Below are 57,671 nucleotides of genomic sequence, written 5' to 3'. Positions count from 1 at the left end.
AGCGCGTCGGCCTGCGCCTCCGGGCCGACGCGCGCGATCAGGTCCGGGCCCAGCACGCCCACCAGCATGTTTCCGTTCCACATGAACACCAGGCTGCCGAACATCTTCTTGGTGCCGATGCCCGGCAGCGGTCCCAGCGCGTCGCCCAGGCGGTGGGCCAGGCCTTCGTCGTACGCCACGCTTTCAATACTGTCTCAGCGAGTTGACAGGCGCCTCTCAGTTTCATGTGGCTTCATGGACGTACAGGACATTAGGAGGCCATGTTGTTCGGCGTTGTCGGCTTCGTGCTCGGGTGGCTCTTGACGCTGTTCATCATCGTGATGATCGGCCGGATGATCGTGGACTGGGCCGTCACCCTGCAGGCACGGGGTGACTGGGTGTGGAAGGTGCGCCAGGTGACGCACGGCATCACCGAACCGGTGCTCGCGCCGGTGCGGAAGGTGTTGCCGCCGCTGCGGTTCGGCGGGTTCGGGCTGGACCTGGCGTTCACGGTGGTGTTCATCGCGGCGCTGATCCTCAGGTCGATCGTGTGGTGAGAACGCCCGGGTTGAGCAGGCCCTGAGGGTCCAGGGCGGCCTTGGCGCCGGACAACGCCGCCCCGAACACGTCCGGACGTTGATGCGTGTACCAGGGCATGTGGTCGCGGCCGACGGCGTGGTGGTGGGTGATGGTGCCGTCCGCACCCACCAGCGCCTCGGACACCGCCGCCTTGATCTCGTCCCACTGCGCGGTGAGGCTGCCCCACCGGCCCGGCGCGTAGATGCCGTAGTAGGGCGCGGGGCCGTCCGGGTAGACGTGGGTGAAGCGGCACGTGACGACACCGATGCCGCACACCTCGCGCAGCGCCGTGGTCGCAGCCTCCACAACGGACGCGTGCAGCTCGAAGAACCTGTCCCAGGTGCAGGCCGTCTCGAACGTCTCGGTGATCATCGCGTGCTGCGCCATCGCGTCCCGCTGGTAAGGCATGCGCAGGAACGACTTCCGCCACTGCTGCGCCGCGCCTTCCACGACCTCGCCGTCACCGCAGAGCTCCAACGCACGGGCGAGCTTCCCGTCGACCGGATGATCAGCGGACTCGAACGCCAGCACCAGCACGGCCTGCGCCGACCCGGCGTTGAGGAACGCCTCCGCGGGGTCCAGCAGACGGCAGTTCGCCGGGTACAACCCGGACTGCGCGATCAACCGCGTCGCCTCGACCGCCCGTTCCCAGGAAACGAACCGCACCGAGGCCCCGGCGCGGTACAGCGGCGGCGCCTGCAACCGCATCCACGCCTCGGTGATCACGCCCAAAGTGCCTTCGGAGCCGAGAAAAAGCCGGTCCGGCGACGGTCCCGCGCCCGATCCCGGCAATCGCCTCGACTCGCTGATCCCTTGCGGCGTCACGACCCTGAGCGACTCGGTCAGGTCGTCGACGTGCGTGTAGAGCGTGGCGTAGTGGCCGCCGGCCCGGGTCGCGAGCCAGCCGCCGAGCGTCGAGAACTCGAACGACTGCGGGAAGTGCCGCAGCGTCAGGTCGTGCGGCTTGAGCTGAGCCTCCAGCGACGGCCCGAACACGCCGGCCTGAATCCGCGCGGCCCGGCTGGTCCGGTCCACCTCCAGCACCTGATCCAGCGCTGAAAGATCCAGCGTCACAACCCGATCGAGGTCACGCGGCTCGACCCCGCCCACGACGGAAGTGCCGCCGCCGAACGGAATCACCGCAACGTCGTTCGACCCGCACCAGTCCAGCACGTCGACGACGTCCTGTTCGGTGCGCGGACGAGCAACGGCGTCCGGCAACGGCCCGACGTCCCCGGCGAGGTTGCGCGTGACGTCGCGATAGGCCTGCCCACGGGCGTGCCCGAGCCGGTCTACCGCGTCGGTGGAGTAGAGATCGCTCGGCGGCTGGATCCGCGACGACGGCACGTCGAGCGACGCAGGGTCCGGTGGCGAGTGGAACGTCAGGTCCGCGTCCGGCAGCACCGCCCGGACCCGGTCGACCAGCGCACGGCGTTCATCAGGGGTGACGGCGTCCTCGACGGTGCCCCAGCCCCACCACGACCTCGTTGTCATGGCGTGCAACCTATGCGAAACGACGACGTTCCGGTATGCCTCTTTCAGTCGTGGGCGAACGTCCGGCCTGTCTCCTGGCAGGCTCGCTAGGCTGGCTCGACCACTTCGCCTGGGGGAACAGTGCACCGTTTCGCAGCCAGTCCTGCCCTGGCGCGGCTGGAATGGATTCTCGACGGCCTGGACGGGAAACCCGGCTGGGGAGCGGACGCGTCCGACGTGCTCGCGGCCGCGTTCACCGCCGTCGTCACGCCCGAGAGGTACGTCGAGGTCACCCGCGGTCGAGCTGCCGACTACGCGCCGGTCGTCGTGGTCGGTCTCGACGTCGACGAGACCACCGCGCGGGCGCGGATCCTGCGCCAAGACGGCATCGTCGACGTCGTCACCTGCGTCGTCGAGGCCGCACGGCCGCATCGAATCGCCTCCACGTGGGTTGCCGGACTGGTGCCGACCGACCTGACACCGAGATTGCCGGCCGATTTCACCGACCACGATCTGCCTTCCGTCGCCACGGATGCCCGGCTGGTCGTGTTCTCCGGGTTGCCCGGCAGCGGAAAGAGCACCCTGGCCGACGCCGCGGGCGCCGAGCTGGGAATCCCGGTCTTCGCCACCGACTGGCTGCTCGGCGCGCTGACCCCGTTCGGCGGTCGCTATTTCGAGGCCCCGCTGGAGATTGCCGAAGAGGTGCTGACCACGCTCGCTCTCCGGCAACTGACCGCCGGACGGTCCGTCATCCTCGATCACCCCACCGAACGGGTCGCGACCAGGGAACGCTGGCGCAGCCTGGCCCGCCGGGCCGGTGCGGAGTTCCGTGCGGTCGTGTGCCAGTGCTCCGACCCGCCAGTCCACCGTGCCAGGCTCGAAGGTCGCAGCCGCGGAATCCCCGGCTGGCATGACGCCAGTGACTGGTCCGATGTGCAGCAGCGACTGGCGAGTTTTCCCTCCTGGGGACGGGAGGCGCTCTCGGTGGACACCGTTCAACCACGTGAGCGGTCCCTTGCCGCGGTCATACGGCACATCACCGCCTGACGGCGTCAGGACCGGTGGCCTCAAGCAGTTCACGGATGGCATAAGTGCCCACCGCGAGCGGTGCAGCGATCCGCCCCCGCGCGTCGACGAGCACCGCAGCCGGCGTGCCGCGCACGAGGTATCCCTCGGCGACCTCCGTCCCGTGCTGCACGAGGATCTCACCGTCCAACGCCGCGAGGCTCTCCGCAGCGCCCCGGCCGATCAGCAGAATGGTCGCCTTGCCGCTCAACCGCGTACGCCACCGCGGCAACTCGGCGACGATCCGCGAACACGGGCTGCATCCCGGATGCACGAACAACAGCACCACCGGCAGTCCCGCCGACAGCGCCGACGCGAGGCTGCCGCGCCCACCCGCCGCGTACCGCAGGTCGATCGACGGCGCGGGCACCCCGATCGGCAAACCGTCACCGTGATCGACGGGCCGGCGCAACCGCCGCAGCGAAAGCCCCTGCCACAGCTGCACGGTCCCCAGTGCCACAGCCACCGCAGTGCCGACCGCGTACTCGACGGGCAACGCGTCGTTCGCCCCCACCGTCGCGACCAGCACGAGAGCGCCCAGCAACCCGTTGCGCGCCAACGTGATTCCGCTGATCACCCCGGAACCGGCCCCGAAACAGGCACAGGCAGGCCGCTTTCCCCTCCACAGCAACCACGCCACCATCGCGGAGAACACCGCCAGCAGCCCCAGCGCCACCACCCCGGCCGCCACGACGGTCCACGGCAGCAGCACGCCGGCCGCCACGCCCAGCTCGACCACCGGCAACGCCATCGCGACGGCGCGCACCCACCGGTCCGGCACGCCGAACTCGCCCACCGCCCGGCGTGTCCGGGGGAGGTCCAGCAGCTTCGTCACGCCCGCCCAGCCGAACACGGCGGCCACCAGCAGGCGCGTCGCCCACAACAACAGCAAACCGATCACGGGCACACACCTTTCCGGTAGAACGTTCCTCATGCCCGACGAGGTCAGCCGAAGCACGGTCAGCCAGAGCATCGTGCACGGTCACGTGTTCCAGGCGCACGAGCTGCACCTGCACGGCGACGCGGTCCCGCACCCGCCGCTGACCTCGTGGCAGGACCGGCCGAGCCTCACCGCGGAACTCGAAGACCTCCTGCACGTGCAGCGCGACGCGGCCGAAGCTCTCCCCTACCGGCTGCTGGGCGTGAAGCAGCCCGAGCTCACCAAGGTCTACGTGCAGCAGAGCGTGCGCACGGACAAGCCCGAACCCGAACGCAAGCCCGGCGAACGCAAACCGGAGCCGGTGGAACGGGTCGTCCCGATCGAGGAAGCGCTCGCCACCGGCAAGCACCTGCTGATCACCGGCGATCCGGGTGCCGGCAAGTCGACGCTCGGCCAGATGTACGTGCGGCTCCTCGCGAGCGAGTGGCTCGACCCGAGCAGCAACCCACCGCTGCCGGAACCCGTGCTGCCGCTGCGCATCCCCGCCAAGGCGCTGGCGGAAGAGCTGTCGTGGAGCGAACTTCTCGCCAACGCCGTGCGCGACCGCAGGTTGAACGCCCCGCTGAAGCCGGAGGTGTTCGCGAAACGCGCGCTCGGCGCCAGGTGGCTGGTGTTCGTCGACGGTCTCGACGAGATCGCCGAACCCGAACGCCGGGAACGCGTGATCGACGCGATCGCGTCCCGCATCCGGCGTGGCAGCGACCACCGGCTGGTGATCACCACGCGACCGCTGCCGCCGGACGAGCTGCGCAAGGTGCACGGGCCGCAGGTAGAGCTCTACACGATCCAGCCGTTCGGGCCGGTCGAGCTCCAGGCGTTCGCGGCGGGCTGGTTCCGCGCCCAGGACCCGACCCGCGCCATCGCCCGCACCGAGGAGTTCGTGCGGCAGGTCCACGACGGACGGCTGCGGGAGCTGGTCAGCAACCCGTTGCTCGCCACGATCGCGGCCATCGCGAACACCCTCGAACCCCAGCGCAAGCTGCCGCACAACCGGGTCGACCTGTACGAGCGGTTCATGAGCTACCTGCTGGAGGACACCGCCAGCGGCCGCGACACCCTCGCGGACCTCCGCCACTCGCTGCACCACAACCCGACCCGTCTGAAGCAGGTTGAGAACCTGCACGCCAACCGCCGCTCCCTGATCGAACACATGGCGCACCAACGCCTGGAGTCCGAACGCCCGCTGCTGGACATCGCGGTGGAGTGGTCGGAGTGCCGGCGCGGCGACGTGCTGACGGTCCTGGCGGGCACCGGCTTGTTCGTGCAGTTCGACGAAGGGCTGCGGTTCCTGCACCACTCGTTCGCCGAGTTCCTGGCGGCACGCCACCGGGCCGCCCAGATCCCCGCGGACTTCCCCGACCTCGACGACTGGGTGGATCAGGGGATGCAGCCCGCTCGCGAGACCTCGGTGCTGTTCACGTTCGCGTTGTGGGGGCGGGAACCCGGCAACGACCTCAACCTCGTGTTCCGCAGGCTGACCAGTGGCGGCCCCGACCACGTCCTGCTGGCGGGCAAGCTGCTCGCCGAAGAGGTCGCGCTGGACGAAGAGCTGGCCAAGCACGTGGTGAACCGGTTGGTGTCACTCGTGCTGAGCATTGGCAGCTACGACGCTCCCTGGGAGCCGGCGCGTGAGATCGGCCGGGTACTGGCGGGCCTCGCCGGAGAGCCCACCGGCCAGCTGACCAAGTCGCTGCACACGTTGCGAGACAAGCCCCAACTGCCACCAGCGACGCGGATCTGCTGCGCGATCGCCCTCGGACACCTCGGCTTCCCGGACGAGTCCGCGCACTGGTTGCAGGAGTTCGCCGATCTCCACGACCCGCTGGCACTGCGCGCCATCGTCAACGGGCTCTCGGAAATCCTGCCGACCGGCACGGAACTGGCGGAGAACATCCTGCTCCGGGCCGAACACGAGAGCTACGTGATCGTGATGGCCGCAGTGCAGATTCTGCTGACGGAACTGGAACGCCAGGAACCGGCCGCACGCCTGCTGCGCGGGCTGGTCGCGCGGCTGCGGGCCGACACCACGATCTCGCCGAACAGCCCGCACGTGCCGCAACCGCACGGCAATCCGGACGAGGAACCACCCGGCTGGGGCGTGCTCGCCGAGCAGGCGGTCCGCGCGGGCTGTGTGGAGGAGGCCGTGTGGGCTGCCGAACGGGTGCTGGCCCTGCCGGACGCGGATCTCGACGACTTCGCCAAGGCGGTCGAGGCGCTGATCGCCTCCGGTGGGGACGCCGCCGTGCTCACCGTGGCCGAACGCGCGAAATCCGGCTCCCTGAAGCAGGTGCTGACGACCGGCGTGGCACTGCAGGTCGCCGACCCCGAGCTCGCCGTCAAGCTCACCCGGCGCGTCGCGACGAACCCCGCGGTCGACGACCGCGACTTCGTCGAAGCGTGCCAAGCGCTCGCGGCCGCGGATCCGGTGCTGGTGACCGAACTGGTGGAGAAGCGCGCCACGCTGGATTCCGACGACATCGTCATGATCGCCGCAGAGCTGGCGGAGGTGGGCGTTGACGTCGATCACCTCGTCCGGCTCGCGCTGGCGCGAAGGACAGGCGACAAGTGGGAGTTCGCCCGCACGGCTCGCCAGGCGCTGAGTCTCGGCGAGTTCAGTGAAGAGGTGTACACCGCGGCCGTGGCCGGGCCGCCCTCGCACTGGGCCGAGGCGGCACCGCTGATGCACCGCGACCGGGCCGTCGACCTGGTCGAACGCATGCTCGGCACACCGGTGGACGTGGAGGTGCTGGCGACGTGTCTCGGGCACCTGGTCTCCAAGGAGGTCCCTGAGGTGGCGGAGCGTCTGTTGGAGGTCGTGCTCGAACACGTGGACCAGTGCGACACCGCCGCCGCACGGGCGCTCGTGCCGGTCCTGCACCGCATCGGGCGCACCGACGAAGCGATCGAAGTCGCGAGGCGGGCGTTCCTGAGGTCATTCGGCAGCCTCTTCGTGGAGGAGTGCGCTGAGACCTTGCTCAAGGTGGGCGGCGTCGAGGTCGGGGCGTTCATCGCGAAACAGGTCCTGGCGGCGAACGTCAGTGTGTGGCGACGACTGGCCGTGGCACAACAGCTGGCCGAGCAAGGCCTGCTGCGGCAGGCGACCGACCTGTGGATGGATGTCGTGCGCCGGCACGGTGACATGACCGCACAGGGCATCGAGGCCGCGTCCAAGCTCGTTCGGTGCTTGCACGGGGGTCACGCGATCACTGCCGTGAGGACGGGCCTCGCGGAGGACCGGCTCACCGTCACCGCCAGGGCCAACCTCAAAGCGCTGGAAGCCTGGCTCGTCGCGATCGAGGCGGGATGATCACCCGGCGCCGAAGCAGACGAACCCGACGGCCGCGGCATAAGAAGCGTCATCGGCGGCAGCCCGTTGCACCGCCGCCAGCGCTTCGGCCGGCGCCATCCCCGCCGCCAGCTTCTGGTGCAGCTCCACCATCACCGGTGCCGTGCCATCCGTCGGCACCGGCACCACCGGCGCGATCAACGTACGGGTGCCCAGCCCCAGCAAAGCTGCCGTGAACCCCATCAACTCGTCGCCCGGACGAACCGCGGACTGCCCGGTGTCACAAGCCGACAGCACCACCCGCGTAGGAGGCTGCCGCAGCCGCTCGATGTCGTAGACCGTCAACGGCCCGTCAGCCAGTTCCAGAGCCGAGAACAACGGGTTGTCGACGCGGAACGACCCGTGCGCGGCGATGTGTGCCAGCGCCGCACCGTCCATTGCGGACGCAACGGCGCTGACCGTCGCCTCGGAACCGACGAGAACGCGGCCCGGCACGTGCGCGCTGATGGCCTTGATCTCGGTGGGAGCGGCAGCCATGCGTGGTCCAGCGGCCAGCACGGCCTCGCCGGAAGCGTCAGCCACGGAACAAGCGCGCAGCCAGACCGAGGCGGACGGGGCGACGGTCACCTGGCGGTTCAGCACCGCCCACGGCAGGCTGTTCAGAGCACCCGTCGGCACCACGACCAGCGGTCGGCCGTCGGTCCGGGACGCCAACGGCGCCAACAACCGTTGTGCCAGCAGCGAAGCGGCGTGCGCAGCCGAAGACCGGGCCACGGCCAGGTTCGGCAGTTGTGGCGGCAGAGTCACCAGGCGGTGCAGGGCGAAGCGGAGCAACCGGATCTCGCGAACCACGCCCTCCACGGCACCCAAGGAATGCAGCGAGGCCCGGCCACCGGCCAGCACGACCGCCATCAGCACGCCGTCGTACTCGACGAACTCGATCAGAGCCCACGACCCCAGGGCGGAACCCAGAGCCGCGACCGACGGCGGCTTGAACACCGCCACCTCACCGGACGTCTGCCGGGTCAGGTCGCGGACGCGTTGCTCGGCGCGGACCAGTTTCATCCGCAACGCACCGGCAGGCTTCCCGGCCAGCAGCGCCGACTCCACGTCAGCCGCCACCGCCCGCAGCGACGCCAGCGCGTCCTCCAGCCGAGGATCGTCCGGCGGCGACACGGACTTCATCCGCAACGCACCGGCGCGCCAGCTCTCGGTCCACGACAACACGCGCGCCGCGTTCCCCGAGGCGACCGCCAGCCGCAGGCCCTCCAGGGCCAAAGCCTGACCCTGCACACCTGTCGACGCCCGCAGCTCGGCCGCGCCCAACGACACCCGGTACTCGTCCAGCAGGCCGATGCCGCGACGCAGCGCGGAAGAAGTCCCGCGAACGTCACCGGAGAGCTTGCGCCGCAACGCCTCCGCGTACCAGCCGCGCACCCGCAGCCCCGCCGGACCCCGCAACCGCGCGGCGGCGGCGACGGACAACTCCGCGACGGCACGCGCCCGATGTCCGAGGTCCGCGGCGACCAGACCGGCGTCGATGCGCGCTTCCAGGGCGGGCAGCCGCCAGTCCATCGCGTCCAGCTCGGCCGCGACCCGGGACAACGCCAGCCGCAACGGCCTCGAACGGTCGCCGCGCAACACCGCCGCGTGCAACTCCAGGTACCGCGCACCGGCCGCCCACAGCAGACGTTGCTCGCGGCGGAACCGGCGGCGCGCCTCGGCGGCGAACGAATGCGCCGCGGAGGGATCGTCGTCCAGCAGGGCGATCCGGGCGCGGAAGTACAGCGCCTCCGAGACGCCCAAAGGGTTCTTCAACGCCTTCAGCTCGACGATCGCCCGGTCGGCCGCCGCGCGGGCCTCGTCCAGCAGCGGCACCGAGACGAGCAGCTCCAGGCGGTTCACCAGCAGCACGGGACGCATCACGTCGAGCCGCCGGTGCACCTCCTCCGCCTTGTCGAACAACATCAGCGCGGCCGGGACGTCACCGGAGCGGGTCGCCATGATGCCCGCGTTCCAGTGCACGTCCGCGACGCCGAGCTCCTGGCCGAGCTCCCCCAGCAACGTGGCGGCGAGCGCGAAGTCCGCCGACGCCTCACGCATGTTGCCCACGTACGCGCGCACGAGGCCCCGGTTGTTCAACGCCCGTGCCTCCACGAGCTTGTCCCCGACGCGGCGGGCACCGGCGATGGCGGCGGTGTAGTCGCGCTCGGCGTCGTCATGACGCGTCAGGTAGTGGAAGACGACGCCGCGCTGCATCAACGCGGCCACCGCGTCGGCGCCGGCGAGTTCCGGCATCGCGTCGTCGAGCGCCTTCAACGCCTGCTTGTGCTTACCGGTGTAGACGAGCACCCAGGCCAGGCTCATTTGCGCCAACGCGGACAAACGGGGCAGCGAAGCGTCGACCGCGATCTTGATCGAGCGACGCAGATGCCGAGCCGCACCGGGGAAGTCGTGCATCTCGCGCAACGCGAGGCCGATCGCGCGCTCGGCGATCGACCATTCCGCGCGATCTTCCGTCCTGCGGAGGACAGCGCGGGCCATCTCGACGGCCGCGCGCGGGTTGCGCTGCCTGGCCTCCAGCGCGTCCTCCGCAGAAAAGTCGGTCACGGCGTCACTTTATCGGCTGTGGTAGCTTGATCAAGCTCGGTCGGGGTGCCCGTCAACGCTGCTTTAGTGAGGCCGTGGTGTCGAAAACGCCAGAAAGCGCGGAGCTTTACCAAAGAGCTTTTCTGCAGCTCATCGCCGAGGACAAGAACATCAGCTTCCACGCCGAACGCGGGCGTGAATTCCTTTATCGACCCGGCCAGCTGCTCGTCAGCGCCGAGGATCAGCAACGCGTGATCGAAAAGCTGCGCGAAAACAACATCGTCGCCCGGCCCGGCGAAGGATTCGCCGGAATGGTCCGCCTGACGTTGCCGAACAACGCCGAGGACATTCCTCGCATCGTTCGGTTGTTGAGAGATCAACGAAATTGGCCTAATCAGCGGGTGCCGCTCGTGCAACCGCATCACGTGATCGTCGGCCACGGCGGCCTCATCATGGGCAACCCGGGCGACCGGCCCTACCCCGCCGAACCGATCTCCGCGCCCAAGACCGACGACCGGCTCAGGGACGTCCGGGTCGGCATCATCGACACCGGCATCTCCTCCGGCGCCGACAGCGACCACTCCGACTGGTTCGCCGAGCGCTACACCAAGGAGGCGGACGACGTCGATCCCGCCTACAGCAGCGGCGCCGTGTTCGCGCTGCAGGGCGGCCACGGCACGTTCGTCGCGGGCGTGATCCAGAACGCGGCGCCCGGCGTCACGTTCGACCCGGAGGTCGCGCTCGACCAGAACGGGTTCGGCGACGAGGAACGGCTCTGCCGCAAGATCGCCGAGCTGGGCAAGAAGAAGATCAACGTGCTCAACCTGTCGCTGGGCTGCTTCACCGAGGACGACGTGGCGTCCGAACCGCTGCGGCGCACGATCGACGAACTGCCCGACGACATCGTCGTGGTCGCCTCGGCCGGCAACCAGGGCACCCAGCGGCCGAGCTGGCCCGCCGCGCTGTGCGGGGTCACCGCCGTCGCCGCCGCCGAGCAGAAGCGCGACGGTTCCGTCGGGCCCGCCTTCTACTCGAACTGGGGCCACTGGGTCGACGCGTGCGCGATCGGCAACCGGGCCTCGACCTACCTCAAGGGCGAGTGGCACCTGCCGGGGGAGGCCGCCGCGACGCCGTTCGCGCTGTGGGCCTACTGGTACGGCACCTCGTTCGCCGCTCCCCTGGTCACCGGCCGGATCGCCGCCACGATGGTCTCGGAGGGCATCACCGCAGCTCAGGCACGTGACAAACTGTTGACCGGTGACGAGTTCGCACCCGGCTACGGAGTTTTTGTCAAATAGTTGTATCTGGGAGGCAACCTCCGCCTCCGCCAGTTGTGACCGCAAGGAGTCGACGTGACCTCTGCCTCCCCGATCGCCGCGCTCGTGAGCGCGGCGGCCGAGGGCGACCAGTCGGCGTGGAACGAGATCGTGGACCGTTACACGCCACTGGTGGTGTCGGTGATCTACAAGCACCGGCTGCGCCCAGCGGATGCGTCCGACGTGAACCAGACGCTGTGGCTGCGGCTCGTGGAGCAGATCGGACGGCTGCGCGAGCCGGAGGCACTGCCCGGCTGGATCATGACGACCACCCGCAACGAATGTCTGCGCGTGTTGCGCGTGCAGCAGCGGACGCACCTCTACGACCCGTTGTCCGAGTCCGACGCACTGGAGTCGGAACAGATGGACGCGGACGTGGAGTCGGACCTGCTGGCCGTGGAACGGCGACAGGCGTTGCGGGACGGGTTCGCCGAGCTCACAGATCAGTGCAAGCGGTTGCTGACGAAGCTGATGACCGATCCGCCGCCGAGCTACCAGGTCGTGAGCGAAGAGCTCGCGATGCCGGTCGGCAGCATCGGCCCGACGCGGATCCGTTGTCTGGAGAAGTTGCGCAAAACTCCTGCGATCTCGACCTTCCTGGGGTCTGCCAAGAAGGGACTCGCACAGCAGACGAGAGGAGGTGTGCTGGGTGCGGCACGACTGGGACAGTGACGAAGTACTGCTCGACGCCTTGCGCGACGCGTTGAGCACACCTTCCGACGACGTACCGCCGGAGTTCGTCGAGGCCGCGAAGGCCGCGTTCACCTGGCGGAACATCGACGAGGAGCTGTTGCTGATCACGTCGTACGACTCGGTGCTGGACGACACGTTGTTCGCCAGGGCGAGGTCGACCTCGACGGCGCGGCAGCTGGTGTTCGACGCGGACGGCGTGTCGCTGCAGGTGGAGGTGTCGGCGGCCGGGATCACCGGGCAGCTGATGCCGGCGTCCGGATCGGTCACGCTGGTGACGCCTTCGGGTGACCACGAAACAGCGGTGGTCGACGAACTGGGGATGTTCGTGATGGGGAGTGCGCCGCGCGGACCGGTGAAGTTCCGGTTCGCAAACGGTTGCACCGATTGGTTTATCCTCTGACTCACCATTCGAGTGATGGTGGAATTCATTCGTTCGGCCTACACCTGCGGCCAGTAGGGTTATCGACGCTCAGAATTCGCACTTCGAGAGGGTGTGTGCTGCTGTGGTCGATCGCGTCAGCTGGGTCCCGGAAGGTGTCAACGTCGACGTCCCGAGCTCCGCCCGGATCTACGACTACCTGCTCGGCGGCGGACACAACTTCGAAGCGGACCGCGAGACGGCGGAAGCGCTGATCAAGGTGCTGCCGGTGCGAGGCATGGCGCGGCTCAACCGCGCGTACCTGCGCCGTGCCGTCCTGGAACTGGCCGATCTCGGCATCCGGCAGTTCCTGGACCTCGGTTCGGGCATCCCGACGGTCGGCAACGTGCACGAGGTGGCGCACGAGGTCGCTCCCGACTCGAAGGTCGTGTACGTCGACTTCGAACCCGTCGCGATCACGCACGCCGAGCTGATGCTGGCCGACGAGCCGAACGTGACGGCGTTGCTCGCCGATCTGCGCGAACCGGAGAAGGTCATCGCGCAGGCGCGGGAGCTGCTGGACTTCTCGCAGCCGATCGGGCTGCTGGTCGTCGGCGTGCTGCAGTTCATCCCGGACTCCGACGACCCCTGGGGTGTGCTGGCCCGGTACGTCGACGCGCTCCCGGCCGGTTCGTACCTGGCGCTGTCCCACTTCACCGCGGACAGCATGCCGGCCGCGATGGCGGCCGGTAAGGAGATCTTCGCCAAGACCGCGGAGCCGATCACACCGCGCACCAAGGCTCAGGTGGCGGACATGCTGGCGGGCTTGGAGATCGTGGAACCCGGCATCGTCTTCACGCCCGAGTGGCGGCCCGAGTCACCGGAGGACGTCGGCGAGGACCCGACGAAGGCCAACCTCTACGCCGCGGTGGGTCGCAAGCCCTGATGCCCACCTCGGCCCTCGCTCAGCGCTGGGCGGCGGTTCTGATCGAGAGCGCGTACTCGCCGATGTCACGGCGGAAGCTGACGCAGCACCTCGAGGAACACGCCGTCCGGCTGCGTGCTGGGCAGGAGGTGCCGGCCGTCGGCGAGTGGTTGGTGCGCAAGCACTTCACCGGTCCGGACTCGTTGCGGCGCACGCTGGAGGTGCTGGGGCCGGAGTTCTCCCCCGAAGTGCTCGGCGCGCTGGCGTCCGGGTACGTGTGGGCGACGCGCGACCAGTTGTTCGCCGAGCAGGAGAAGGTCAAGAACTCGTTGCTGAAGGCCGTCGAGGACGCGCAACGCGACCTGCACGACAGCGAGGCCCGGTTCGCCCAGGTCTTCGCGTCGACGGCGGTGGGCATCGCGATCTTCGATCTCCAGGGCGCGGTGGTGGAGGCGAACGACGCGCTGGCCACGATCCTCGGCCACGAGGAGATGCCGAAGGAGCTGTTCGCCGAGGCCGACGCGGTGGCACTCGCATCGGCCTGCGCGCGGATGCTCGCGTCCTCTGTGGACACCGACCGGCGGGAGCGGGAGCTCACCCGCAACAACGGCGACACGGTGTGGGCGAACGTGGTGCTGTCGGTGCTGCGCGGGTCGGACGGACTGCCGAAGTTCCACGTCGCGCTGATCGAGGACGTGACCGAGCAGCGGATGCTGCAGGAGTGGTTGCGGCACCAGTCGTTGACGGACCTGCTGACCGGTCTGCCGAACCGGGCCTCGTTCGCCGACAAGCTGGAGTCGGCGCTCGCGACCGGCCAGCCGCACACATTGGGATACCTGGACGTCGACAGCCTGACGATCGTCAACGACGGTCTCGGTTACGCGGCGGGCGACGCCGTGCTGGTCGAGGTCGCCCGGCGGTTGCGGGTCGCGCTGCCGGACGCCGTGGTGGCACGGGTCGGCGGTGACGAGTTCGTCGTGCTGATCCAGGGATCGCCCGACGTCGCCGCGCTGGCCGCGATGATCGACGACGAGCTGTCCGAACCGGTGTACCTGGACGGCGCGGGCGTCGCGGTGTCGACGTCGATCGGTTTCGTGCACGCAGCGGGCCCCGGCGTGAACCCGACAGCCCTGCTGCGGCGGGCGCACTCGACGTTGCGGAAGGCCGAGATCGGCGGCAAGAGACAGTGGGGCATCTACGACCACGAGGCCGACGTCGCCGATCGTGCTCGTTTCGCCCGGATCGCGGCGATGCCCGGTGCCTTCGAGAACGGCGAGATCTCCGTGGAGTACTCGCCGGTGTCGTGGATCTCGGGATCCCTGGCCTTCGTCGAGGCCTCGCTGCGGTGGGGAACGACCCGGCACGACGAGGTCGTCACCTACGCCGACGCTCTCGGCCTGGCCGCGCGGGCCGGCCAACTGGTGCTGCACGACGCGTGTTCGCGCGGAGAGCCGGTGCTGGTCCGGTTGTCCCGCGACCAGTCACGCGATCCGGACCTGGCGGCGCACGTGCGGTCGAACCTGCGGGCCTGCGCGTTCCCGGCTTCCTCGCTGTTCCTGGCACTCGACCTGCGGGCGATGCCCGAGGGCGAGGAGAACCTCGAGGTGTTGCACGACATGGGCGTGCACGTGCTGCTGCACGAGTTCGGCGGCGGGTTCACCGGTTTGTCCACTGTGGACCGCAGTCCGGTGTGGGGCGTACGGCTGGCGCGACCGCCGTCGGAAAGGCTTGCGCGGCAAGGCTTAGCCCTGTTGGTGCCGCTGCTGCGGTCGGCGGGCGTGCACGTGATCGGCGGGCCCGGCGATCCGGACGAACTTCGAGCTCTGGGCGTGGACCTGGTGGTGTCGTGAGTGGTTGTGGCCGTCAGGGAGACCACAACCACTCATCGATCACCTAGGCAGCGTCCTCGAAGGTCGTCGCCTGGACGGTCACGAGCGTGCGGAAGTTCGCCTCGACCTCGGCCTTCTCCTTCGCGTTCGGGTTGGGGTTCTTGCACGACGTGCCGGCGCTGGCACCGGACATCAGGTCGGTGCACAGCCCCGTCCGGCGGTCGGGCAGACCGAGCAGGTGCCCGAACTCGTGAGCCGAGATGCGGACGGTGTCATGTCCCTCGTTGACGGCCTGGCGACCCATGACCCACCGGCCGCGGCCGAGGCTGGACACGTAGGCACGAGGCCACTGGTTGTCCACGCTGACCGTGACGTTCGCCGAGCCGGTCACCTTGCGGAACTGCACGTTCACGACGCTGCTGTTCCAGATCTGCGCGCCCTTGTCGATCGCCGCCTGGAACTCACCGGTGTTGCTCGAGTTGTAAGTGACGATGCGGGGCGCAGCTTCCGCGGTGCCGATGAAGCCGGCCGCTAGGGCGACAGCACTGGCTACCACGACGATTTGTTTGCGCAGGGACACAGGAATCTCCTCGCAATGCAGGGTAATTGCTCCCCGACTGTATCGGCGCAGCGTTGGCGCACAAGAAGAGTCAAGTGTCAAAAGCACCGATGTGGTTCAGTGCGTTCGTAGGTGTTCCTCGCGTCCAGAGAGCGGCGCATGCCTTGCGGCTAGCGGAAACACGACCTACTAGTGATGTTCTCACCGCCCGGCGCCACGAACAGGTCGCCGCCAGTCGGAGGAATAACTCTTGACGCCCTCTGGAACTGATGGTCCAGAGGGCGTCAACGAGCGAGGGCGGTTCAGGCGAACGACGGCTGGCGCAGCGCGTGCTCCACCAGCGCGATCAGGATCTGCTTCGTCGACTGCCGGTTTCGCGCGTCGCACGGGATGATCGGCACCGAGGACGGGATCGTCAGCGCGTCCCGCACCTCCTCGGCCCGGTGGTGCATCAGGCCGTCGAAGCAGTTGACCGCGATCACGTAGGGCAGGTCGCGGTCCTCGAAGAAGTCGATGGGCGCGAACGCCTCGTCGATCCGGCGGGTGTCGACCATGACGACGGCACCGATCGCGCCGCGCACCAGGTCGTCCCACATGAACCAGAACCGGTGCTGTCCGGGTGTGCCGAACAGGTACAGGATCAGGTCCTTGTCCAACGACACGCGCCCGAAGTCCATGGCCACCGTGGTGGTGACCTTGTCGGGGACCGCGGACAGGTCGTCGACACCGACCGATGCCTGGGTCATCACGGCCTCGGTGGTCAGCGGGGTGATCTCGGAGACCGACCCGACGAACGTCGTCTTGCCGACACCGAACCCACCCGCGACGACGATCTTCGCCGACATCGCGGTCAGGTCGACCCCAGGTGACCCCGGACGACCCGGAGCACCGTTGCTCATGGGAACTTCTCTCTACTCAGGCTCTCATGGAAACGTGCAGCTGAGCACGGATCTCCGGCGTGAGCTGGAGACCGACCCGCTCCACCAGCCGGGTCATCGCGTAACCGATGAGCCCGATGTCGCAGTTGGGTGCGGCGAGCACGGCCAAACACGACCCGTCGCTGATGGACATCAGGAAAAGGTAGCCCCGTTCCATCTCGACGACAGTCTGCTTCACCTCACCTGCTTCGAAACAGCGCGCCGCGCCGAGGTTCAGCGAGACCAGGCCGGAAGACACGGCGGCGAGCTGCTCCGCGCGGTCGTGCGGCAGGCGGTCCGACGAAGCGAGCAGCAGTCCGTCGGCCGAGACGACGATCGCGTGTGCGACACCGGCGACCCTGCTGACGAAGTCCTCGACCAGCCAGCTGAAGTTGTCCAGTTCCTCAGTCGCGGTGGTCACTGGTGTTCCCTTTCTGCGATCACGGGGATGCCTCCGACGGCCGAGTCGAAGAGCGACTCACGGCCCATCTGGACGCCCTTCTGGTACGTGGCGAACCGCTGGCGCAACCGGTCGGCGGACCGGCCGGGGATGGCGGCGGCGGCCGTCAGTTGTGGTGCCGGTGACGACGGCTTCGGCAGCGAGCCGGGCACCAGGCGTGCCTTCGGGACACGCTTGGGCAGGCCGTTCTCCGTCGTCTGCGCGGGTGCGCCCTTGTCCAGCGCTCCCGCGGCGCGCCAACCGTCGTCCGCCGCCCCCCAGTCGGACTCGGCGAAGTCGGCAACCGCGCGGGGCACCGCCGTTGGTGCCTCGATCTTCACGGTGTCCGCGGAACGCTGGCGCTTCGGCAGGCCGTTCACCGTCGCGGGTTCCGCGTCCTCTTCCTCGGCGCGTTCCGGCTGCGGTGCCGGAACGTCCGTTGTGGAGCGTGTGGCCGGCACGTCGGCCGCGGGGGTCTGGAACCACCGCGACAGCGCGTCGTGGGAGATGTCCAGCTCGTCGTCGGAGATCACCGGGAAGATCTCGGTGGCCGGCTCGGCCGGACGCTCGATCGGCGGCTCGTAGGAGTAACCGTCCTCAGAGGACTCCTCGCTCGCCTCGACCCGAGCGGTGAACAGGCCGTCCGCGGACGTCTGCTCGATGCGGTGCCGGCCGGAGTTCTCGTCGGCGTCGGCCTGCGACGGCACGACGACCGGGTGCTCCGGCGTCCACTTCGGCACACCGGCGAGGCCTTCGACGCCGGTCGTCTCGGCGGAGGACGGAACAGGGGCGGACGGCAGGGGCAGCGCGGGCGGCGCTCCCTTGTGCAGCAACGACACCGGCAGGATCACCTGTGCGGTGACACCGCCCTCGATGTCGTCGTTGTTCGCCAGCGTCACCCGGATCTCGTGGCGCTTCGCGAGCTGGCCGACCACGTACAGGCCCATCTCGCGGGCGACGGAGACGTCGACCTCCGGCGGTTCGGCGAGCTTCGCGTTGGACTCGACGACGTCGTCCTCCTGCATGCCGACACCGCGGTCGTGGATGCGGATCGCGATCTCGCCCTTGCGGGTCTCGATCGTGCGCACGGTGACCTTGGTGGTCGGCTTGGAGAACGCCGTCGCGTTGTCGAGCAGCTCGGCGATGAGGTGCGCGAGGTCGTTGACCACGCGGCCCTGCACCATCATGTCCGGCGTCGGCGCGATCTGGACGCGCGCGTACTTCTCCACCTCGGACACCGCGGCACCGAGCACCTCGGCGATCGCGACCGGGCGGGTGACGCGGCGGTTGACCGTCGTGCCGGAGAGCACCAGCAGGTTCTCGCTGTTGCGGCGCATCTGCGTGGCGAGGTGGTCGAGCTCGAACAACGACGCGAGGTGGTCGGGGTCCTGCTCGTCCTGCTCCAGCCGGTCGATCACGCTGATCTGGCGTTCCACCAACGCCTGCGAGCGCCGCGACAGGTTGATGAACATGTCGTTGACGTTCGCGCGCAGGGCCACCTGCTCGACGGCGAGGCGGACGGCTTCGCGTTGCACGAGGTCGAACGCCCGCGCGACCTGGCCGACCTCTTCGGTCGTGTTGAGCGGCACCGGGACGATCGCCTCTTCCGCGGCGCGTTCCGGGTCGCGGTGCGAACGGATTCGGCGAATGGCGTCGGGCAGCTGGTTGCGGGCGACGTCGAGGGCGCTGCGGCGGAGGATGCGCAGCGGCCGCAGCATCGACTGCGCGACCATCGCCATGAGACCGAACGCCACCAGCAGCGAGATGGCGACCAGTGCGGCGTCGCGCCACGCGGCCGCGCGAGCGTCGCCGGCCAGGCGCGTGGCCGTGGCGTCGCCCTGGCGCTCCAGCTCGGTCGCGACCTCGCGAACGAGGTTCGCGGTGCCCTCACCGTCCTTGAGCACCTCGGCGTCGGCGATGGTCACCGGCTTGTTCCCGGCGTCCTGCGCCAGCGCGAGCTTCACCAGCCGGTTGCGGCCGTCCACCGCGGACCCGGACACCTTGTCCTGGAACAGCTGGTTGTTCTGCGGTGTCACCGCGCTGGTGAACTCGGTGAACGCGGCGTCCAACCGGGACTGCGCCGCCCGCAGCTCGTCCGCGGCACCGGGCGCGAAACTCCGGCGCAACGCCGTCGCGGTCAGGATCGCGTTCTGCTGGCCGATCTGTTCCTGGGCCTTGTAGAGCGCCTGCGCGGCGGCGACCAGCGGAACGATCTCCGGGTTGCTGAGGCTCGAGATCGCGGCGAGGTGCACCGGGACGAGCGAGGCGATGATCTGGTTGTACGCCCCGATCACGGCCATCTCGGGATACTTCGTGCTCAGCAACGTGACGCGCAGGGCCGCCAGTCCGTCGAGCGACTGCAGCGACTTGTTGATCGCCTCGTTGAGCGGCGCGCTCAGGACCGTGGCCGTCGCGCCCGCTTCTCGGTACTTGCCGAGTTCGTTGTCCGTGAGGCCGGTGCGGGCGGCGTGCTCGGGGCACGCGTTCTGCCTGCCGGCGGCCACACACTGCACTGCCCAGTCGCGCTCGACCTGGAGCGCGTTCTCCACCTTCGCGGCCTGGTGGCTCACCGCAAGTTCGCGCTGGACGGTGCCGAAGAGCTCGACCTCGTCGAGCTGGGTGTTCAGGCGCAGACCCGCGAGAGTCGCGGTGCTCAGCGCCGGAACCAACAACACCACCGCGAGCTTGCTCCGCAGCCGCCAGTTGCGTAGGCGGAACCGGTCGATGCCTCGCTGGTCCTCACGACCGCGCACCGTCAACACTCCCCGCCCCGTTTAATAGCTGCAAACCTGGTGGATCTTGGAGTAAAACACGCTGTTCTCATACCGCCGTTCGGACGACAAAACAGCTGGTTCGCGAAACAACAACTTTGACCAGCGCGGCTAAACGGCCCCTAAGCGATAATTCATACGGACGAAACGATGTGCGCGGGCGACCGTGATCACGACTCGATCACAGCCACCCGCGCGGTTCGTCAACTACCGGAGGGCTGGATGAGCATCGGCTTGACGTCGAGCTCCTTGTCCAGCAGCCCGTACCGCTGCATCAGCTGCACGACGCGCTGCAGCCGCGTCTGGTCCAGCGTGGTCGGGAAGGCGCCGAAGTGGACAAGACCTGCGGTTTCCTTGTCGACCTTGGCGTACTCGACGAGCAGCGGCTCGACCGTGGGACGGTCGGCGGCGTCGGCCTGACCCTTGGCGATCGCGCGCTGGAAGGCAGCCACCGTCTTGGGGTTGTTCTTGGCGAAGTCACCGCTGGTCGCATAGCCCGCGATCGGGATGTTGTCCGTCGGGCCGGAGGCCGCGTCGAGCACCTTGACCTGGCCGGCGACGCGCTGAGCGCGGGTGATGAACGGCTCGACCATGAAGGCCGCGTCAACGGTCTTGTTCGCGACCGCCGCCTGCATGTCCGGGAACGGCATCTCCTTGAACTTGACCGTGCTGACGTCGACGTTCGCGGCTTCCAGCGTCGCCTTCGCGGTCAGTTCGGCGATGTTCCTGAACGTGTTGATCGCGATGGTCTTGCCCGCGAGGTCAGCCGGGCCCTTGATGGCCGAGTCACCGGCCGCCAAGATCAGGAACATGTCGGGTTTCGCCTGGTAGCCATCGGCGATGAGCTTGATGCCCTCGACCGCCTTGGCCGTGTCCTTCGACTGGGCGGCGAAGAACGAGACCCAGTTGCCGAACGTGAAGTCCAGCTCCTTGTTGATCAGGCCGGGGATCGCCTGAGCACCACCCTGGATGGTCTTGAGCTCGACCTCGAGCCCTTCATCCTTGAAGTAGTTCTTCTTGATCGCGACGTGGACGGACGCCACGTCGAGGATCGGCAGGACCCCCAGGGTGATCTTGGCCTTCTCGACCTGGCCGTTCGAGTTGGCCGGGGGCGCCTGCTCTTTGCCGCCGAGCAGTCCGCAGCTCGCCACGGTGGCGAGCAGCGTGGCAAGGGCGATGCCACGGACGGCGATGCGGCGGACTCTTCGAGTCATCGGGAGCACTCTCCTGTCGGAGCGGTGTCGTCGTTGCGGGGAGATCGCGACGGTCAACCACTCAGAGTAGTGATGCTGCTCCAAAAGACCCCAGTTGACCGACACGAGCAGGTTCCAGTCCACTACCTGCGGTGAGCATCTAAGCACAGCAGGTCTAGGGCTAGGAGAACCCAGTTGAAGAGCGCTGTGACCGTCGTCGGCGCGGGGCCGGCCGGTCTGACCTTGGCAAACTTGATCCAGCAGTCAGGTATCGACTGCGTGGTCCTGGAAAAAGCTAGTCGCACCCAGGTGGAAACCCGGCCACGGGCAGGTGTCCTGGAACATCGCTCTGTAACCATGTTGGAGTCACTCGGTCTGGCAGATCGTTTGCTGATGGAAGCAGACCGTCACGGAACGTGTGAATTCCGCGTGAGCGGCCGGGCGTTCCAGGTGGCGTACAGCGACCTGTATGGCAACCGCCAGCACTACGTCTACCCGCAGCAGGAAGTGGTCAAGGACCTCATCGGGTCATTCCTGGACGCCGGGGGTGACATCCGGTTCTCGGTCAGCGACGTGGAGTTGCGGGATCTCACGTCTTCTACGCCGTCCGTGGCCTTCACCAGCGCGGACGGGGTACGCGAGACCATCGGCTGCGACTTCGTGGCCGGATGTGACGGATTCCACGGCGTGTGCCGGCCATCCATTCCCGAGGGGGTGCTGACGGAATTCACGCATCAGCACGGAATCGAGTGGCTCACCATTCTTGCCGAGGCTCCTCCGTCGACTAAAGCCGTCATTTACGCGTTGCACGAGGACGGTTTCGCGGGACACATGCTCCGGTCGCCGACCGTTTCTCGCTTCTACCTCCAGGTGCCGGTCGGAACAAAAGCGTCAGATTGGACCGATGAACAGGTCTGGGAAGCACTGCACAAACGGTTCGCACTGCACGACTCCACTTGGTCGCTGACCGAGGGGAAGATCATCGAAAAGCGCGTCCTCGACATGCGCAGCCACGTGGTGGAGCCCATGTCGTACGGCCGGCTGTACCTGCTGGGTGACGCAGCCCACATCATCACGCCGGTCGGCGCCAAGGGCATGAACCTCGCCATGAACGACGCAGCAACGTTCGGACGTGCACTGACGGAGTTCTACGCGACCGGATCGGAGACCGGTCTCAAGACCTACTCGGAGGACTGCCTGCGCCGCGTCTGGCGGGCCCAGGAGTTCTCCCAGTGGATGGTGAACATGATCCACACCGACGTGAGCTCACCGTTCTTCGGACGGTTGGCCCAGGCGAGGCTGGAGCACCTGGCCGAGTCACCGGCCTACCGCGCGACGTTCGCGGAGAACTACGTCGGCCCGTGACGGGGCACATCTCCCCCTGTGGGGTGAGTCCCCCGCCTCCCCTAACGAGTGAACCGATCCCCCTAGGGATCTCATTTCGTCACGATCTGGGGCCAACTCCCGATGCCGGGGGATGCCGTTCATCCATACGGTTGAACAAGACATCCCCCGATGCACTCACAGGAGCTTGAGTTCCATGCAGCAGACCGAGACCACCACCGTGCAGACCGGCCAGACCACGGCGCAGGCCGCCCCGGTCACCGTCGAGACCGGCCCGACCACGGTGCAGGCCGAGCCGACCACCCTGCACGACTTCACCCTCGGCCTGCTGACCGACCTGGACGCCCGTGAGGCGTTCCAGCAGGACCCGCTGGGCTGCCTCGAGGCCGCGGGCCTCAGTGACATCACCGCGGGCGACGTGCACGAGATCCTGCCGCTGGTCCTCGACGCCGCCTCCGTCCCGAACGTCGACGTGCTCGACAGCGTCCTCGGCGGCGACGAGCTGCCCGCCGTCAACAGCCTCCTGCAGATCGCGGACAACGTGGAAGGCGTCGTCGGCGCGCCCGTCGGTGTGGGCGACGTCGCCGGCATCACGAGCATCGCCAACCCCTCCGCCCTCACCGCGCTGGTCTCCGACTTCTCCGGCCTGGGCGACGTGTCGAGCACCCTCGACGGCACGCTGTCGCAGGTCACCAACGTCGTCCCGAACGTTCCGGACGTCTCGCACGTCACGGACATCGCCTCCGACAACGCGCTCCTCGGCAACGTCACCGACCTCGCGGGCGTCACCGACCTCGCGGGCGTCAACGGCATCGACGGTCTCGGCAACGTGCACGACGTCACGAACGTGCTGGTCAAGGACGTCGACACCGACGTCCTGGTCAAGAACGTCATCGGCGCGGCCGACGTGGCGCACCTGGACGTCTCGGACGTCGCCGACGTGTCCCACGTGACCAACGTGACCGACAACGTCGTGCAGAACGTCGCGCAGGTCGGCGACGTGCACCACGACCTCGGTCAGGTCATCGGTGATGTCAAGCTCGGCGGCATCGACCTGCTCGACGGTGGCATCGGCAACCACAACAACATCGACATCCACCTGTAAGAAGCATGACGGGCGCCCTGCGCTCTGCCCCCGAGCGCGGGCGCCCGTCACATCAAAACCTCGTACGGCGGCTTCTCGTTGGCTTGTGGGAGCCCTCCCGCGGCACTGTCACCGTGCGACACAGATCAGCCCCGGACCACGGCGGGTCCGGGGCTGATTCATGCCCAGATCTTTTTGCCAGTTCTTCCCAGTTCTTCCCAGATTTTCCCAGTCAGAGCAGGGTTTCGAACACGCTCTGTCAGGTTGAGACGGTCTCGCTGAGCGATTCCCGCTCCGCCGCGGCCCACTTCTCCACGTCCATCGCGGGCTTCCCGCCGACGTTCAGCAGCCGCGCCACCTTGGACCGCAGCGCCACGAACGCCTCGTCCGTCCGCGTCGTCACCTGGTCGCGCTCGGCGGGCAACGGCACCTCCAGGTCCGCCACCAGCCGCGCCGGAGAACCGCTCAGCACGAGGATCCGGTCGCCCAGGTACACCGACTCGTCGATGTCGTGCGTGACCACGAGAACGGTCGTGTCGTGCTCACGACGCACGCGCAGCAACAGGTCCTCCAGCTCGAACCGGGTCTGCGCGTCCACCGAGGCGAACGGCTCGTCCATCAGCAACAACGACGGCCGGTACGCCAACGCGCGCGCGATCGCCACACGTTGCTGCATGCCACCGGAAAGCTGCCACGGACGCTTGCGCGCGGCCGCACCGAGGCCGACCCACTCCAGCGCCTCGGCGGCACGAGCACGGCGTTCGGCGCGCGGCAGCCCGCGCAGCGGGAACTCGACGTTGCCCTGCACCGAAAGCCAGGGGAACAACGAACGCGAGTAGTCCTGGAACACCACCGCGAGGTGTGATCCCTTCAAGGACACGTCACCGCGCGAAGGCGCGATGAGCCCCGAGATCGTGCGCAGCAAGGTCGACTTGCCGCATCCCGACGGGCCCACCACGCACACCAGCTCGCCGGCGCGCACGGTGAACGTGAGGCCACCGATGGCCTCGTAGTCACCATAGGTGTGGCCGAGGTCGGCCACCTCAAGCATGTTGCTCATCCCGACTCCTCGGTTGCCACGCCAACGCTCTGCGTTCCACCGCGAGAAGCGCGGTGTTGAGTCCGTACCCGAGCACGCCCAGCAGGACGATCCCGGCCCACATGCGCGTGTAGTCGAACTCGCGCTGTGCCTGCATGAGTTGCGAACCGATGCCGTTGTCCGTGCCCACGAGCTCGGAGATCACCATCAGCACCAGGGAAAGCGACAGGGAGACCCGCAGGCCGGCGAAGATCTTCGGCGAGGCCGCGGGCAGCACGACGCCGAGAACCCACTGCCAGCGCGGGATCCGGAACACCGCCGAGGTGTCCACTTTGGTCACGTCGACGGAACGGGCGCCGTCCACGCTGTTGAGCAGCACCGGCCAGATCACGCCGAAGACGATCGTCGCGACCTGCATCGACTGGCCCGCCTTGAACAGCAGCAGGAACACCGGCACCAGCGCGGGCGGCGGGATCGAGCGCAGGAACACCAGCAGCGGTCCCGCGTACTCCATCGCCCGGTCCGAGCGGCCCAGCAGCAGGCCCAGCGCCACGCCGATCACCGACGCGATCGCCCAGCCGGACAGCAGCCGCGTGATCGACGGGATGACGTGCTCGGTGAAGTTCCGCGGATCGACCACCCACCACTGCCACGCGGCCGTCACGATCTCGGAAGGCGGCGGGAAGAACGGGTCGTCGGCGAGCCAGCCAAGCAACTGCCAAACGGCAACCAGACCGGCGAACACGGTCCACCGTTGAAAGAACTTGTTCACCAGGCCACCCAACGCCGGCGGACGCGCTCGAGACCGTTGTTCAGCAGGACGCCGATCGCGCCCGCGACCACGGTGCCGACCAGCACCTGGTCCATCCGGCCCGGTCCGCTGCGGGCCTCCATGATGAAGTAGCCGAGGCCGACCTGGCTGCCGGCCATGAGCTCCACGCTCACCATCACGATCAGCGCCGTCGTCGCCGCGAGCCGGATTCCGGTGAGGACGAACGGCAACGCGCTGGGCAACGCGACCCGGAACAGCACACCGACCCGCCGGGTCCCGAAAACCCTTGCGGTCTCGACGAGCAACGGGTCCAGTTCGTCCAGCGCGTAAATGGTGTTGAACAGGATCGGCCACAGTGCCGCGTACACGGCGAGCGTGATCTTGGTTTCCGGTCCGAAGCCGAGCATCACCAGTGCGAGCGGAATCAGTGCCACAGAAGGGATCGGGCGCAGGAACTCGATGATCGCGCGGGTCGCGTGCCGCACCGCCGGGACGCTGCCGAGGACGAGTCCACTCGGCACCGCGATGGCGATCGCGATCGCGATGGCGATCAGCACTGCCAGGACCGTTGCCACGACATGACTGATGAAGGCAGGGGACGTCAACTGCGTGACGAGCTCTCCGAACACGACAGACGGTGGCGGAAGCGCGTGTGCAGGTATGAGGGGGGAGCGTCCTAAGAGCTCCCAGAGCGCGAGGAACCCGGCGATGCCGATGAGTCCCCGTGTGAACGCACGCACTCGGTCACCCTAGAGAGTGGATCTCTGGTTCACAATGCGTGCTTGCTCAACTCCGCGTTGTTCCGTCACATCGCGGCGGTTCAGCAGACGTCGACGCGCTCCACTTCGCCGAAGCTCTTCACCCATTCGGAGTCGGTGAGCCGCGCGCCGTCTTTTTCACACATCTTCTTGATGATCCGGCCGCTGTCGAGGTCGTACGGCAGCAGCTCGGGATCCTGGCCCCCGCTGCGCACGAGGAAGTCGTCGTGCTGCGGCCGGTACACCGCGCCCATCGAGTTGCCGTGCCCGACGACGTACACGAGCCGGTCCGCGGGGCGTCCGGTGGTGTAGAGCCGCTGGACTTCGAAGATGTTGTCGCGGACCACGGCCACGCGGTCGTCGTAGGAGAACGTGACACGAGCCCCGTACCGCAACGCGCTGTCGAGCCGTGCGCGCAGCACGGGCGTGCCACTGGGCACGCGCTGCCACACCTCGATGACCGACTCGGGTGAATGCTCGACGGCGAGCCACCGGCCGTCACCGCTGTAGGTGATGCCGCGGACGTAGACGTGCTGGGGCAACGGTGGCGCGGCGCGCTCGAAGGTGCCGCCGATGTGCCAGAACTCGATCGTCGTGAGGCCCGCCGCCGCGTCCCAGACGGCGGTCGCGAGCTCACGGCCGTCCTGGCTCAGCGCCACGGTCTCGGCGTCGCGCACCGGCACCGGCAGCTTGCGCGGCTGCCTGGGGTCGGCGAGGTCGAGCAGCACCGTGCGCTCGGACGCGTCCGGCGTCGGGAGGCCGACCGAGACCGCGTCACCGATCCTGCCGACGATCCGCGAGCCGTCGGCGCTGATGTCGAGCGTCTGGAACCGGTCGGGCAGCGGGGCCAGGTAGGTGATGTCGTCGGCGTCGTTCACGGCCCACAGGTGCTGCCGGCCGGTGTTGTCCTTGGTGACGGCACGGCGTTCGGCGAGCTTGACGACCCGGTGGTGGTCGGCGAACCGCTTGCCGGGCACCGCGCGGTCCTCGTCGAGACCCCACATCCGGTCGGTGCCGTCCTCGTCGGTCACCGCGGCCATCTCGCCGCGCGGCCCGACCAGCACGTCGGCGTCGTCCTTGGACGTGCCGGTGAACGGGATGCCGCGGGTGACCGCGTTCGCGAGCCGCAGCACCTTCTCCGCCTCGGGCGACGGGTTGACCTTGTACCCGACCAGCGCGTACTTGTCCGCGTACGGCCGGCGCTGCTCCATCAACGTCTCGGACTCGGTGATCGCCTTGCCGCCGAGCTCCCGGTCGTACGCCTCGGTGAGCTTGCGCTCGTTGGACAGCGCGTAGACGACGGTGCCGGGCACCAGTGCGAGCAGCACGGCCATCACCGCGATCAACGCCGTCGAACGCCGCGTCTCGCGTTTGCTGCTCTTCTCGACGAACCTGCGCTCCTGGGCCGTCAGGAACTCGCCGAGCTCCTTGGCCTTGCGCAGCCGGGCACCCCGGTACAGCGCCAGCGGGTCGCGGTCGCTCGCCTCCCACAGCTCGATCGCGGTGACGAGCTGCTGGTGCGTCCGCAGGAGGTCGCCCTCCTCGCCGATCCACTCGGCGAGCCGCGGCCAGCGCAGCGCCGCGTCGTGGGTGAGCTCGGCGCCGTCCTCGGTGAGCGTCACCAGCCTGGCCTTGGCGAGCAGGTCGAGCTGCGGCTGCCAGGCCTCCAGTCTGCGGCTCCTACGTTGCACGTTTCCGTTGCGCTGCACGGAAACGAGCCTCAGGAAGACACTGCGGACATCGCCGCGGTCGTCGCCGAGGGCGTGGTAGAAGGTCTCCGCGGCCTGCGCGACGACGTGCTCGATGCCGCCGGACTCCTCGAAGCCCGCCAGCGACAACGTCATGCCTCGCTTGCGCCGCCACGTCTCGACGAGCGCCTGCTGCACCAACGACAGCGCGTGCTGGTTCGCGGCGTCGGCGACCAGTCGCGCGATGACCGCGGTCTCGACGGTCGCGCCGATCTTGGCGGCGGGCTCGGTGATCGCGCGGCGCAGCTGGTCCGCGCTCATCGGCTCGATGGTGATCTCGTTGCCGCCCAGGCCCTTCGCGAGGTATTGGGCGCGGTGGTCCGCGCGGAGGGCGAGCACCACGCGCGGGCACCGGGTGAGGGTGGCGATGAAGTCGTCCTGGTGCAGCGCCTGCTCGAAGTCGTCGACGAGCAGGACGAGGCCGGGGCGGTGCTGCCGCAGGCGCAGCCGGAGGTGGTCCGGGTCCCGCCGGAAGTCCTCGGCGAGCTGGTCGGCGGTCGTGTCGGCGAAGACCTCGGTGAGGGCTTTCGCCAGGTCTTCGAGCGCGTTCTGCGAGGGCGTGATCACCACGGCGTCGTCGAGGGCGGGCAGGACACCGGCCTGGAGCAGCGAGGTGCGGCCCGATCCGGAGGGGCCGACGACCACGGTGAGCGGCTTGGCCTTGACCGACTCGACGATCTGCTCGACGAGGCACTCACGCCCGAAGAACCTCTTCGCGTCGTGCTCGGTGAAGGGCGCGCTGCCGGGATACGGCGCGTTCGGGTGCAACGGCAGCGAGTACTCGGCCGCCACCTCACGCCAGCGCTTCGTCCACGGCGTGGCGTCACCCTCGCAGGCCCGGACGAACGCCAGCGTCAGGGCGAGCGACGGCAGCTTCCGCCCGCCGGCCGCGTCGGACAACGCCGTGGGCGAGTAGTTCGCCCGCCTGGCCAGCTCGCGGTAGCTCGGTTTCCCCGCCTGATCGCGCAGTCTCCGCAGGTCACCGGCGAACCGCAGCAACGCGGTGTCCTCCGGACCCAGCGGTCGTTCCCCTCGTGGCATGCCGCCTCCCCGCCGGATTGTCCACCAGAGCTTCGCCCGCCGTCTAACACCCTGCTAAGCAGCCACCATCCGGCCGCGTGCTTCGTGATCGTTCAACCTGCGGTGACGTGCGCCTCAGTCCCGGCACGGCGGCGTGAAGCGGAGGTCACCGAAGAACCGGCCCCAGTCCTCCCGGCTCATCCGCGGAATCGCCTGCTCGCAGATCCGCACCGCCGGGTCGCGCGGGTCGACGTCCCACAACCGCACCGCCCGGTCGGCGCCACCGGTCACGACCTCGTCGCCCTCGGGCGTGAGGCCGACCGCCGTGACCGGCCCCGCGTGCCCGCGCAGCAGCGCCTGCTCGACCGGTTCCTGCTGGTCCTTGAGCTGCCACAGGCGTACCAGGCCGTCGTCGGTCGCCACCGCGACGTGCTCGGCGCCGAGCCAGGCCGAGGTGACCTCGCCGCCGCCGGACGGGATCTCGGCGCGCTGGACCGGGTCGCGCGGGTCGGTGACGTCCCAGAGGTGCACGGCGTTGTCGGCGGTGGTCAGGAGGAGGCCGTGGCCCCCGAACTGGGCGCCGCCGGCGAACTGCTTGGTCAGGGACAGGAGCTTGACGTCGCGCGGGTCGCTCACGTCGACGAGGTGGACGGCGTGGCCGGTGGTGACGGCGGCGAGGACCTGGCCGTCGGCGCGGAACGCCATGCCCGCCAGCGGTCCCAGGCCCAGTTGGGTGGTGACGAGCAGGCGCGGGCGGTCGAGGTGGAGGTCGGTCCAGAAGCTCAGCGCACCGTCGTGGTCGGTGGTGACGAGCGTGCTGCCCTGCCAGGCGATCGCGGAGGCGCGCACGGGGAGCGCGGCCAGTTCGCGGGGTTTGCCGAGGGACACGTCGACGACGTGGACCGCGCCGTCGTCACCGGCGGAGGCGACCAGGCCGCCGGTCGTGTCCATCGCCAGGGCGGTGACGGCGCCGGTGTGTTCGGTGGCCTGGTGCGAGGTGCGCGGGGACGGCAGGTCGTCGAGGTCGGTCAGCACGACCGTGCCGTCGCGGTGACCGGTCGCGACCTGTTGCCGGGTCGGTCCCACGACGAGCGCGGTCACTTCGGACTGGGCTTCGCGGAGCACCTGGGACGGCACGTCCTCCTGCCGCAAACCGTTGCGCGCCTGGGGCAACGGCGCGAGCTGGTAGGCGGCCAGCGCGACCTGCTGGGCCAGCGCGGGGTTCGTGGGACGCAGCTCCGACGCCTCGCCCACGGCTTTCAGGACGGCGGCGGCGGTGCGTTGTTCGTCGGCGGTTTTGCTGGCCTGCAAGGCGAAAACGGTCGTGCTGGCGGCGACGACGATCAGCGCCGCGAGCACGGCGAGCAGCTGGCGCTGGCGGCGGGTGCGTCTTCGGGCGCTCTCCGACACCTCTTGTTCGGCGGCCAGGCTCGCGGCCAGGAACGCGCGTTCCCCGGCGTTCAAGGACAGTCCCTCGGGAACGTTGGCGAGCCGGCGGCCCCGGAACAGCGCGCCCGGGTCGCGGTCGAGCGACTCCCAGGTCCGCGCGGCGTCGGTGAGTTCGCGCTGTGCCCTGATGTTCTCGCGGTCCTCTTCGACCCAGTCGTGGAACGTCGGCCAGCTCCGCAGCAACGCCTCGTGCGCGAGCTCGACACCGTCGCGGTCGATGATGACGAGCCGGGCCGCCGCCAGCGCCGCCAGCACGTCCTCGTCGGCTTCGAGCTCGTCCTGGTGCGCGCGGCGTTTCGTGTCCTCGGCGGTCACGAGCCGCAGCAGGATCCGTCTCGCCTGCGCCTGTTGCCGTGCGTCGAAGCCGTCGAAGACCTCCTGCGCGGTGCGGGCGACGGCGTGTTCGAGACTGCCGACCTCCTCGTAGCCGGCCAGGGTCAGCGTCATGCCGCGGCGGTGCTGCCACGTCTCCGCGAGCGCGTGTGACAGCAACGGCAACACCGCGGCCTGCCCCACCGCGTCCGCCATCAGCCTGGCCAGCAGCGCCGTCTCGACCTTGGCGCCCACGACGGCGGCGGGCTCGGTGATGGCGAGGCGCAGCTCGTCCGGCGTCATCGGGCCGACCATGACCTGACTGCCGGCGAGCGCCTCGACCAACTCGGGGTACTGCGCGCAATGGCCGTAGTAGTCGGCCCGCACACCGATCACGACCTTCGCGCACCTCGTGAGCGCCGAGATGAGCCACGTCCTCAGCTCTTCCTTGCGGCACAACGTGAACAGCTCCTCGAACTGGTCCACGACCACGAGGTGCCCGTGCCTGCGGTGCAACGCTTCGGGGTCGTTCAGCTCGTCGGCGAGCTCGACCGCGTCCTGTCCGGTGAGCCGGGCGAGCGCGACCGCGCACTCCTCCACGGGATCCGCGCCGGGCGTGAACAACAGGACAGGCTCCCGCGTGCGGGCGATCAACCCGGCCCGCAGCAGCGACGACTTGCCCACCCCGGACGGCCCGAACACCCCGGTGAACCGGTTCCGCGTGGTCAGCAGCTCCGCCGTCAACCGCTCCCGCCCGAAGAACTTCGACGCGTCACCGGGCTGGAACATCGCCAGCCCGACGTACGGGCTGTCGTTGGCCGCGTGCGGTGCGGACTCGGCGACCTCACGCCAGCGCCGCGCCCACTCGTCCGGATCGGCGTCACAAGCCTTGGCGTAGGCCTTCGTCACCGCCAGGCTGGGCAACTTCCGCCCACCGGCCGCTTCGGACAACGCCGCGGCCGAGTAGTGCGCCCGCCGGCTCAGCTCCCGGTAGGTGGGGCTGCCCGCACGCTCCCGCAGCCGGCGCAGATCCGCCGCGAACCGCAGGAGACCGCTCTCGCCCTCGTCGAGAGGGCGTTCCCGTCTCGGCATCCCGTCATTGTTCAGAGAACTTTGTTCAGCGGGCAACGCATGACCGTGAACAACCCGTTCGCCCTAACGTCCACGTTGGGGAAGACCCGGTGCTCGCGCCCCGAACCGGCGCCGGTGTGGCCGTGGGTGGCCGCCCCCAGGTGCCACCCACGGATCAAGCTCAGCACACGGGCACGCGCTCGATGTCCGGGAAGTACTTCGCCCAGTCCTCGTCGGACAGTTGTGCCCCGCCGAAACACATGTCCCGCGCGACCTGCTCGGCGTCCGCGCGCAACGGCCAGACCGCGTCCTCGGTCACCGCGATGAACTCCTTTCTCCCCGGCCAGTAGTCGAAAGCCGTGACGTCCTGCGGGAAGTTCTCGAACGAGGCGAGCGAGACGGGTTCCCGCCGGTTCTCGAGGCTCCACACGTGCGCGGACCGTTCGGTGCCGATCAGCACCTGGCTGCTGTCCGCGGCGAACACGACGGAGAGGCCCGTGTCGGGCGGCACGGGGAACTGGGCCCAGTCGACCGGACGCGCGAGGTCCGAGACGTCCCCCACCCGCGCGACGCCCAGCGTGGTGTTGATCAGCAGGAAGAGCCGGTTGTCCGGACTGAAGTAGGCGTAGTCCCCCCGCTCGGAGATCGCGCCCGCACGGACGAGCGTTTCGCCTTCAAGCCGCCAGAACTCCGCCGTCCCAGGACCGAACCGCAACACCGCGAGGGTCTTGCCGTCGGGCGAGAGGCGCATGCTCATCACCTCTTCGGCGCCCGGCACCACGGTCTCGCGCAGTCCGCCGGAACCGTCGTACGTCCAGACCTTCGGCACGCCGGGCCGGCTGGAGACGACCCCGGCGAACCTGGTGAGAGTGCTGTCCGCCGTGATGTCGGTGGGGATCGCCGAGATCAGGGCGAGCTTGCGCGGCCGGGCGGGATCGGTGATGTCCATCAGCACCACCCCTTCCTCGGTGAGGGCGACCAGGCGGAGGTCGTCGTCGCTGACCGCCATCACCCTCCCCAGGAGACGCACGCTCGGGACCACCTTCCGGGCACGGAGGTCCCACAGGTTCGTGGCGAACACCGTCCGGTCGGAGTCCATGAAGAACCGGCCACCACTCGTCTTCTTCACCGCTGAGAGCGAGATCCCCCGCAGGAACTTGTCCCGCCGGGCGGAGGCGTCGACGCTCAGCAGGTGGTCGCGGGTCAAGTCGTCGGGCGCGACCCGGTAGGCGGCGAGGGCCAGCCGGATCGCCTGTCCGCTCTCGTGTGACAGCAACGCCAGCCTGCGGGCCTCGGCAGCCGCCACCCCCGCCACGGCGAGATCTCGCTGCCTCGACACCTCTCCCGCCTTGTCCATCGCGAACACGACGGTGCCGGCGAGGAGCAGCACCAGCACCGACAGCACGCTCACCACGATCTTGGTCCGGCGTGCGCGACGGCGGCCGTCGGCCTGGCTGGCGGTGAGGAAGATGCGTTCGGGCTCGGTCAGCGAGTCCGGGCTCAGCTCGCTCGCCTGGGCCAGCCGGGCGCCCTTGTAGAGGAGGTCGCGATCGCCGTCCCACTCCGTCGCGGCCTCGGTGAGCTGGTGGTGGACGCGCAGCGCGTCGCGGTCCTCGGCGATCCAGTCGCGCAGGCGCGGCCAGGAGCGGATCAACGCCTCGTGCGTGAGCTCGGCGTGCTGCTCGGTGAGCGTGACGAGCCGGGCGTTCGCGAGACGCTCCAGCACCTCGGCATCCAGGTCGACGCGGGTGGCGCGGCGTTTGGTGTCCTCGGTGCCTTCACCCAGCGCGATCAGCCGCAGGAAGATCCGCCGGGCGGTCCGCTGCTGCTCGTCGGTGAGCTCGGAGTACACGGCCTCAGCGGTCCGGGCGATGGCGTGCTCGACGCCTCCTGCCTCCTCGTAGCCGACCAGCGTCAGGGTCATTCCCCGGCGGCGACGCCAGGTTTCGACGAGCGCGTGCTGGACGAGCGGGAGCACAGCAGCCTGGCCGGCCACGTCGGCCACGAGGCGGGTGACCAGGGCGGTCTCCACCGTGGCGCCGACGCGTTGGGCCGGTTCGACGATGGCGCGGCGGAGTTCGTCGGTGGTCATGGGGCCGACGAGGAGCTGCGCGCCCTCCAGCGCCTCGACGAGTTCCGGGTGGCGGCCGATGTGACCGTAGAAGTCGGCACGCACCCCGATGACCACGCGCGGAACACCGACCAGGGCCTGGACGAACCAGTCGCGTTGCTCGGGTCCGCAGAGGGTGAAGATCTCCTCGAACTGGTCGACGACCAACACCAGGTCGTGCTGCCTGGCGAGCAGGCCCAGCGCGGCCGGGTCGGTGAGCTCGGAGCTCAGCACCACCGCGGAGTCGCCGGTCACCTGAGCGATGCGGACGGCGCACTCGTCGAGCGGCTGCACGCCCGGCGTGAAGATCAGGGCCCGGTCGAGGTGTGGCAACAACCCGGCGCGCAGCAGCGAGGACTTGCCGGAGCCGCTCGCGCCGAAGACGCCGACGAACGGCCGTGCGTTGGTGAGTTCGACCAGCTTCGCGGTGAGCTTCTCGCGGCCGAAGAACCGGTCGGCGTCTTCCTTCTGGAAAGCCTGCAGCCCCACGTAGGGCGCTTCGCCGGTCGGTTCGGGCGGGGCCGCGATCGCGCGCCAGCGCTGTTCCCACTCCTGCTCGTCGCCGTCACAGGCCTTGACGTAGGCGAGGGTCACGGCGAGCGAGGGCAGTTTCTTGCCACCCGCGGCGTCGGAAAGCGTGGCGGCCGAGTAATGCGCGCGTGAAGCGAGCGCTCGGTAGGACGGTTTGCCCGCCTTCTCCCTGAGTTTGCGAAGGTCCGCGGCGAAACTGCCCAGTTCGGTGTCAACACTCTCCAACGGACGTTCGGTGCGTGGCATGTCGGTCTCCCCCTGTGACCGATTGTCTACCCCGTGTTGTTCAATGCGCATGCTCGACCCCTTACAACGTCATCGCCGTAGCGTTCTCGTTGCAAGGTGAATGGGGGTTCACCGCAGGTCGCCCCTCCGGAACTGGGGAGGGCCGGAGGGGCGAGCGGGTTCAGATTCTGATCAGAGACCGACGAGCTTGTAAAGACCGCCGACTTCCTGGCGGTTCAGCACCCGCATCGAGCCGGGGCGCTGGTTGCCGAGCGACACGTCGCCGACCGCCACGCGCACCAGCGACTGCACCGGGTAGCCGACGTGTTCGAGCAGGCGGCGGACGATGTGCTTGCGGCCCTCGTGCAACACGACCTCGACCAGCGCCTTGCCGGGAACGGCGCTGATGAGCTTGAAGGAGTCGACCTTGACCGGACCGTCCTCGAGCTCGATGCCCGCCTTCAGCTTCTTGCCGAGCCCCTTCTCGACCGGGCCGGGCACCTCGGCGAGGTAGGTCTTCTTGACGTTGTAGCTCGGGTGCATCAGCCGGTGCGCGAGCTCGCCGTCGTTCGTGAGCAGCAGCAGCCCCTCGGTCTCGGCGTCGAGGCGCCCGACGTGGAACAGCCGCTCCGCGCGGTTGCGCACCAGGTCACCGACGCACGGGCGGCCGAGGTCGTCCTCCATCGTGGAGAGCATGCCGAACGGCTTGTTCAGCGCGATGGTGACGACGTCCTCGCGGATCTGCACCCGCACGCCGTCGACGTGCACCACGGCCGTCTCGGGGTCGATCCGCCGGCCCTGCTCGCGCACGACCTTGCCGTCGACCTGGACGCGGCCCTGCTCGATCAGCTCCTCGGAAGCACGGCGCGAGGCGATCCCCGCCTGCGCGAGCACCTTCTGCAGGCGCACGCCCTCGTTCTCAGACATCGTCGATCGCATCCACTTCGGGCAGCAGCGGCGCGATTGGCGGCAGGTCGGCGAGCGACGACAGCCCCAACCGCTCCAGGAACAGTTCGGTCGTGCGGTACAGGATCCCACCCGTGTCGCTGTCCGTGCCCGTCTCCTCGATGAGCCCCCGCGCGACCAGGGTCCGGATCACACCGTCCACGTTGACGCCACGGACCGCCGCAATCCGCGCCCGCGTGACAGGCTGCCGGTAGGCGATCACCGCAAGCGTCTCCAGGGCCGCGCGGGTGAGTTTCGCGCGCTGGCCGTCGAGCAGCAGCTTCTCCACGAACGGGGCGTACCGGTCCCGCGTGTAGAACCGCCAGCCGTCCCCCGCCCTGCGCAGGTCGATGCCACTGCCGGACTCGGTGTACCGGGTCGACAGTCTACGGAGTGCCTCCTTGATTCGCTTAACCGGCTGGTCAAGGGCACTGCTGAGCTGGTCTTCGGCGATCGGGCTGTCGACCACGAGGAGCACCGACTCGAGCGCGGCCTCGAACTCCGCGTCGTCGGCGAGGTCCGGGAGGCCGCTGTCCTCGATGGCTTCCTCGGGGGCGGCGGCGAGGAGCTGGGCTTCGAGGGCGGCGGCGTCGGCGGCGGCCTGGAGGTCGGGCTCGGACTCCGGCTCCGGTCCGGGCTCCGCGGCAGCAGGCTCGGCGGCCGCGTCGGCGTCGACAGGCTCCGCGGCCGCGTCGGCAGGCTCCGCGTCGGCGGCAGGCTCAGCGGCCGCTTCAGGCTCCGCGGACTCCGGCTCCCCAGGTTCTGCGTCCGCCACGTCTCGCGCGGGCTCCGGTTCGGCCGCGTCCGACGCGGTCTCGGGCTCGGCCACGTCCGCCGCGGCGTCGTCCACCCGACCGTCCCCGTCGAACGCCGGCCCTGGGTTCTCGATCTCCGCCGCGTCTGGCCCGATCAGTGGCTCGTTCAACCGCCGTAGTCCTCATCCTCGTCGCCGGCGTGTGCCTGCGACTGCGCTTGTTCCAACGTCCCGCCGACCCACGTCACCTGCAGCGGCCCGAGCGGGTCCTCCTGCTCGAAGGCCAGCGACTTCTCCCGGTACAGCTCCAGCAGCGCCAGGAAGCGCGCCACCACCTGCATCGTCTCGGTGCAGTCGGCGATGATCTCCGAGAACGACGCCGTGCCCTTCTCGATCAGCAGCGCGCGCAGCTCGTCGGCGGTCTCACGGATCGACACGCGGTGCTGGTGGATGTGCGCGACCGACAGGGTCCGCTTCTCCTTCGGCCGGAAGGCGGCGGCCGCGATCAGCGCGAACTTGGCGGGCGTCACGCCGAGCATCACCTCGGGGAGCAGGCCCTCGAAGCGCGGCTCCAGCGACACCGATCGCGGGTACCGGCGGAAGGCGCCCTGCTCCAGTTCGGCGAACAGGGCAGCGACCTGCTTGTAGGCGCGGTACTGCAACAGCCGCGCGAACAGCAGGTCACGGGCCTCCAGCAACGCCAGGTCGTCCTCGTCCTCGACGTCACCGGTCGGCAGCAGCCGGGCGGCCTTCAGGTCCAGCAGGGTCGCCGCGATGACCAGGAACTCGGTGGTCTCGTCGAGGTCCCACGCCTCGCCCATGCCGCGGATGTGCGCGATGAAGTCGTCGGTGACCCGGTGCAACGCCACCTCGGTCACGTCCAGCGTGTGCTGCGAGATCAGCTGCAGCAGCAGGTCGAACGGACCCTCGAAGTTCGTGAGCCTGACCTTGAACTTGCCATCGTCCGGAACAGCAACTTCAGCAGGAACGTCCTCGGTCACTGCTCGCGCAACCTGCGTACCAGCAGCGATGCGTCACCGTGCGTCTCCAGGTCGTCCAGCACGATCGCGATCGCCTCGCGCACCACGCGCCCGCGATCCACGCCCAGCGAATAGGAGCCGCGCAACGACAGCCGCGCCTGCTCCAGGGCCATCAGCTCCTCGTCGGACACGTACACCGTGATCTTCGTGGTGTGCTTGGTGCGACCGGAACCGCGCCGCTGAACCGGCGGGTCGACGGCCTCCTCCGGAGCAGCGGGGGCAGCGGCGGTCAGCCGGAAGAGCTCGGCCGCCCCTGGCAGTGAAGGGCGACGGTTCACCGGGCGATCACCTCGCGAGCCAGCGCGCGGTACGCGTTGGCGCCGGAAGACCGCGGTGCCCACCGCGTGATCGGCTCGCCGGCGACGGTCGTCTCCGGGAACCGGACCGTGCGGTTGATGACCGCGTCGAACACGATGTCGCCGAACGCCTCCACGACGCGGGCCATGACCTCGCGCGAGTGCAGCGTGCGCGGGTCGTACATCGTGGCGAGGATGCCGGTGATGTTGAGCTTGGGGTTCAACCGTTCCTTGACCTTCTCGATGGTGTCGATGAGCAGCGCCACCCCGCGCAGCGAGAAGAACTCGCACTCGAGCGGGATGAGCACTCCGTCCGCGGCCGCGAGTGCGTTCACCGTGAGCAGGCCGAGCGAGGGCTGGCAGTCGACCAGCACGTAGTCGTAGTGGTCGATGACGGGACGAAGGGTGCGCACGAGCGTGTGCTCGCGGCCCACCTCGGAGACGAGCTGGATCTCGGCCGCCGAGAGGTCGATGTTGCTCGGCAGCAGGTCCATGTCGTCGACCATGGTCTTGCGGATGACGTCGGGAACGGCGGTGTCGTTCTCCATGATGACGTTGTAGATCGTGGTTTCCAGCTGGTGCGGATGCACGCCGAGGCCCACCGAGAGAGCGCCCTGCGGGTCGAAGTCGACGAGCAGCACACGTCTGCCGTACTCGGCCAGCGCCGCGCCCAGGTTGATGGTCGTCGTCGTCTTGCCGACGCCGCCCTTCTGGTTGCAGACAGCCAGGATCTTCGCCGGGCCGTGGTGCAGCAACGGCGGCGGATCCGGGATGTGGCGGCGCGGCCGGCCGGTCGGGCCGATGCCGTCGACCTGCTCTTGAGCGACATCGTCCACCGGCGCGGCGTGCGGGGCCAGGTTCAGATCGGCACGGGGCGCGAAAGCGTGCTCCGGTGTCGACATGGCTGGCGTTCCCTCACTGGTCGTAGTCGTCTCTCGGGGCGCAGCCTAGGCCGCACCCGTGCGAGCGGCAACGCGCCTCGCCGGTGTTTGTCAAGACTTTGTTAGGCCGGAACATCCGCTCGTGTGCGTCGGTCAGCGGCGGAAAGCACCACGTCGAGAAGACCCGGGAAGAGCAGATCCAGGTCGTCCCTGCGCAGCGACACCCAGCGCTGGTTGCCCCGGCAGCGTGTTCGGGTGATGCCCGCTTCCCGCAACACGCGCAGGTGCTGGGAGAGAGTCGACTTCGCGACGTCAACCTCGAAGGCCCCGCACAACCGCTCGCCGCTCAACTGGATCTGACGCACGACCGCGAGCCTCGTCGGGTCACTCAGCGCGTGCAGCACAGCGGCTAGATCAATGGCCTGTGGGGACGGCTCGTCCAAGTTCGGCACCTGACCACCGTACCCGTGGAAGCCTCATGTTCCAGTGGCCCGAGGGTGTGCAGTTGCGTAGACCTCCCTCAAAGTCGTAACGGTTACCAGTGTGTACACCTGAGTGGTCGTAACCGATGCATGCCCAAGTAGTTCTTGCACCACCCGAACGTCCGCACCCCCTTCGAGCAGATGGGTGGCGAACGAATGTCGCAACGTGTGCGGAGACACCGCGGCAGAGATTCCCGCTTCCTCCGCAGCGGTCTTCAACACCGTCCACGCGCTCTGCCGGGAGAGCCTTCCGCCGCGCGCGTTCAAGAACAACGCAGGAGTCCCACGCCCCTTTGCCGCCAACGCGGGGCGCGCCCGAACCAGGTACGCGTCGACAGCCGCCAACGCCGGCCGCCCAACAGGTACCAGTCGCTGTTTTCCTCCTTTCCCGTCCAGCAACACCGTCCGCTCGGCAGCGTCGATGTCGTCCACGTCCAGCCCCACGACCTCGGAAATTCGCGCTCCTGTCGAGTACAGCAGCTCGAGCAGGGCTTTGTCCCTGAGGTTTCCCACAGTTTCCAGGAGGGTGAGAACCTCATTGACCGGTAATGCTTTCGGCAACCTCTTCGGCGGCGACGGCGGATGCACGGCGCGTGCGGCGTCGTGCGGCACCACGCCTTCACGGTGCGCAAAGCGGTGCAATCCCCGTACAGCGACCAACGTCCGTGCGGCCGACGACGCCGCAAGCCCGCTTTCCCGCAACGCCGCCAGGAACTCGCTCACCTGTGACTCGGTGACAGCGCTCAGGTCCGTGACACCGATGGACTCCAGGTGCTCGGTGTAGCGGCGCAGGTCTCGTGTGTAGGAATCGAGTGTGTTGCGTGCGGTGCCGCGTTCCACGGCGAGGTGGTCCAGATAGGTGGCCACCAGGTCCTGAATCACGCCAGCCCTTCCAACACGATCTCGCCGTCCCGCGCGTTGACGCCCTTCGCCAGTGCGGGGTCCTCCGCCACGGCCGTTTCGAAACCCTTTTCGGCCAACGCGACGACGTACGGCAGTGTCACGTTCGTCAGCGCGTAGGTCGAAGTGTTCGGCACCGCCCCAGGCATGTTCGCGACGCAGTAGAACACGGAGTCGTGCACCCGGTACGTCGGATCGTCGTGCGTCGTCGGTCGAGTGTTTTCGAAACACCCACCTTGGTCGACCGCGATGTCCACGAGCACGCTGCCGGGCCGCATCCGGGACACCAGGTCGTCGCTGACGAGCTTCGGCGCCTTCGCCCCCGGCACGAGCACCGCGCCGATCACGAGATCCGCCCAGCGGCAGGCCTTCTCGACCTCGTAGGCGTTCGACGCGATCGTCTGCAGGTGCCCGCGGTAGCTGAAGTCGATCTGCCGCAACCGGTTGACGTTGTTGTCCAGCACGACCACCTCGGCCTGCATGCCGACGGCCATCGTCGCCGCGTTCATCCCCGCCACGCCCGCGCCGATCACCGCGACCTTGCCCGCGGCGACACCGGGCGCTCCGCCCAGCAACACCCCGCGCCCGCCCTGCGCGCGTTCCAGGCAGTGCGCGCCCACCTGAGCCGCCATCCGCCCGGCGATCTCGCTCATCGGCGCCAGCAACGGCAACGACCCGTCCGGCAGTTGCACGGTCTCGTACGCGATGGCCGTGATGCCGGAATCAGCGATCGCCTTGGTGCACTCCACACTCGCCGCCAGGTGCAGGTACGTGAAGAGCACCTGATCGCGCCGCATCCGGTGGTACTCGGGCTCGATCGGTTCCTTGACCTTCAGCACCAGGTCCGCGAGACCCCACACCTCGTCGGCGGTCGCGGCGATGCGCGCACCCGCCGCTGTGTACTCGTGGTCGGGGAACGACGAGCCCGCACCGGCGTCGTGCTCGATGACGACCTCGTGCCCGCGGCGCACCAGTTCGACGACACCCGCGGGCGTGATCGCGACGCGGTACTCGTGGTTCTTGATCTCCTTTGGGACACCGACCAGCATCGTCGCAGCGTATTCCCGATATCGATCTGCTGCATCGGATAACGTGCTCAGCCGTGTCAGACGCATTCGGGCCAGAACAGCAGCGCATCGGCAACCAGCAGCGCGAAGAGGCAATCACCGCGCTCAACGACCACTTCGCGCTGGCGCGGCTCGACATCTCCGAGTACCAGGAGCGGGTGAACCGCGCGTCCGGCGCGCAGACCTACGTCGAGCTGGCCGAGCTGTTCCGCGACCTGCCCCAGCCGCACCCGCCGTTCCTCGCGCCACCGTCGGTGCCGTTCGCCGCCGTGCCCCCGCCCCCGCCGGGCTTCCCGCCCCAGCCCACCCAGGCGTACTACCCGCCGCCCACCGGACCGCAGCCGCAGTACGCCCCGCCGCCTCCCGTCATGGGTTACGTAGCCGCCCCGTACGGATTCGACCCGATCACCGGCGTACCGCTGTCGGACAAGTCGAAGGTCGCCGCGGGCGTGCTCCAGTTGTTCCTGGGCGGCTTCGGCGTCGGCCGCTTCTACACCGGCCACGTCGGCATCGCCATCGCGCAGCTGCTGACGTGCGGCGGCTGCGGCATCTGGTCGTTGATCGACGGGATCATCCTGCTGGTCAGCGGCGGCACGGACGCCCAGGGCCGCAAGCTCCGCGACTAGATCCCGGCGAGATTTCGCCCAACACCCCATACCGCCGCCACGACGAGAACGGCGACACCGACCGACTTCGGCACGGATCGCCGTTCCCCAGTCCAGCGATCTTTGGTCCACCGCGCGAACAGCCACACGGCGAGTGGCACGCCAAGCACCAACAACACCGCGTTGTAGTGCCACGCCGCGACAACATCCCCGTGCAACAACGCGTGCACCATCCGCGTGGCCCCACACCCCGGGCAGTTCAGCCCTGTCAGCCAGTTGAACGGGCACTTCGGCAACAGGTTCCCGGGCTTGTTCGGATCCACGACCAGCAAAACCGCGGCCCCCGCAACCCCCGCCGCGAAAGTGATGAGGGGAGCTTTCATCAACCTCAGGTTTGGGAAAGCTCCCCTCATCAACATCACGTCCCTACTTCTTGCGCGCGGCGAAACGGGTGGGCTTGTCGCGGAAGGGGGCGTCGGACGGGCGCGGGGTGGCGCGTCCCTCCAGCACCTCGCGGGCCGCGAGCAGACCGGCCACCGCCGAGGCGTTCACGATCTCACCCGAGAACACCATCCGCACGGCCTCGTCGAGCGGGAAGCGGTGGATCTCCAGATCCGCCTCCTCCTCGCCCTGCACGTCACGGTCCACATCGGACAGATCGCGCGCCAGGAACACCCGCACGACCTCGTCGGTGAAACCGGGTGACGCGGCCGCGTCGACCAGCGTGTCCCAGCGCGCGGCGTCGAGCCCGACCTCCTCGGCCAGCTCACGGCGGGCACCGACGACCGGTTCCTCGCCGTCGTGGTCGAGCAACCCGGCCGGCAGCTCCCAGAGGTGCCTGCCCAGCGCGTGCCGGTACTGGTGGATCAGCACGACCTCACCGGAAGCGTCCACGGCCACGACCGCGACCGCGCCCATGTGCTCGACGATCTCGCGCTTGGCCGTGCCGCCACCGGGCATCTCGACGTCGTCGATCCGCAGCGCGACAACCCGTCCGACGTGCAGGTCCTCGCTGGAGACCGTGCGGAAGTCGTGCCTGGACGTCACTTCGCCGCTCCGGCGGTCAACGGGAGGCGGTCAGCCACCCGGTAGTCGATCGCGGCCTTCACGAACGCCGCGAACAGCGGGTGCGGCTTCGTGGGACGCGACTTGAGCTCCGGGTGCGCCTGCGTGGCCGCGTAGAACGGGTGCACGTCGGCCGGCAGCTCGACGAACTCGACCAGGCGCCCGTCCGGCGACACACCGGAGAACACCAGACCGGCCTCGGTGAGCTTGCCGCGGTAGGCGTTGTTGACCTCGTAACGGTGCCGGTGCCGCTCGGAGACCTCGGTGGACCCGTACGCGGAAGCGACCACCGACCCCGGCGTGAGCTTGGCGATGTACGCGCCGAGACGCATCGTGCCGCCCATGTCGCGCTGACCGGAGACGACGTCCTCCTGGTCGGCCATCGTGGAGATGACCGGCGAACCGCCCTCTTCGAACTCGCTGGAGTTCGCGTCCTCGATGCCCGCTAGGTTGCGCGCGGCCTCGATGACCATGCACTGCAGGCCGAGACACAGGCCCAGCGTCGGCACACCGCGCGTGCGGGTGTACTTCAGCGCGCCGATCTTGCCCTCGATGCCGCGCACACCGAAACCACCGGGGATCAGCACGGCGTCCATGGCGGACAACGCCCGTGCGGCGCCCTCAGGCGTCTGGCACTCGTCGGACGGCACCCACTTGATCTCGACCTTGGCGTGGTGCGCGAACCCGCCCGCACGCAGCGCCTCGGTGACCGACAGGTAGGCGTCCGGCAGGTCGACGTACTTGCCGACGAGCGCGATCTTCACCGTCTCGGTCGGGTTGTGCACGCGCTCCAGCAGGTCGCCCCACACCGTCCAGTCGACGTCGCGGAACGGCAGGTCGAGACGACGCACGACGTAGGCGTCGAGGCCCTCGGCGTGCAGCACCTTCGGGATGTCGTAGATCGACGGTGCGTCCACGGCCGCGACGACGGCGTCGGTGTCGACGTCGCACATCAGGCCGATCTTGCGCTTCAGCGCGTCCGGGATCTCCCGGTCCGCGCGGCACACGATCGCGTCGGGCTGGATGCCGATGTTGCGCAGTGCCGCGACGGAGTGCTGCGTCGGTTTGGTCTTCAGCTCACCGGACGGCGCCAGGTACGGCACGAGGCTGACGTGCAGGAAGAAGACGTTGTCGCGGCCGACGTCGTGCCGGACCTGGCGGCACGCCTCGAGGAACGGCAGCGACTCGATGTCGCCGACGGTGCCGCCGACCTCGGTGATGACCACGTCCGGGGTGACGCCGTCGGCGTCCGGCTCGGCCATCGCCCGGATGCGGCGCTTGATCTCGTCGGTGATGTGCGGGATGACCTGGACCGTGTCGCCCAGGTACTCACCGCGCCGCTCCTTGGCGATGACCTCGGAGTACACCTGGCCGGTCGTGACGTTCGCGTCGCCGCTCAGATCCCGCGCGAGGAACCGCTCGTAGTGGCCGATGTCGAGGTCCGTCTCCGCGCCGTCGTCGGTCACGAAGACCTCGCCGTGCTGGAACGGGTTCATCGTGCCGGGGTCCACGTTCAGGTACGGGTCGAGCTTCTGCATCGTTACCCGCAGGCCGCGCGAGGTGAGCAACTGGCCGAGGCTGGAGGCGGTGAGCCCCTTGCCCAGGGAGGAGGCGACGCCTCCCGTGACGAAGACGTGCTTGGTCGTACGTGCCTGCTGCACCAACGGGGCTCCCGTGAAAATCGTGGGGGTAAATCCCCCTATCCACGGGCCATAACGCTAACACGCCGCCGGTCACTCAGCGCACCACGACCCGGCAGATCACATCACCCGATCGGCGCAGTGAGGGGTTTCCCCGAACCTCCCCCAGCACGCGCCGAGATCAGGAATCGTTGTCACGTGACCTTTGACGTGGCTGGAAGCGTCGCCAGAGCCATGCACGACCGTTCCGCGGCGTGGCGATTCATCGAGGGTTTCCTGGCCGCGTGGACGGAGCCGATCGGGCCTGAGGACGGCTGGACCCGCCGGGAGCTCGCCGAGGCCGAGGACCGGCTCGGCGTCGGTCTCCCGGAGGCGTTGAAAGAGGCGCTGGCGTTGTTCGGCACACGGCCGGAGGTGACCAGCAACCACGACCGCCTGCTCGCGCCGGCCGAGCTGTGGCTGGACGGTGATGTCCTCGTCTTCCGCAGCGACCAGTGGATCGAGGCCTGGGGAGTACGGCTCGCCGGCGCCGATCCGGAAGTGCTGGTCAGGCACGACTCCCGGGACAAGCACCAGTACCCGTGGAACCCGTGGATGCCGCGCTTCTCGCTGGCGTGTGTGGAACTGGTGCTGTCCATGGCGGTGTTCGGCGACGGCGGCGAGACAGCGGACAGGGAGAGGAAAGACGCGGACCTCCCCCTGCTCGACGAGCACTTCACGCTCCTACCGCTGAACAGTCCTCTCAGCCGGTGGTTCGTCTCCGACGACGTGATCATCCGCGAGGACGACCGGGCGTGGCTGTGGGCCTGCGCCCGGACGCCGGAAGCGTTCGAACAGCTGGTGGAGCGATTCCCCGGCGCCTGGGAGCGCTAACCGGCGGTCCCGGGCGAGGACGCCTCCGCGTTGCCCGCCACGCCGTAACGACCGGAGCGGCCCTCCAGCTGTTCGCGCAGCGCCATCACCGACACGACCTGTCCGGCCGGGGTGTCGGAGTTGTCCACCGTGGACAGGATCGACGTCGCGTTGGTGTCCGCGCGGACCACGCCGATCGCGCCGGTGCCGTTCGCCGAGCCGTTCGCACCCGCCAGCACGACGCCCGCGCCGGCCCGGTCGAGCTGGGTGGCGAAGCGCGCGACGGTGGAGGCGCGGTCGGCGGCCGAGTCACCGATCGCGGCGCCGCCGGTCAGCACGATCGCGAGCTGCGCGGGCTTCATCGCGGAGGTCGCCTTCACGAAACCCGCGTTGGAGAGCCCGGCGAGGGCGGAGGCCGCCTCGTCCGGGGTGGACTGCGGCTGGTTGGTGGACGCGTTGAGCAGCAGCAACGTGCCGAACAGGCCACCAGCGCGGGTGCCGGGGTCGGCGGCCGTGGGCAGCTGTGAACCGGCGGGCTGCAGCCGTGCCACGAGGTCGCGGAGCTGGTCGCCGCGGGACGGGTCGGCGAACGCGTCGGTCAGCTGGATCTCGCCGGTGACGGTGGCGCCCGCGGACTTCAGCAGACCGCTCAGCGCGTCCCGATCGGACGGACGCGCGTCCGAGGTGGTCACCAGCACGACCGTGCGGTCGGTGAGCCGGTCCTTGACCGCGAGCGGGCCGACGGACGCGGCGAACTTGTCCGCCTCGGTCAGCTTGGCGTTCAACGCGTTGCGGTCGTTCTGCAGGTCGTTCACCTGCTGTGCCAACGAGTTCTTCTCGTCGCTCAACCCGGACAGCAGCCGGCCGCTGATCGCGGTCGACCCCAGCACGACCCCCACCGCCAGCGCGAGGAAGACCGCGGTGATCGAAACTATGTGGTATCGCAGCGTGATCACGAGAAGAACCCCTTGAACCAGTTGACGACGGATTGCCAGCCGTCGACCACGATGTCGACGTAGACGTGACCGACACCGGACACCGCGAGAGCCGCCGCCATGGCGACGATCGCGGCGGTCACCAGCAGGACGATCACGCCCAGCGAGACCCGGCTGCGGTGCAGGGTCGCGACGGCCTCCCCGTCGACGAGCTTGCTGCCGAGCTTCAACCGGGTGAGGAACGTGGAGGGGTTGGAACCGGAGTGCCCGCGGTCGAGGAACTCGCGCAGCGTCGCGCGCAGCCCCACCGTGACGACCAGGGACGCGCCGTGTGCTTCGGCGAGCAGCAACGCGAGGTCCTCCGCGTTGCCCGAGGCGGGGAACGTCACCGCGCCGATGCCGAGGTCCTGGATCCGTTGCAGGCCGGGCGCGTGGCCGTCGGTCTGCGCGGGCACGACCACTTCGGAGGCCGCGCGCAGTGACGCGGTGCCGATGCCGTCGGGGTCGCCGACGACGATGTCCGGCTTGAGCCCGGCGTCGTGCAGCGTGTCCGCGCCGGTGTCGACGCCGATCAGCACCGGCCGGTACTCGCGGATGTACTTGCGGAGCTTGCGGAGTTCCTCGGCGTGCGACGGTCCGCCCGCGACGACGAGCACCTGCCGGTCGCGCATCGGCACGTACACCTCGGGCACGCCGACGCCGTCGAGCACCAACGCGCGTTCGCGGCGCAGGAACTCGATGGTGTTGGCGGAGAAGGCTTCCAGCTGCGCCGACATGCCGGCCTTCGCCTCGATCATGGCGTCGGCGATGCTTTCGGCGTTCTGCTCGATCCCCTTGGCGAGCTCGCGTTCCCCGGCGTACACGACACCTTCGTGCAGCCGGATCTTGGTGCCTTCCTTGATCTCCCGCAGCGCGACGGCACCGACGTTGTCGATCAGCGGAATGCCCGCCTCGATCAGCAGTTCCGGGCCGAGGTTGGGAAAACGGCCGGAAATCGACGGCGACGCGTTCACGACGCCGACCACCTCGGCCGCGACAAGTGCTTCCGCGGTGCGCCGGTCGAGGTCGACGAGGTCGAAAACAGCGACGTCTCCGGGACTGACGCGCCGCACCAGGTCGCTCACGCGCCGATCAACCCGGGCGACGCCCGTGACACCGGGAAGTTCGTGGTTGGAGCGGCTCAGCAGCCCGGAAAGCTTCATGCGCCGATAGTGACCCACGGTGCGGGCGGGACAGGTGAGGCACGCCGGGCAATTCTCGCTGGTCAGTCGTCGGGGTGAACTGCTACGGCTCCAAACGCGAGAACCACCGCGGCGATCAGCACCCAGACTCCGTTGCCGAACCCGGCTTGCAGACCCGGATCGATGGCGATGTTGCCCGCTTTGTGGAAGCTGATCGCGTTCAGCAAATACACGAACAGCATTCCGGTGACTCCGGCGAGTGCCGCTGCTCCGGCAAATGCGACTTTCCGCCACCGGACACCGGTGAGGATCGCCGCCGCGGCCACCACGGCCGGGATGCCGAACAACGGGCCGTGTTCGTCTTTGGTGCCACCGAAGTGCGTGGCCCAGCCGGTGGTGACGTAGGCGGTCTGCGGCTGGTCCGGGGTGAGGCGGATCAGCAGTTCCGAGAGCGGCAGGAACGTCGCTGCCACCGCTGCTGCGGCGGCGGCCACCAGAAGTGCCGTGCTGAGGAGCTTCACGCTGCCTCCCGTTGCACCGAGATGGCCCCGACCAGAGCTGTCAGCGTGCCGATCACGAGGAACACGAGCCCGAAGCCGAGCGCGAAGTCACCCTGCTGCTCGATCGCGTGACCGCGGTCCGACACGACGAGCGCGGCGGTGATGCCCAGTGCGCCCAGTTGTGCCGCCGCTCCGGCCAGCGCGGCCCGGTTGACCCAGATGCCGGCGACCAACAGCGCGGCTGTGACGGCGACGGGGAGGCCGTACCAGGGCGACAGGTCACCCGCCGGCCAGTCGCCGGGCTTGTTGACGACCTCGGTGCCCCACGCCCGGACCACGACCTCGACCCCGCCGGCGTACGCGGTCGAGTACCACGGCAACACCATCGCCGTCGCGGTCAGCACCACGCCGGCCGCGATCAGCGCCACCGCCGTCGGTCTTCCGATCACCGCGTCTCCTGCTGCTCTTCGCCGATGATGGCGATGCCGAAGGGAGGCGTGTCGTCGTCATCGTCGAGCTGGTGCACGACCACGGCCTCCTCGTCCACTTCCTCTTCGGTTTCTTCGGGCTGCTGCCCGCGCTGGGCCAGCGCGGCACCGACCAGTCCGACGAGCGCGGCCGCCACCAGCAGGTAGGTGCCGCCGAGGATGCTCAGCTCCGGCTTCTCCTCTTCTGCCACGGGCCAGGAGAGAATGGCCGCCTTCTCGCGCCGCACCTGAAGCACGTACAGCAACACCATGCCTGCCAGCGCACCGGCGGCCCCCATCGCCACGGGCGCCGCGAACGACGTCCGCCGCCTCATCAGGAACACCGCGGCGACCACCATCAGCACGGCGGTGATGATCACCGGAAACCCGGCGGCGTTGTACAACTCCTGCGGCAGGCCGACCGGCGGATCCGCCGTCACGATCCACAAGTTGGTGCTCAGCACTTGCTCGCCAGAACCGCCGTATCCGGGGTACGAGGTTCGGTACGTGTCCTCGAAACTCCCGACAGCCGCCAGCCCCGCCGCCACCACCAGCAGGATCGGCGCGATCCTCCGACGATCAATCACTCTTCTGCTCTTTCGGCTCCACCGGCTCGACGATCACTGGAAAGCCGTACGGCGGCGTCTCACTGTCGTCCGCCTCGACCTGGTGGATCACCGCACCGTCCCCCTCGGGCTCGACGACCCGCTTCGGCAACTCCTGGTGCAACACCGCCGACACGACGGCCACCCCGGCCGCCACGACCAGCAGGGTGATGCCTTCCCCCTGCTCCACGTCGAACGGTACCGGCGCCCCGAGGTCGGCGACCTTCTTCACGATCCCCTGCACGGACGTGACCGCGGACCACGCCACCCCGGCCAGCAACCCGGCCCCGAGCAACGACCCGACCCTCGCCGCGGGCATCCGGAACGCCAGCACCGCCGACAACGCCATGACCAGCGCCGCCCCCACCGCGCCCTCGCCGTACTCGATCGGCCCGAGCAGCAACGCCCCGCGGAAGTCGTCCCGCTCCACCAGCCAGGACGTGGCCTCGAACCGCAACGTCCGCCCCTGCAACTCGACCTGCACGGCGTAGGCGGCGAGGAACGACGCCGCGACTGCCAAGCCGGCCGCGACGAACACCAGCACCGCCCCGAGCACCCGGCGCGTGGTCACAGATCCGGTCCACCTTCCACCGCACCACCGTGTGCGTCCGCTGACCGGTACTCGGTCACGTTCCCATCATGCCGAACGCCGGAGCTGACGGCGGTGCGGGAAACGCGACAGAGTCCCGTCAGGCCATCCGCCTGGCTGCCGATGGCGTGTGCAAGTACCACCAACCCAACATCAACAAGCACCTTGCTACTACCAACTGACCTCGTCGATCCCGCCGTCCTACCGCGCCCGACTCAGCCATGTTCGGCAACTGCCGAACATGTTGGGTGTAGTTGGCGGCGATTTGATCAAGAGTTGGTAGTACTTGCAGACGGCCCACCAGCAGAAACGACTTCGCCGGAGCCCTGACGGGTCGCCCCTAAAAGACATGACGAACGACGTGGTCCGCACTCTCTGCGAACCCAACCTCGCCCACACAGGCCCGCTCGGGCGCCAGCGCTCAAACCCGCGGGGGCCTGAGGACGTCCCCATTCGGCACCACAAACGACGTGATCCGCACCCTCCACGGAGGTCGTTCGGGCGCCCAGCGCCACACCCGCGAAGGCCTGGGACGTCCCCATTCGGCACCACGAACGACGTGATCCGCACCCTCCGCGAAGGTCGTTCGGGCGCCCAGCGCCACACCCGCGAAGGCCTGGGACGTCCCCATTCGGCACCACGAACGACGTGATCCGCACCCTCCACGGAGGTCGTTCGGGCGCCAGCGCCCGAACCGGCGGGGGTCTGGGGGTCGCCCCCCAGAAGACACGACGAGCGACGCGGTCCGCGCTTTCCGCGGACATACCTCACCCGAGCGAGCGACGCGGTCCGCGCTTTCCGCGGACATACCTCACCCGAGCGAGCGACGCGGTCCGCGCTTTCCGCGGACACACCTCACCCGAGCGAGCCCCCCTCTCAGGCCTTCTTCTTGCGGCGCCGCACCACCGGCGTCGCCGACTTGTCCGCCTTGGCCGCCGCCAGCAGTTCCTCGGCGTGCGCGCGGCCCGTGTCGGTCGAGTCCATGCCGGCGAGCATGCGGGCCAGCTCGACCACCCGCTGCGTCTCGTCCAGCTTGCGCACCGCGGATCGCGTGAACGTGCCGTCGGCGGACTTGTCCACCACGAGGTGCCGGTCGGCGAACGCCGCCACCTGCGGCAGGTGGGTCACCACGATGACCTGGTGCGAGCGGGCCAGCCGGGCCAGGCGGCGGCCGACCTCGACCGCGGCACGGCCACCGACGCCCGCGTCGACCTCGTCGAACACCAGCGTCGGCACCGGGTCGGAGTGCGACAGCACGACTTCCAGCGCCAGCATCACGCGCGACAGCTCGCCGCCGGACGCGCCCTTGTGCACCGGCAGCGCGGGTGCGCCTGGGTGCGAGATGAGGCGCAGCTCCACGTCGTCGACGCCCGAGGAGCCCGCGTGCAGGATCGACCGGCCCACCGGCAGCGCCTGCGCGTCACCGGATTCGGCGTGGCGGGGCCGGACGACCAGCTCGACCGACGCATGCGGCATGGCGAGACCGTCGAGTTCCTCGGTGACGGCCTTGCCCAGTTCCAGAGCGGCCTCGACGCGCGCGGCCGTGACCTGCTCGGCGAGCGCGGCCAGTTCCACGGCCAGTTCGTCGCGGCGGGTGGCGAGCGCGCTCAACGCCTCCTCGGACGTGTCCAGCCCGTCGAGGCGAGCACGTGCGTCGGTGGCCCACGCGATGACGCCGTCGACGTCCGCCGCGTACTTGCGGGTCAGGCCCTTCAGGTCGGCCTGGCGTCGCAGCACTTCCTCGAGCCGGCCGGGGTCGGCTTCGAGGTGGTCGAGGTAGCCGGAGATCTCGGCGCCGACGTCGGCCAGCAGCGTCGCCGCTTCGACGAGCCGCGGTTCCATCTCGCGCAGCTTCGGGTCCTCGGAGGTGGACAGGCGGCGGGCGGCCTCGGAGATCAGGCCGAGCGCGCCGGGGTTGTCCGGGTCGCCCTCCAGCGAGCCGCTCACCGCGTACTGCGCGCCCTGGGCGGCTTCGCGGAGCTGGTCGGCGTCGGCGAGACGGCGGGCCTCGTCGTGCAGTTCGACGTCCTCGCCCGGCAACGGGGCGACGGCGTCGATCTCGGACAGACCGTGCCGCAGCAGGTCGGCCTCACGGGCGAGCTCACGGGAGCGCTCGGTGCGTTCCTTGAGCTCGGTCGACACGCGCAGCCACTCCTCGCGGACGGCCTGGTACGCGCGCAACGGCTCGCCCACGTCGTCGCCCGCGAAGCGGTCCAGCACGCCGCGCTGCTCGGTCGGGCGCATGAGCCGCAGCTGGTCGTTCTGACCGTGCACGGCGATCAGCTGCTCCGCCAGTTCGGACAGCACACCGACCGGCACGGAGCGACCGCCGACGTGCGCGCGGGAGCGGCCGTCGGAGCCGACGGTGCGGATCGCGATCAGCGAACCGTCCTCGTCCGCCTCGCCGCCGACCTCCTCCGCCACCTTCGCGGCAGGGCTGCCCGCCGGAGCCTGGAAGCGGCCTTCCACCACCGCTTTGTCGGCACCGGTGCGCACCCGGGACGCCTCCGCCCGGCCACCGCCGAGCAGGTGCAACCCGGTCACGACCATGGTCTTGCCCGCGCCCGTCTCACCAGTCACGACGGTGAATCCGGGGTCGAGTTCGAGAGTGGCCTCGTCAATCACGCCAAGGCCATTGATGCGCATCTCGGCCAGCACAGGGCGAACCTTACTTGTCGGGTCCGACATTTCCGGATTGGGCCTTGCTCTGGGGGCACCGTAACGAGCGAGTGCCGCTGCGCCGAGCGGCGCGGTCAGCCTGCCGATGGTCCCCGCCAGCCCTTCACCGGCAGGTCGAACTTCTCGACCAGCCGGTCCGTGAACGGAGCCTTGCGCAGCCGCACGACCTTGAGCGGCACCGCGCCCTCCACGATCTCGATCCGCGCGCCCGCGGGCAGCTCGAACGTGCGCCGCCCGTCCGCGGACAGCGCCGCCGGATGCCCGGTCGACTCGATCTCGAACGCCACGTGCGACTTCGGCGAGACGACCAGCGGCCGGGCGAACAGCGCGTGCGCGTTGCTCGGCACCACCAGGATCGCCTGCACGTCCGGCCACACGACCGGTCCGCCCGCGGAGAACGCGTACGCCGTCGAGCCCGTCGGCGTCGCACACAGCACGCCGTCGCAGCCGAACGCCGACACCGGCCGGCCGTCCACCTCGACGACGACCTCGAGAATGCGTTCGCGGATCAGCTTCTCGACGCTGATCTCGTTGAGCGCCCACGTCTTCACGACGACCTCGCCGCCGACCTTCGCGACGAGGTCGAGCGTCATCCGCTCTTCCACGAAGTAGTCGCGCTCCAGCACGTGGCCGACCGCCTCGTGCAACGCGTCCGAGTCGGCCTCGGCGAGGAACCCGACGCGACCCAGGTTGACGCCCAGCACCGGAACCCGCGCGGGGCGGGCGAGTTCGGCGCCGCGCAACAACGTGCCGTCACCGCCCAGCACCAGGACGAGCTCGGTGCCCTCGGCCGCGTGGTCGTCGGCAGGCACGACCTTGGTGCAGCACGACGGGCCGAGGTCACGCGCCTCGTCGTCCAGCACCCTCGTCGTGACACCACCGACCGCGAGACGGCCGGCGACCTGACGGGCGAGATCGATGTTGCTCTGGTGACCGGTGTGGACGACCAGCAGGACTTCCCTCATTGGGGCCCTTCTTCGACGGCGGTGCGCACCATCGCTGCGACTGCGTCCGATCCTTGTGGGTACGGGTTCGCATGGCGCAGCCAGAGGAAGTACTCGACATTTCCGGACGGGCCGGGCAGCGGGCTCGCGACGACGCCGTGCACGGCCAGACCCAGTTCGGCTGCTGCCTCGGTCACTTCGAGGACGGCGGCAACGCGCAGCTCCGGGTCGCGTACGACGCCACCGGAGCCCAGACGTTGTTTGCCGACCTCGAACTGCGGCTTGACCATCGGCAGCAGGTCGCCTTCCTCGTCGAGGCACGCGGCCAGTGCGGGAAGCACAAGCCTCAACGAGATAAACGAAAGATCCGCTACGACGAGTTCAACTTTCCCGCCGATGTCCTCCGGCGTGAGGGTGCGGACGTTGGTCTTGTCCTTCACCACGACCCGGTCGTCGGTCTGCAGCTTCCAGTCGAGCAACCCGCGTCCGACGTCGGCGGCGACGACCTGGCGCGCGCCGTGACGCAGCAGCACGTCGGTGAAACCGCCGGTGGACGCGCCCGCGTCCAGGCAGCGCCGGCCGCTGGGATCGATCTTGAACCCTTCGAGCGCGCCGATCAGCTTGTGCGCCCCGCGCGACGCCCAGTTCGGGTCGTTGGCGAGGTCCTTGACGACGACCGCGTCGGAGGTCTCCACGGCGGTCGCGGGCTTGGTCGCGACGGTGCCGCGCACCGTGACGCGTCCGTCCGCGACGAGTTGGCTGGCGTGCTCACGGGACTTGGCGAGCCCCCTGCGCACGAGTTCGGCGTCGAGCCGCACCCTGCGAGGCACTGTGCATCACACCTTGTCGATGCTCGACAGTGCTTCGGTGAGCGTCGCGTGCACGGCGTCGAACCGCGCCACGTGCTCGGCGAGGGGAACGTTCTCGAGCCCGTCGAGCCTCTCCAGCGCGCCGTCGATGGCGTCGGCCGGGTTGGGAGGAGGTCCGGGCAGGGGGTAGCTCACTCGTATCACGGTAGCCGATGGAGTACCGACAGGTCGGCGCCGACATACGTGGGCTTTTGCTCATCCGGAAGCGCTTGCGCCTCCGCCGCGGTCGACACACCCGTGAGCACGAGCAGCGAGTCCATGCCCGCGTTGACCGCGCCCAGGATGTCCGTGTCGAGCCGGTCGCCGATCACCAGCGGACGGTTCGCCTGGAGGTCCTTCGCCGCCTGCTGCAGCAGCGGGGTGGCGGGCTTGCCGGCGACGAGCGGCTCGGCGTCGGTCGCGGCCTTGAGAGCCGCGACGAACGAGCCGTTGCCGGGCAGCAGACCGCGCTCGGTGGGCAGGGTGACGTCGACGTTGCACGCCACCCACAGCGCACCGTTGCGGATCGCGACGGCGGCCTCGGCCAGCTGACGCCAGCCGAGGTCCATGCTCAGGCCCTGCAGCACCGCCACCGCGCCGTCGGCGGTGTCGGTGGGGATGAGTCCGCGCTTGAGCACCTCGGCTTCGAGAGCCTTGGTGCCGAGCACGAGCACGGTGGAGCGCTTCGGCAGGCGTTCGGCGAGCATGGCCGCGCCTGCCTGCGCGGAGGTGCTCACCTCGTCGATGCTCGTGTCGAACCCGAGCTCGACGAGGTGATCCGCGACCGCCTGCGGTGAACGAGACGCGTTGTTGGTGACGTACCGGATTCCGAGGCCTTTTGCTCTGGCTTTCGCGATCTCCTCCGCGGCGCCGGGCACGACCTCTTTGCCGCGGTAGACGGTGCCGTCGAGATCGATCAGCAACGCGTCGTACCGGTCGACCAACGTCTCGCTCACTGCTGTCCGATCTCCTCGGGGACGGTCTCCTCGTGGGTCAGCTCGAACGCGCGCTCGGCGGCGTCCGTCTCCCCTTCGTCGTCAGCCTCGGCGGCGTTGAGGAACCACTTGACCGCTTCCTCGATGCGACCGGCCGCGGCCAGGTTGTCGGCGTAAGCGTAGAAGAGCCGTGCGGAGTAGGGAGTGCGCTGCCCCGGATCGAGGTCCGGTCCCTGCAGCGCCACCACGGCCGCCTCGAACTGGCCCATGTCCCGGCGAGCACCGGCCGCGACGATCCGCAGCTCGATCTCGTCCTCCTGGCTGAGGTCCTTGGCGGACGGGTCCTTGGCCAGGTCGATCGCCCGCTCCGGCCGCCCGAGCGCACGCTCGCAGTCGGCCATGATCGCGAGGTGGCCCGGCCCGGGCATCATCCGGCGCGCGGCCCGCAGCTCGCTGAGAGCCTCGGCCCACTCGTCCGCGAAGTACGCGGTCAGCCCGGCCGCTTCCCGGACCACACCGACCCGCGCCGCCTTGCTGCGCGCGTACCGGGCGTGCTCCAGAGCCAGCTCCGGCTCCTCGTCGATCAGCAGCCCGGCCGCGGCCAGGTGCCGTCCGACGATCTCCGCGAGCCCCTTGGGCAGGCTGCGCAGCTCGGCCTTGATCTCCGGGTCGAGCAGCGACAGGTCGGCCTCTTCGGGCAGCTCGGGGCGTCCGCCACGGGGCGCGGGGGCCTCGTCGCGGTCCTCGCGCTCGCCGCGGTCTTCCCGCTCGCTGCGGTCGCCGTCGCCACGGGCGTCGGCAGCGCGGTCCTGGGAGTCGCGGTCGCCGGAATCGCGGCCGGCAGCATCGCTGTCGGTGGCGTCACGGTCGGTGGCGTCACGGTCGGCTGCCTGAGCGCCGCGGTCGGCGTCAGTGTCGGCGTCGCGGTCGGCGCTCACGACATCGTCATCGGAGTCGACGTCCGCGTCGCGCTCGCCGGCCTCGGCCGCACGGTCATCGGCCGTCGTGGTCTCGCCGGCCTGAACTGCGTCAGTGGAGTCGGCATCTTCGTCGCCGGAGTCGGTCACGGCCTGCTCGCGGCCGGCGGCGGCACGCGTGGCCGCGGCGCCGTCGCCCAGGCGGTAACCGGCGCGCTCGTCGGCCTCGGTCACACCCGACGTGTTCTCGGTGCCCTCGGCGTCGGCGCCACCCTGCTCGGCGACCCGCTCCTGGAACCGCGCCGCACGCTCGCGGCTGCGCTCGTCACGACGGTCATCGCGCTGGTCACCACCGCGATCGTCCTTGCGGTACGCACCGCGGTCACCCGACCGGTCGTCCTTGCGGTAGCCACCCCGGTCGCTGGAACCCTCGCGACGCTGGTACCCGCCACGGTCACCGGAACCCTCGCCGCGGTAGCCACCGCGGTCGTCCCGACGGTCGCCACCCCGGTAGCCGCCGCGGTCACCCGAGCGGTCGTCCTTGCGGTACCCGCCACGGTCGCTGGAACCTTCGCGGCGCTGGTAGCCGCCACGGTCGCCCGAGCCGCCACGGTCATCGCGCGGCTTGAAGTCACGACGCTCGCCGGAGCGCTCGCCGCGGTACCCACCACGGTCACCCGACCGGTCGTCCTTGCGGTAGCCACCACGGTCACCGGAGCTCTCGCCACCGCGATATCCACCGCGGTCGCTGGAACCTTCGCGGCGCTGGTAGCCGCCACGGTCGCCCGAGCCGCCACGGTCATCGCGCGGCTTGAAGTCACGACGCTCACCCGAACGCTCGCCGCGGTACCCACCACGGTCGCCCGAGCCCTCGCGACGCTGGTAGCCACCACGATCGCCAGAGCTCTCGCCACCGCGGTACCCACCACGGTCACTCGAACCTTCACGACGCTGGTAGCCACCGCGATCGCCGGAACCCTCGCCACCGCGATATCCACCACGATCGCTGGAACCCTCGCGACGTTGGTAGCCGCCACGGTCGCCCGAGCCGCCACGGTCATCACGCGGCTTGAAGTCACGACGCTCACCGGAGCGCTCACCGCGGTACGCACCACGGTCGCCCGACCGGTCGTCCTTGCGGTAACCACCACGGTCGCCAGAGCTCTCGCCACCGCGGTAACCACCACGGTCGCTGGAACCCTCACGGCGCTGGTAGCCGCCACGGTCACCGGAACCCTCGCCACCGCGGTAACCACCACGATCGCTGGAACCCTCACGACGCTGGTAGCCGCCACGGTCGCTGGAGCCCTGGTCGCGGTAGCCACCGCGATCGCCGGAACCTTCACTGCGAGAACCGCCGCGGTCTTCGCGGGGCTTGAAGTCACGACGCTCACCCGAGCGCTCGCCGCGGAAACCGCCGCGATCGCCGGACCGGTCGTCCTTGCGGTAGCTGCTGCGGTCGCTGGAACCCTGGCCGCGGTAGCCGCCTTCGCGACGGTCGCCGGAGCCGGAACGGTCGTTGCCCCGGTAGCCGCCGCGGTCGCTCGAACCGCTCCGGTCGCTGCGGTAGCCGCCTCGGTCGTCTCGACGGTCCCCGCTGCGGTTGCGGTCGCCGGAGCCCTCACCACGCTGGTAGCCACCGCGGTCTTCGCGCGGCTTGGAGTCGCGGCCGGCGCCGGCGCGATCATCACGCTTGTTGTTGCTGAACTTGCGATCGCCTGTCGATCGGCCACCGTCGGAATGGCGCGGTCGGTCTCCCTGGCCACGCTGACGGTCGCCGGGACGATCCCCGAACCTGGACACCAAATCCTCCTATGGACACGCTGAAAGGGGCCTGTGAGCGAAGCACTGTAGTTGTGCCCCGCGATCACAAGCCCCTTCAGGGAAGTAAAGTTCGGCGGCGACCTACTCTCCCACACCGTAACCAGTGCAGTACCATCGGCGCAGAAGGGCTTAACTACCGGGTTCGGAATGGGACCGGGTGTTTCCCCAACGCTATAACCACCGAAACACTATGAAATTACAACCTGAACCCCGATCCAGCGGGGGTTCGATCGGTCCTGGTTGTTCTTCCAGAACCGCACAGTGGATGCGTAGCGTCTTTGTAACAAGTCCTCGGCCTATTAGTACCAGTCAGCTCCAACCGTTACCGGTCTTCCACCTCTGGCCT

At 69.2% G+C, this 57,671-nt stretch carries 51 protein-coding genes and 1 rRNA gene (1 of these 52 running past the window's edge); 12 read left to right on the top strand and 40 right to left on the bottom strand.

Features of this window, described 5'->3' with window-relative positions:
- On the bottom strand, nucleotides 1-179 hold the 5' portion of the coding sequence (locus G7043_RS33320; protein WP_166052581.1) for a TfoX/Sxy family protein. Its footprint begins 151 nt before the window's first position; 179 of the gene's 330 nt are visible here — the first part of the coding sequence; its start codon is at nucleotides 177-179; its stop codon lies off the left edge, out of view.
- Nucleotides 180-260: 81 nt separating this feature from the next.
- On the opposite strand from G7043_RS33320, the gene G7043_RS33315 reads away from it, so the two are divergent.
- Nucleotides 261-536, top strand: coding sequence for a YggT family protein (locus G7043_RS33315; protein ID WP_166052579.1), 276 nt, complete (start codon nucleotides 261-263; stop codon nucleotides 534-536).
- On the opposite strand, the gene G7043_RS33310 is transcribed toward G7043_RS33315, so the two are convergent.
- The gene (locus G7043_RS33310; protein ID WP_166052577.1) at nucleotides 517-2,052 is read right to left on the bottom strand and encodes an FAD-binding oxidoreductase; all 1,536 of its coding nucleotides are present in this window, start codon (nucleotides 2,050-2,052) and stop codon (nucleotides 517-519) included. The two genes, G7043_RS33315 and G7043_RS33310, sit on opposite strands and share 20 nt — an antisense overlap.
- Before the next feature lie 120 nt (nucleotides 2,053-2,172).
- On the opposite strand from G7043_RS33310, the gene G7043_RS50075 reads away from it, so the two are divergent.
- Nucleotides 2,173-3,078 (top strand): AAA family ATPase, encoded by a 906-nt coding sequence (locus tag G7043_RS50075; protein ID WP_166052575.1) that lies wholly within the window; start codon nucleotides 2,173-2,175, stop codon nucleotides 3,076-3,078.
- On the opposite strand, the gene G7043_RS33300 is transcribed toward G7043_RS50075, so the two are convergent.
- Entirely contained in the window at nucleotides 3,068-3,997 is a 930-nt protein-coding gene (locus tag G7043_RS33300) for a MauE/DoxX family redox-associated membrane protein (protein ID WP_166052573.1), read from the bottom strand. The two genes, G7043_RS50075 and G7043_RS33300, sit on opposite strands and share 11 nt — an antisense overlap.
- 31 nt (nucleotides 3,998-4,028) lie before the next feature.
- Between G7043_RS33300 and G7043_RS33295 the strand changes: the two genes are divergently transcribed.
- Nucleotides 4,029-7,343 (top strand): NACHT domain-containing protein, encoded by a 3,315-nt coding sequence (locus G7043_RS33295; protein WP_166052571.1) that lies wholly within the window; start codon nucleotides 4,029-4,031, stop codon nucleotides 7,341-7,343.
- On the opposite strand, the gene G7043_RS33290 is transcribed toward G7043_RS33295, so the two are convergent.
- Together G7043_RS33290 and G7043_RS48730 are read right to left on the bottom strand one after the other, a co-directional pair.
- Complete coding sequence (locus tag G7043_RS33290; RefSeq protein ID WP_313888197.1) at nucleotides 7,344-9,932, bottom strand: CHAT domain-containing protein; 2,589 nt, start codon at nucleotides 9,930-9,932, stop codon at nucleotides 7,344-7,346. It abuts the gene before it with no gap.
- The gene (locus tag G7043_RS48730; RefSeq protein WP_242642961.1) at nucleotides 9,929-10,351 is read right to left on the bottom strand and encodes a hypothetical protein; all 423 of its coding nucleotides are present in this window, start codon (nucleotides 10,349-10,351) and stop codon (nucleotides 9,929-9,931) included. Before G7043_RS48730 ends, G7043_RS33290 begins: the two co-directional genes overlap by 4 nt.
- Here G7043_RS48730 and G7043_RS33285 point away from each other — a divergent pair.
- The 5 genes from G7043_RS33285 to G7043_RS33265 all read left to right on the top strand — a co-directional run bounded on the left by G7043_RS33285 (nucleotide 10,322) and on the right by G7043_RS33265 (nucleotide 15,053).
- On the top strand, nucleotides 10,322-11,209 hold the full coding sequence (locus G7043_RS33285; protein WP_313888196.1) for a S8 family peptidase: 888 nt from the start codon (nucleotides 10,322-10,324) through the stop codon (nucleotides 11,207-11,209). The genes G7043_RS48730 and G7043_RS33285 overlap by 30 nt on opposite strands.
- Nucleotides 11,210-11,263: 54 nt before the next feature.
- A complete protein-coding gene (locus G7043_RS33280) occupies nucleotides 11,264-11,899 on the top strand; it encodes an RNA polymerase sigma factor (RefSeq protein ID WP_166052569.1) in 636 nt (211 codons plus the stop codon).
- Nucleotides 11,877-12,320 (top strand): hypothetical protein, encoded by a 444-nt coding sequence (locus G7043_RS33275; RefSeq protein WP_166052567.1) that lies wholly within the window; start codon nucleotides 11,877-11,879, stop codon nucleotides 12,318-12,320. The genes G7043_RS33280 and G7043_RS33275 overlap by 23 nt, the downstream gene beginning before the upstream one ends.
- Before the next feature lie 103 nt (nucleotides 12,321-12,423).
- Nucleotides 12,424-13,224, top strand: coding sequence for an SAM-dependent methyltransferase (locus tag G7043_RS33270; protein WP_166052565.1), 801 nt, complete (start codon nucleotides 12,424-12,426; stop codon nucleotides 13,222-13,224).
- On the top strand, nucleotides 13,224-15,053 hold the full coding sequence (locus tag G7043_RS33265) for a diguanylate cyclase domain-containing protein (protein WP_166052563.1): 1,830 nt from the start codon (nucleotides 13,224-13,226) through the stop codon (nucleotides 15,051-15,053). The genes G7043_RS33270 and G7043_RS33265 overlap by 1 nt, the downstream gene beginning before the upstream one ends.
- A gap of 43 nt (nucleotides 15,054-15,096) precedes the next feature.
- Here the strand turns inward: G7043_RS33265 and G7043_RS33260 are convergent, their stop codons facing one another.
- The 5 genes from G7043_RS33260 to G7043_RS33240 all read right to left on the bottom strand — a co-directional run bounded on the left by G7043_RS33260 (nucleotide 15,097) and on the right by G7043_RS33240 (nucleotide 20,932).
- Entirely contained in the window at nucleotides 15,097-15,612 is a 516-nt protein-coding gene (locus G7043_RS33260) for a snapalysin family zinc-dependent metalloprotease (protein ID WP_313888195.1), read from the bottom strand.
- Between the two features lie 281 nt (nucleotides 15,613-15,893).
- The gene (locus G7043_RS33255; protein WP_166052561.1) at nucleotides 15,894-16,490 is read right to left on the bottom strand and encodes a GTP-binding protein; all 597 of its coding nucleotides are present in this window, start codon (nucleotides 16,488-16,490) and stop codon (nucleotides 15,894-15,896) included.
- 16 nt (nucleotides 16,491-16,506) lie between these two features.
- Nucleotides 16,507-16,929 carry a roadblock/LC7 domain-containing protein gene (locus G7043_RS33250; protein ID WP_030468876.1) on the bottom strand — a complete coding sequence of 141 codons (423 nt, stop codon included), beginning with the start codon at nucleotides 16,927-16,929 and terminating at the stop codon, nucleotides 16,507-16,509.
- Nucleotides 16,926-19,700, bottom strand: coding sequence for a nitrate- and nitrite sensing domain-containing protein (locus G7043_RS33245; protein ID WP_313888194.1), 2,775 nt, complete (start codon nucleotides 19,698-19,700; stop codon nucleotides 16,926-16,928). The genes G7043_RS33250 and G7043_RS33245 overlap by 4 nt, the downstream gene beginning before the upstream one ends.
- Nucleotides 19,701-19,921: 221 nt before the next feature.
- Nucleotides 19,922-20,932, bottom strand: a complete 1,011-nt coding sequence (locus G7043_RS33240) for an ABC transporter substrate-binding protein (protein WP_166052557.1) — start codon at nucleotides 20,930-20,932, stop codon at nucleotides 19,922-19,924.
- A 186-nt stretch (nucleotides 20,933-21,118) separates the two neighbouring features.
- On the opposite strand from G7043_RS33240, the gene G7043_RS33235 reads away from it, so the two are divergent.
- Both G7043_RS33235 and G7043_RS33230 read left to right on the top strand, forming a co-directional pair.
- Nucleotides 21,119-22,276 (top strand): 4-hydroxybenzoate 3-monooxygenase, encoded by a 1,158-nt coding sequence (locus tag G7043_RS33235; RefSeq protein WP_313888221.1) that lies wholly within the window; start codon nucleotides 21,119-21,121, stop codon nucleotides 22,274-22,276.
- Between the two features lie 175 nt (nucleotides 22,277-22,451).
- Nucleotides 22,452-23,360: an IniB N-terminal domain-containing protein gene (locus G7043_RS33230; RefSeq protein WP_166052552.1), complete on the top strand. Its 909-nt coding sequence runs from the start codon at nucleotides 22,452-22,454 to the stop codon at nucleotides 23,358-23,360.
- Nucleotides 23,361-23,598: 238 nt separating this feature from the next.
- Here the strand turns inward: G7043_RS33230 and G7043_RS33225 are convergent, their stop codons facing one another.
- From G7043_RS33225 to ald, 14 genes are all read right to left on the bottom strand, one after another.
- Nucleotides 23,599-24,399 carry an ABC transporter ATP-binding protein gene (locus G7043_RS33225; protein ID WP_166052551.1) on the bottom strand — a complete coding sequence of 267 codons (801 nt, stop codon included), beginning with the start codon at nucleotides 24,397-24,399 and terminating at the stop codon, nucleotides 23,599-23,601.
- Nucleotides 24,383-25,150, bottom strand: coding sequence for an ABC transporter permease (locus G7043_RS33220; protein ID WP_166052549.1), 768 nt, complete (start codon nucleotides 25,148-25,150; stop codon nucleotides 24,383-24,385). Before G7043_RS33220 ends, G7043_RS33225 begins: the two co-directional genes overlap by 17 nt.
- Nucleotides 25,147-25,890, bottom strand: coding sequence for an ABC transporter permease (locus tag G7043_RS33215; RefSeq protein WP_166052547.1), 744 nt, complete (start codon nucleotides 25,888-25,890; stop codon nucleotides 25,147-25,149). Before G7043_RS33215 ends, G7043_RS33220 begins: the two co-directional genes overlap by 4 nt.
- An 80-nt stretch (nucleotides 25,891-25,970) precedes the next feature.
- Complete coding sequence (locus tag G7043_RS33210) at nucleotides 25,971-28,697, bottom strand: nSTAND1 domain-containing NTPase (RefSeq protein WP_166052545.1); 2,727 nt, start codon at nucleotides 28,695-28,697, stop codon at nucleotides 25,971-25,973.
- A 114-nt stretch (nucleotides 28,698-28,811) separates the two neighbouring features.
- Nucleotides 28,812-31,529, bottom strand: a complete 2,718-nt coding sequence (locus G7043_RS33205) for an nSTAND1 domain-containing NTPase (protein ID WP_166052544.1) — start codon at nucleotides 31,527-31,529, stop codon at nucleotides 28,812-28,814.
- A 160-nt stretch (nucleotides 31,530-31,689) separates the two neighbouring features.
- Nucleotides 31,690-34,395, bottom strand: coding sequence for an nSTAND1 domain-containing NTPase (locus G7043_RS33200; protein ID WP_166052542.1), 2,706 nt, complete (start codon nucleotides 34,393-34,395; stop codon nucleotides 31,690-31,692).
- A gap of 171 nt (nucleotides 34,396-34,566) precedes the next feature.
- Nucleotides 34,567-35,301, bottom strand: a complete 735-nt coding sequence (locus tag G7043_RS33195; protein WP_166052541.1) for a pseudouridine synthase — start codon at nucleotides 35,299-35,301, stop codon at nucleotides 34,567-34,569.
- The gene (scpB, locus tag G7043_RS33190; RefSeq protein ID WP_390828800.1) at nucleotides 35,294-36,148 is read right to left on the bottom strand and encodes an SMC-Scp complex subunit ScpB; all 855 of its coding nucleotides are present in this window, start codon (nucleotides 36,146-36,148) and stop codon (nucleotides 35,294-35,296) included. Before scpB ends, G7043_RS33195 begins: the two co-directional genes overlap by 8 nt.
- Before the next feature lie 92 nt (nucleotides 36,149-36,240).
- Nucleotides 36,241-37,074, bottom strand: a complete 834-nt coding sequence (locus tag G7043_RS33185; RefSeq protein ID WP_166052539.1) for a segregation and condensation protein A — start codon at nucleotides 37,072-37,074, stop codon at nucleotides 36,241-36,243.
- Nucleotides 37,071-37,391, bottom strand: coding sequence for a hypothetical protein (locus G7043_RS33180; RefSeq protein ID WP_166052537.1), 321 nt, complete (start codon nucleotides 37,389-37,391; stop codon nucleotides 37,071-37,073). The genes G7043_RS33185 and G7043_RS33180 overlap by 4 nt, the downstream gene beginning before the upstream one ends.
- Nucleotides 37,388-38,311: a ParA family protein gene (locus tag G7043_RS33175; protein WP_166052535.1), complete on the bottom strand. Its 924-nt coding sequence runs from the start codon at nucleotides 38,309-38,311 to the stop codon at nucleotides 37,388-37,390. The genes G7043_RS33180 and G7043_RS33175 overlap by 4 nt, the downstream gene beginning before the upstream one ends.
- Before the next feature lie 101 nt (nucleotides 38,312-38,412).
- Nucleotides 38,413-38,742: an ArsR/SmtB family transcription factor gene (locus tag G7043_RS33170; protein WP_086668375.1), complete on the bottom strand. Its 330-nt coding sequence runs from the start codon at nucleotides 38,740-38,742 to the stop codon at nucleotides 38,413-38,415.
- Nucleotides 38,743-38,766: 24 nt separating this feature from the next.
- Nucleotides 38,767-39,642, bottom strand: coding sequence for a site-specific tyrosine recombinase XerD (xerD, locus tag G7043_RS33165; protein WP_207312107.1), 876 nt, complete (start codon nucleotides 39,640-39,642; stop codon nucleotides 38,767-38,769).
- Between the two features lie 8 nt (nucleotides 39,643-39,650).
- Nucleotides 39,651-40,721 (bottom strand): alanine dehydrogenase, encoded by a 1,071-nt coding sequence (gene ald, locus G7043_RS33160; protein WP_166052533.1) that lies wholly within the window; start codon nucleotides 40,719-40,721, stop codon nucleotides 39,651-39,653.
- Nucleotides 40,722-40,774: 53 nt separating this feature from the next.
- Here ald and G7043_RS33155 point away from each other — a divergent pair, with 53 nt between their 5' ends.
- On the top strand, nucleotides 40,775-41,365 hold the full coding sequence (locus tag G7043_RS33155; RefSeq protein ID WP_166052531.1) for an NINE protein: 591 nt from the start codon (nucleotides 40,775-40,777) through the stop codon (nucleotides 41,363-41,365).
- On the opposite strand, the gene G7043_RS33150 is transcribed toward G7043_RS33155, so the two are convergent.
- The 3 genes from G7043_RS33150 to G7043_RS33140 are packed head-to-tail and all read right to left on the bottom strand — an operon-like array spanning nucleotide 41,362 to nucleotide 44,070.
- Nucleotides 41,362-41,727 carry a DUF2752 domain-containing protein gene (locus tag G7043_RS33150; RefSeq protein WP_207312073.1) on the bottom strand — a complete coding sequence of 122 codons (366 nt, stop codon included), beginning with the start codon at nucleotides 41,725-41,727 and terminating at the stop codon, nucleotides 41,362-41,364. The genes G7043_RS33155 and G7043_RS33150 overlap by 4 nt on opposite strands.
- Before the next feature lie 43 nt (nucleotides 41,728-41,770).
- On the bottom strand, nucleotides 41,771-42,391 hold the full coding sequence (locus tag G7043_RS33145) for an NUDIX hydrolase (RefSeq protein WP_313888193.1): 621 nt from the start codon (nucleotides 42,389-42,391) through the stop codon (nucleotides 41,771-41,773).
- Nucleotides 42,388-44,070 (bottom strand): CTP synthase, encoded by a 1,683-nt coding sequence (locus tag G7043_RS33140; RefSeq protein ID WP_390828655.1) that lies wholly within the window; start codon nucleotides 44,068-44,070, stop codon nucleotides 42,388-42,390. The genes G7043_RS33145 and G7043_RS33140 overlap by 4 nt, the downstream gene beginning before the upstream one ends.
- Nucleotides 44,071-44,247: 177 nt before the next feature.
- Between G7043_RS33140 and G7043_RS33135 the strand changes: the two genes are divergently transcribed.
- The gene (locus G7043_RS33135) at nucleotides 44,248-44,922 is read left to right on the top strand and encodes an SMI1/KNR4 family protein (protein WP_166052525.1); all 675 of its coding nucleotides are present in this window, start codon (nucleotides 44,248-44,250) and stop codon (nucleotides 44,920-44,922) included.
- Here the strand turns inward: G7043_RS33135 and G7043_RS33130 are convergent.
- The 13 genes from G7043_RS33130 to rrf form a co-directional block, all read right to left on the bottom strand.
- Nucleotides 44,919-45,857 carry a copper transporter gene (locus G7043_RS33130; protein WP_166052523.1) on the bottom strand — a complete coding sequence of 313 codons (939 nt, stop codon included), beginning with the start codon at nucleotides 45,855-45,857 and terminating at the stop codon, nucleotides 44,919-44,921. The two genes, G7043_RS33135 and G7043_RS33130, sit on opposite strands and share 4 nt — an antisense overlap.
- Complete coding sequence (gene steA / locus G7043_RS33125; RefSeq protein WP_166052521.1) at nucleotides 45,854-47,038, bottom strand: putative cytokinetic ring protein SteA; 1,185 nt, start codon at nucleotides 47,036-47,038, stop codon at nucleotides 45,854-45,856. The genes G7043_RS33130 and steA overlap by 4 nt, the downstream gene beginning before the upstream one ends.
- Before the next feature lie 62 nt (nucleotides 47,039-47,100).
- On the bottom strand, nucleotides 47,101-47,538 hold the full coding sequence (locus G7043_RS33120; RefSeq protein ID WP_166052519.1) for a hypothetical protein: 438 nt from the start codon (nucleotides 47,536-47,538) through the stop codon (nucleotides 47,101-47,103).
- Nucleotides 47,535-47,966 (bottom strand): hypothetical protein, encoded by a 432-nt coding sequence (locus G7043_RS33115; RefSeq protein WP_166052517.1) that lies wholly within the window; start codon nucleotides 47,964-47,966, stop codon nucleotides 47,535-47,537. Before G7043_RS33115 ends, G7043_RS33120 begins: the two co-directional genes overlap by 4 nt.
- Nucleotides 47,963-48,571, bottom strand: a complete 609-nt coding sequence (locus tag G7043_RS33110; protein ID WP_166052515.1) for a hypothetical protein — start codon at nucleotides 48,569-48,571, stop codon at nucleotides 47,963-47,965. The genes G7043_RS33115 and G7043_RS33110 overlap by 4 nt, the downstream gene beginning before the upstream one ends.
- Entirely contained in the window at nucleotides 48,564-49,160 is a 597-nt protein-coding gene (locus G7043_RS33105; RefSeq protein ID WP_166052513.1) for a hypothetical protein, read from the bottom strand. Before G7043_RS33105 ends, G7043_RS33110 begins: the two co-directional genes overlap by 8 nt.
- An 894-nt stretch (nucleotides 49,161-50,054) precedes the next feature.
- A complete protein-coding gene (recN, locus tag G7043_RS33100; RefSeq protein WP_313888192.1) occupies nucleotides 50,055-51,836 on the bottom strand; it encodes a DNA repair protein RecN in 1,782 nt (593 codons plus the stop codon).
- Nucleotides 51,837-51,931: 95 nt separating this feature from the next.
- A complete protein-coding gene (locus G7043_RS33095; protein ID WP_166052511.1) occupies nucleotides 51,932-52,822 on the bottom strand; it encodes an NAD kinase in 891 nt (296 codons plus the stop codon).
- Nucleotides 52,819-53,631, bottom strand: a complete 813-nt coding sequence (locus G7043_RS33090) for a TlyA family RNA methyltransferase (protein WP_166052509.1) — start codon at nucleotides 53,629-53,631, stop codon at nucleotides 52,819-52,821. Before G7043_RS33090 ends, G7043_RS33095 begins: the two co-directional genes overlap by 4 nt.
- A gap of 6 nt (nucleotides 53,632-53,637) precedes the next feature.
- Entirely contained in the window at nucleotides 53,638-53,805 is a 168-nt protein-coding gene (locus G7043_RS33085) for a hypothetical protein (RefSeq protein ID WP_166052501.1), read from the bottom strand.
- A 5-nt stretch (nucleotides 53,806-53,810) separates the two neighbouring features.
- On the bottom strand, nucleotides 53,811-54,605 hold the full coding sequence (locus G7043_RS33080; protein WP_166052507.1) for an HAD-IIA family hydrolase: 795 nt from the start codon (nucleotides 54,603-54,605) through the stop codon (nucleotides 53,811-53,813).
- Entirely contained in the window at nucleotides 54,602-57,304 is a 2,703-nt protein-coding gene (locus G7043_RS48725; RefSeq protein ID WP_166052505.1) for a hypothetical protein, read from the bottom strand. Before G7043_RS48725 ends, G7043_RS33080 begins: the two co-directional genes overlap by 4 nt.
- A gap of 89 nt (nucleotides 57,305-57,393) precedes the next feature.
- A 5S ribosomal RNA gene (rrf, locus tag G7043_RS33070) occupies nucleotides 57,394-57,510 on the bottom strand.
- Nucleotides 57,511-57,671 lie beyond the last annotated feature (161 nt).

This window comes from Lentzea alba (assembly GCF_011067745.1).
GTDB classification, from domain to species: Bacteria; Actinomycetota; Actinomycetes; order Mycobacteriales; family Pseudonocardiaceae; genus Lentzea; species Lentzea alba.
The sequence above is the reverse complement of the archived record's forward strand: the minus strand, read 5'-3'. Positions and strand labels throughout refer to the sequence as shown.

Coding starts and splice junctions, on each gene's coding strand:
- G7043_RS33315 (WP_166052579.1), top strand. CDS start 261: ATGTTGTTCGGCGTTGTCGGCTTCGTGCTCGGGTGGCTCTTGACGCTG.
- G7043_RS33310 (WP_166052577.1), bottom strand. CDS start 2,052: ATGACAACGAGGTCGTGGTGGGGCTGGGGCACCGTCGAGGACGCCGTC.
- G7043_RS33295 (WP_166052571.1), top strand. CDS start 4,029: ATGCCCGACGAGGTCAGCCGAAGCACGGTCAGCCAGAGCATCGTGCAC.
- G7043_RS33265 (WP_166052563.1), top strand. CDS start 13,224: ATGCCCACCTCGGCCCTCGCTCAGCGCTGGGCGGCGGTTCTGATCGAG.
- G7043_RS33255 (WP_166052561.1), bottom strand. CDS start 16,490: ATGAGCAACGGTGCTCCGGGTCGTCCGGGGTCACCTGGGGTCGACCTG.
- G7043_RS33240 (WP_166052557.1), bottom strand. CDS start 20,932: ATGACTCGAAGAGTCCGCCGCATCGCCGTCCGTGGCATCGCCCTTGCC.
- G7043_RS33230 (WP_166052552.1), top strand. CDS start 22,452: ATGCAGCAGACCGAGACCACCACCGTGCAGACCGGCCAGACCACGGCG.
- G7043_RS33225 (WP_166052551.1), bottom strand. CDS start 24,399: ATGAGCAACATGCTTGAGGTGGCCGACCTCGGCCACACCTATGGTGAC.
- G7043_RS33210 (WP_166052545.1), bottom strand. CDS start 28,697: ATGCCACGAGGGGAACGACCGCTGGGTCCGGAGGACACCGCGTTGCTG.
- G7043_RS33205 (WP_166052544.1), bottom strand. CDS start 31,529: ATGCCGAGACGGGAACGCCCTCTCGACGAGGGCGAGAGCGGTCTCCTG.
- G7043_RS33200 (WP_166052542.1), bottom strand. CDS start 34,395: ATGCCACGCACCGAACGTCCGTTGGAGAGTGTTGACACCGAACTGGGC.
- G7043_RS33195 (WP_166052541.1), bottom strand. CDS start 35,301: ATGTCTGAGAACGAGGGCGTGCGCCTGCAGAAGGTGCTCGCGCAGGCG.
- G7043_RS33175 (WP_166052535.1), bottom strand. CDS start 38,311: ATGTCGACACCGGAGCACGCTTTCGCGCCCCGTGCCGATCTGAACCTG.
- ald (WP_166052533.1), bottom strand. CDS start 40,721: ATGCTGGTCGGTGTCCCAAAGGAGATCAAGAACCACGAGTACCGCGTC.
- G7043_RS33150 (WP_207312073.1), bottom strand. CDS start 41,727: ATGAAAGCTCCCCTCATCACTTTCGCGGCGGGGGTTGCGGGGGCCGCG.
- steA (WP_166052521.1), bottom strand. CDS start 47,038: ATGAAGCTTTCCGGGCTGCTGAGCCGCTCCAACCACGAACTTCCCGGT.
- G7043_RS33095 (WP_166052511.1), bottom strand. CDS start 52,822: ATGAGGGAAGTCCTGCTGGTCGTCCACACCGGTCACCAGAGCAACATC.